Here is a 57671-nt window from a genome sequence, read left to right as displayed (position 1 = left end):
GATTTCGATGCTGATTCCGGAAGAGGGCAGCCAGATCCTCACCGCGTCGGCGCGTGGTTACGGCAAGCGTACCGCTATCAGCGAGTTCCCGGAGTACAAGCGTGGCGGCCAGGGCGTGATCGCCATGGTCAGCAACGACCGCAATGGCCGCCTGGTTGGCGCAGTGCAGGTGCTTGATGGTGAGGAGATCATGCTGATTTCCGACCAGGGCACTCTGGTGCGTACCCGTGTGGATGAAGTGTCGAGCCTGGGCCGTAACACTCAGGGCGTGACCTTGATCAAGCTGGCCAGCGACGAGACCCTGGTGGGTCTGGAGCGGGTTCAGGAACCGTCGGAAGTCGAAGGCGAGGAGCTGGAAGCCGAGGGCTTCGAGGGCGAGGTGATCGCCGCTGGCGATGACAACGTCGACGAGCCAACCCTCGATGCTGCCGCGGACGAAGAAGAACCGCAGGAATAAGCGGGCACGCAGGGGGCGGATGAAGATTCGCCCCCTTGTTGTTTGTCCCTTTTGAAATAACACCTCCTTTGGCTGGACGCGGTCAATGTGGGAGCTGGCTTGCCTGCGATGGCAGCGCCGCGGTATCACTGCACTACCGAGGTGCCCTTATCGCAGGCAAGCCAGCTCCCACAAGGGTTCACTCCAGAGAAAGGTTGTTGCCGAACATGATTGTAGCCCCACCAAATCAAAGTGAGATTGGATGTGAGCAAGAGAGCCTATAACTTCTGTGCCGGTCCCGCGGCGCTTCCTGAAGCAGTCCTGCAGCGCGCGCAGGCTGAACTCCTCGACTGGCATGGAAAAGGCCTCTCCGTGATGGAAATGAGCCATCGCAGCGATGAGTTCGTATCCATTGCCACCAAGGCCGAGCAGGATCTGCGTGACTTGCTGGACATCCCCTCCAACTACAAAGTGTTGTTCCTGCAAGGTGGTGCCAGCCAGCAGTTCGCCCAGATCCCGCTGAACCTGCTGCCCGAAGACGGCACTGCCGACTATATCGACACCGGTATCTGGGGGCAGAAGGCCATTGAAGAGGCCTCCCGTTATGGTCACGTCAACGTCGCGGGTACCGCCAAGCCTTACGATTACTTTGCCATTCCCGGTCAGAACGAGTGGAAGCTGTCGAAGGACGCTGCCTACGTGCACTACGTCGCCAACGAAACCATCGGCGGCCTGGAGTTCGACTGGGTGCCGGAAGTGGGCGACGTCCCGCTGGTGTGCGACATGTCGTCGGACATCCTCTCGCGTCCGATCGATGTGTCGAAATACGGCATGATCTACGCGGGCGCGCAAAAGAACATCGGCCCGAGCGGCATTCTGGTCAATATCATTCGCGAAGACTTGCTGGGCCGCGCCCGTTCGTTGTGCCCGACCATGCTCAACTACAAGGTCGCGGCGGATAACGGCTCGATGTACAACACGCCGCCCGCGTTCGCCTGGTACCTGTCCGGCCTGGTCTTCGAGTGGCTCAAGGAGCAGGGCGGTGTCGCCGCCATGGGCAAGCTGAACGAAGAGAAGAAGCGCGTTCTATACGACTTCATCGACGCCAGCGACCTGTACAGCAACCCGATCAACCTGACCGACCGCTCGTGGATGAACGTGCCGTTCCGCCTGGCGGATGATCGCCTGGACAAGCCCTTCCTGGCCGGTGCCGACGCGCGTGGCCTGCTGAACCTCAAGGGCCACCGTTCGGTGGGTGGCATGCGTGCCTCTATCTACAACGCCGTCGACATTCACGCGATCAACGCGCTGGTTGCCTACATGGCGGAGTTCGAAAAGGAGCACGGCTAATGTCTGAGCAAGAACTCAAAGCCCTGCGTGTGCGCATCGACAGCCTGGACGAGAAAGTCCTTGAGCTGATCAGCGAGCGTGCGCGCTGCGCCCAGGAAGTGGCACGGGTGAAGATGGCCTCTCTGGCTGAAGGCGAAGTGCCGGTGTTTTACCGTCCCGAGCGTGAAGCGCAGGTGCTCAAGCGCGTGATGGAGCGTAACAAGGGCCCATTGGGCAACGAAGAGATGGCGCGGTTGTTCCGTGAAATCATGTCCTCGTGCCTGGCCCTCGAGCAGCCGCTGAAAGTGGCCTACCTCGGCCCCGAGGGGACTTTCACCCAGGCGGCAGCCATGAAGCACTTCGGTCACGCCGTCATCAGCAAGCCGATGGCGGCCATTGATGAAGTGTTCCGTGAAGTGGCGGCCGGTGCGGTGAATTTTGGCGTGGTGCCGGTGGAGAACTCCACCGAGGGTGCTGTCAACCACACGCTGGACAGCTTCCTCGAACACGACATGGTCATTTGTGGTGAGGTCGAGCTGCGTATCCACCACCACTTGCTGGTGGGCGAGAACACCAAGACCGACAGCATCAGCCGTATCTACTCCCACGCCCAGTCCCTGGCCCAGTGCCGCAAGTGGCTGGACGCCCACTACCCGAATGTCGAGCGCGTGGCGGTGTCCAGCAATGCCGAGGCGGCCAAGCGGGTCAAAGGTGAGTGGAACTCGGCGGCCATCGCCGGTGACATGGCGGCGGGCCTGTATGGCCTTACGCGCCTGGCCGACAAGATCGAGGACCGCCCGGACAACTCCACGCGCTTCCTCATGATCGGCAACCAGGAAGTACCGCCGACCGGCGACGACAAGACCTCGATCATCGTCTCCATGAGCAACAAGCCTGGCGCCCTGCATGAGCTGCTGGTGCCGTTCCATGACAACGGGATTGACCTGACGCGAATCGAGACTCGTCCTTCGCGCAGCGGTAAATGGACTTACGTGTTCTTTATTGACTTCGTTGGCCACCACCGCGATCCGCTGGTTAAAGGTGTGCTGGAGAAAATCAGTCAGGAGGCCGTGGCACTCAAGGTGCTGGGCTCTTACCCGAAAGCGGTTTTGTGAGGCTTTAACATGAGTGGCAACTTCCTCGCCCTGGCTCAGCCGGGCGTGCAACAACTGTCGCCTTACGTTCCGGGCAAGCCTGTGGACGAGCTGGCGCGCGAGTTGAACCTGGACCCTTCGAACATCGTCAAGCTGGCCAGCAATGAAAACCCGTTGGGCCCGAGCCCCAAGGTGCTGGCGGCGATTCGTGAAGAGCTGGCCGAGCTGACCCGTTATCCGGACGGCAACGGCTTTGCCCTCAAGTCTCTGCTGGCGGAAAAGTGCCGGGTCGAGATGAGTCAGGTCACCCTGGGCAACGGTTCGAACGACATTCTGGAACTGGTGGGCCGTGCTTACCTGGCGCCGGGCCTGAACGCGGTGTTCAGTGAGCATGCGTTTGCGGTCTATCCGATTGTGACGCAGGCCGTGGGCGCTGATGCGAAAGTGGTTCCGGCAAAGGACTGGGGCCATGACCTGCCAGCGATGCTGGCCGCCATTGATGCGCAGACCCGTGTGGTGTTCATCGCCAACCCGAACAACCCGACCGGTACCTGGTTCGACGCGCAGGCGCTGGACGACTTCCTGCAGGACGTGCCTGAGCATGTGCTGGTGGTGCTGGATGAGGCCTATATCGAATACGCCGAAGGCAGCGACCTGCCGGATGGTCTCGACTTCCTCGCCGCTTTCCCGAACCTGCTGGTGTCGCGCACTTTCTCCAAGGCCTATGGCCTGGCATCGTTGCGAGTTGGCTATGGCCTGTCCACAGCGGTGGTGGCCGATGTGCTGAACCGTGTGCGCCAGCCGTTCAACGTCAATAGCCTCGCCCTGGCGGCGGCCTGTGCGGCGGTGAAGGATGCCGAGTACCTGGAAGAAGGTCGACGCATCAACGAAGCCGGCATGCTGCAATTGCAGGAAGGCTTCCGCGAGCTTGGCCTGGGCTGGATTCCTTCCAAGGGCAACTTCATTTGCGTCGACCTCGGTCAGGTGGCGGCGCCGGTATTCCAGGGGTTGTTGCGTGAAGGCGTGATCGTGCGCCCCACAGCGAATTACGGTATGCCGAATCATCTGCGTATCACCATCGGTTTGCCGGCTGAGAACAGTCGCTTCCTGGAGGCGCTGGCCAAGGTTCTGGCCCGTGGTTGATGTCACTGCATTGCAACCTGCTGTGCCTATGATCGGTCGCCTGGTGGTGGTCGGTCTGGGGTTGATCGGTGGCTCCTTCGCCAAAGGCCTGCGTGAAAGCGGCCTGTGTGGTGAAGTGGTCGGTGTGGATCTGGACCCGCAATCGCGCAAACTGGCGGTTGAACTGGGCGTGGTGGACCGTTGCGAGGCGGACTTGGCGCTCGCGTGCCAGGGCGCCGATGTGATCCAGCTGGCCGTGCCGATCCTGGCCATGGAGAAATTGCTGGGCGTGCTGGCAGGCATGGAGCTGGGGCAAGCGATCCTGACCGATGTCGGCAGCGCCAAAGGCAATGTGGTGCGCGCGGCGCAACAGGCGTTCGGCGGCATGCCGGCGCGCTTCGTGCCGGGCCACCCGATTGCCGGTTCCGAGCAGAGCGGGGTGGAGGCGTCGAACGCACAGTTGTTCCGTCGCCATAAAGTCATCCTGACGCCGCTGGCGCAAACCGATCCGTCGGCGCTGGCGGTGGTGGATCGCCTGTGGCGTGAGCTGGGGGCGGATGTTGAGCATATGCAGGTCGAGCGTCACGACGAAGTGCTGGCGGCGACCAGTCATCTGCCGCATCTGCTGGCATTTGGCCTGGTCGACTCCCTGGCCAAGCGCAACGAGAACCTCGAGATTTTCCGTTATGCCGCGGGTGGCTTCCGCGACTTCACGCGGATTGCCGGCAGCGACCCGGTGATGTGGCATGACATCTTTCTGGCCAACCGCGAGGCGGTGTTGCGCACCCTCGACGCCTTCCGCAGCGACCTTGACGTTCTGCGCGACGCGGTCGATGCCGGGGATGGCCATCAATTACTGGGCGTGTTCACCCGCGCGCGGGTGGCGCGCGAACACTTCAGCAAGATCCTGGCGCGCCGGGCTTATATGGAAACTGCAGTGAACGCCGATGATCTGACTTTTCTCGCCAGCCCGGGTGGCCGCTTGAGTGGCCGTATTCGCGTGCCGGGCGACAAGTCGATCTCCCATCGGTCGATCATGCTGGGGTCGTTGGCGGAAGGCGTGACCGAAGTCGAAGGTTTCCTGGAGGGCGAAGATGCCCTGGCGACCTTGCAGGCATTTCGTGACATGGGGGTGGTGATCGAAGGGCCGCACCATGGACGGGTGACCATTCACGGTGTGGGGTTGCATGGCTTGAAGCCGGCGCCGGGGCCGATCTATCTCGGTAACTCGGGCACCTCCATGCGTTTGCTGTCCGGTTTGCTGGCGGCGCAGCGTTTCGACAGTGTGCTGACGGGCGACGTCTCCTTGTCCAAGCGCCCGATGAACCGCGTAGCCAAGCCTCTGCGGGAAATGGGCGCGGTGATCGAGACCGGGTCTGAAGGGCGTCCGCCGCTGACCATTCGCGGTGGTCAATCACTCAAGGGCCTTACCTACGCGTTGCCGATGGCGAGTGCGCAGGTCAAGTCCTGTCTGCTGCTGGCGGGGTTGTATGCCGAGGGTGAAACTTCGGTCACTGAGCCTGCGCCAACCCGGGATCACACCGAGCGCATGTTGCGGGGCTTTGGTTATCCGGTGGCCGTCAGCGGTGCGACGGCTTCGGTCGAGCCGGGGCATTCGCTGACGGCCACCCATATTGAAGTGCCAGGAGATATTTCGTCGTCTGCGTTCTTCCTGGTGGCCGCTTCTATTGCCGAGGGTTCCGAGTTGTTGCTGGAGCATGTCGGTATCAATCCGACGCGGACCGGGGTGATCGATATCCTGCGCTTGATGGGAGCTGATATCACGTTGGAAAACCTCCGTGAAGTGGGTGGCGAGCCGGTTGCCGACCTGCGCGTGCGTGCGGCGCCGCTAAAGGGTATCGAGATTCCCGAGGCGCTGGTGCCATTGGCCATCGATGAATTCCCGGTGTTGTTCGTCGCGGCGGCCTGTGCCGAGGGGCGCACTGTTTTGCGCGGGGCTCAAGAACTGCGGGTGAAGGAGTCTGATCGCATCCAGGCCATGGCCGACGGTCTGTCCGTGTTGGGGGTGAAGTGTGAACCGACCCCTGATGGGATTATCATTGACGGTGGCCTGGTGGGCGGCGGTGACGTTCACGCCCAGGGCGATCATCGGATTGCCATGGCGTTCAGCGTCGCCTCCCTGCGTGCGGCCGAGCCGATTCGCATTCATGACTGCGCCAATGTTGCTACGTCTTTTCCGAACTTTCTTACACTGTGTGCCCAAGTCGGCATTCGTGTTGCCCAAGAGGCTCAATTGTGAATATCAAAGCACCGGTGATTACCATCGACGGACCGAGTGGTTCGGGCAAGGGCACGATTGCCGGCATCCTGGCCAAGCGTCTGGGTTGGTGCCTGCTGGATTCCGGCGCGCTGTACCGCCTGCTGGCGTTCGCTGCGCGTAATCATGGCGTCGACCTGACCAACGAAGAGTCCCTGAAGCTGCTGGCCGCGCATCTTGATGTGCAGTTTGTCGGTGCGACAGAGGGGCACCCTCAGCGCATCATTCTGGAAGGGGATGATGTCACCGACGACCTGCGCAATGAGCAAGTGGGCTCCTGGGCTTCCCAGGTGGCGGCATTGCCGGCCGTGCGGGATGCCTTGCTGCAACGTCAGCGTGCCTTTCAGGAGCCGCCGGGCCTGGTGGCCGATGGCCGCGACATGGGCACGGTGGTATTTCCGGACGCGCCGCTGAAGATTTTCCTGACCGCCAGCGCCGAGGAGCGGGCTCGCCGCCGCTACTTGCAGTTGAAGGGTAAGGTCGATGGTGTTAGTCTGTCGAGTCTGCTAGATGAGATACGTGCGCGTGACGAACGTGACACCCAGCGTGCGGTGGCCCCGCTCAAACCGGCGGCCGACGCCATACAGCTGGATTCCACGGAGTTGTCCATCGAGCAGGTGCTGGAACGCATCTTGAGTGAAATCGCCATTCGCGATATTGCCGGGTGACCAAGAAGGCTGCAGGGGACCAGTCATAGTCCTGTGGTGCTTCTTTTAATTGAAACTAACCCACATCGTCTGGGGTGTGGAGATGGGCGTATTCTTCGCCCTTATCAACAGGAATTAAAATGAGCGAAAGCTTTGCGGAACTCTTTGAAGAAAGCCTAAAGACCCTGAACCTTCAGGCAGGCTCCATCATCACCGGTGTTATCGTTGATATCGATTACCAGGCTCGCTGGGTAACCGTTCACGCTGGTCTGAAGTCTGAAGCGCTGATCCCGCTGGAGCAGTTCTACACTGATGCTGGCGAACTGAACATCAACGTCGGTGACGAAGTTCACGTTGCTCTGGACTCGGTTGAAGACGGTTTCGGTGAAACCAAGCTGTCCCGTGAAAAAGCCAAGCGCGCTGAATGCTGGATTGTTCTCGAAGCAGCCTTCGCAGCTGAAGAAGTGGTCAAGGGCGTTATCAACGGTAAGGTTAAAGGCGGCTTCACTGTCGACGTTAACGGCATCCGTGCGTTCCTGCCAGGTTCTTTGGTCGATGTTCGTCCAGTGCGCGACACCACGCACCTGGAAGGCAAAGAACTCGAATTCAAGGTCATCAAGCTCGACCAGAAGCGCAACAACGTTGTCGTTTCCCGTCGCAGCGTCCTGGAAGCAGAGAACTCCGCCGAGCGTGAAGCTCTGCTGGAATCCCTGCAGGAAGGCCAACAAGTCAAAGGTATCGTCAAAAACCTCACCGACTACGGCGCATTCGTCGACCTGGGTGGCGTGGATGGCCTGCTGCACATCACCGACATGGCTTGGAAGCGCATCAAGCATCCTTCCGAAATCGTCAATGTTGGCGACGAGATCGATGTCAAGGTTCTGAAATACGATCGCGAGCGCAACCGTGTTTCCCTGGGCCTGAAGCAACTGGGTGAAGATCCATGGGTCGCTATCAAAGCCCGTTACCCAGAAAGCACTCGCGTGACTGCGCGTGTTACCAACCTGACCGACTACGGCTGCTTCGCTGAGCTGGAAGAGGGCGTTGAAGGTCTGGTACACGTTTCCGAAATGGACTGGACCAACAAGAACATCCACCCTTCGAAAGTCGTACAAGTCGGCGACGAAGTGGAAGTCATGGTTCTGGACATCGACGAAGAGCGTCGTCGTATCTCCCTGGGCATCAAGCAGTGCAAATCCAACCCATGGGAAGATTTCTCTGGCCAGTTCAACAAGGGCGATAAAATCTCCGGCACCATCAAGTCGATCACCGATTTCGGTATCTTCATTGGTCTGGATGGCGGCATCGACGGCCTAGTTCACCTGTCCGACATCTCCTGGAACGAAGTAGGCGAAGAAGCTGTTCGTCGCTTCAAGAAGGGCGACGAGCTGGACACCGTTATCCTGTCGGTTGACCCAGAGCGCGAGCGTATCTCCCTGGGTATCAAGCAACTGGAAAGCGATCCGTTCTCTGAATACGTTCAGGACAACGACAAAGGCGCAATCGTTAAAGGCACCGTGAAAGAAGTTGACGCCAAAGGCGCCATCATCGTTCTGGCCGACGATATCGAAGCGACTCTGAAAGCCTCCGAAATCAGCCGTGACCGCGTTGAAGACGCGCGCAACGTTCTGAAAGAAGGCCAGGAAGTAGAAGCCAAGATCATCAGCGTTGACCGCAAGAGCCGCGTAATCCAGCTCTCCATCAAGTCGAAAGACGACGCTGAAGAGAAAGAAGCCATCCAAAGCTTGAAAGACAAGCCTGCGGATAGCATCGCTGCTGGTCCTACCACTCTGGGCGACCTGTTGCGTGCACAAATGGAAAAACAGAACTGAGTTCTGTCAGACCATAAAAAAGGGCGACTTCGGTCGCCCTTTTTTGTGCCTGAAATTTGTTGATTCAACGACCGAGAACCCTTCGCTATAGATCGGGGTCAGAACTGATTATAGTGTTCAAAAAGTGATCTCCGCGTTGCGGCTTCAATAAGGATTTGAATGAACAGGTTTATCGTATTATTCGTCGCCATCATGCTTGCAGGCTGTGCGGCAACCAGCGCCAAGACCCATGCCAAGCGCGGTGTGAGCGGCATAGAGATCGATTGCTCAGGCCTGGGTAACAAGTGGGAGAAGTGCGAGAAACGCGCTGCCCGGGAATGCAAGATGCAGGGCTACAAGGTCATCACTCGGTCCAGTGACGCCAAGGACGAAGAGGGTGATTACCTGTTTGGCTGGAACCCGGCTGGCGCCGTGACTCGTACCATGTTGGTAATCTGCAATTAAAGGCAGGCACAGGCTTGCGGCAGATTGCCATCTGCTCGGTGGATAAGTTGCCCGGTGGGCTGTTCAAATTCATCAAGTCATGCTAAAACCTTCGAAGCGCTTTTCCTAGCTGCTTGAAAAAGAAGGGAAAAATATGACGAAGTCGGAGTTGATCGAACGAATTGTCACCCATCAAGGGCTGCTCTCATCCAAGGATGTAGAGTTGGCTATCAAGACCATGCTTGAGCAAATGTCGCAGTGCCTGGCGACTGGCGACCGAATTGAGATCCGTGGGTTTGGGAGTTTTTCTCTCCACTACCGCGCACCGCGTGTGGGCCGCAACCCGAAGACTGGGCAGTCGGTGAGTCTGGATGGGAAATTTGTGCCTCATTTCAAGCCGGGGAAGGAGTTGCGGGATAGGGTGAATGAGGATGAGGAGGCGGTTTGAAGCCTCTTAAGGAGGGGGTCATGACTAGTCTAAAGCGCGTGCTGACACTTCTGGTGCTTGTAGTGTCGGTGCTGTTTGTTTTGCTTTTTGTACTTGAAAATCAGCAGCCTATTTCTTTATTGTTCTTGGGCTTGGCGAGCCCACAAATACCTGTCTCTTTTTTTGTCATATTGGCGCTGCTGGTGGGGCTGGCAGCTGGGCCGTTATTTGGATGGGTGTTTTATCGTCTTTTCAAGAAACGAGATAAACGTTCGGTTTGACTCTGAAATTCGCTGAAAGATCAGTGATTTGCGTCTGTTGAGCGTAATTCCGTCAGGGATAGGGTGCTGCTATTTGCTCCTTTAACCAACGAACCGCCGTAGCTCCTTCGATATCCGATAGTCTGTTGATCGGGGGCGCTCGATAAGCGCAGATACGCGTTGTTCGGTCTTTTGCCGTTCGAGCCTTATATTTGCGTTGAAGTCCGCTCTCCCATGTTTATCTATCCTCTCCTGTTTTTTGTGTCGAGCTGAAATTGCTGTGATGTAGTTTGTCATATTCCTTGACTGCTGCTTGGCCCTTTTCCGTTTTTCTAGCTTTGATTGTCTAGCAATTTACCCAGGAAAATGAATACCCGCGCGAGGGTATCGTTGGGCTGAGTAAACGTAGCTGTGTAGCAGTGCGTGTAGCCTACGGTGGCCTGTATCTCGGATTTGCATGGAAAAGGATCGTTGCCAAGGTCGTACGAACGTTGCCTGTAGTGATTCTGTATACTTTCTGATGCTATCCGGCGTGATTATTGGCTAGTGGAGTGATGAGTCAGGAATACGCCATAGCATAGTTTCAGATACGCTAATAGCGCATGCTCTGAGTGTGCCTTCTAGACGTTGTCTTCCTTGCCCCACCATACAGAATTTTTCTCCGTCCCGGGCGCAGAAGTGACAAGTATCTTGTTAAACTGTGGCGTAATGATGGCCATTAGCTTCGGCTTTCCAGGGGGCGCCCGGGTTCGGCAGCAGCACACTGTTAGAGGTCAGGCAGAAATTTTTAATCAGTCTCATGAGGCCCAAAGTTCAATTTTTATACCGCGGTGAAGTAAGCTGCGCGGAAAATAAATATGAATGCTCATGTATAAGTAGGTGAGAATAAAACGCATGGAATTACGCGTCGAAATACTAGACAAACCGGCTATTTCAATTGTAGTTCCGGTATATAGAAGTGAAAGGACACTTCGTGAGTTGTATTTACGCATAGTGAAAGTTATGGAGATCTTGGGGGCATCCTTTGAGTTGATATTCGTTGAGGACTCTGGCGGAGATGGTTCTTGGGATATTATACGGGAAATGGCCGCTGGGGATCGTCGAGTTCGTGGAATCAATTTTAGCCGGAATTTTGGTCAGCACGCCGCGACGATATGCGGATTTTCTGCATCGAGAGGTGATTGGGTAATTACACTTGACGATGACTTGGAACAAGCCCCAGAGGATATTCCTGCCTTATACGAAAGGGCGCTACAAGGGGCGGATTTGGTTTACGGTGTTTATTCTGAGCGTACTCATAGCGTCTGGAGAAATGTATCATCTGCTATTGCCAGGTGGATGTTTAATAAAGCAATTCCATCTTTAAACTATTCATATACTAGTTATAGGGTTGTTCGAGGGGACATCGCAAGGGCACTGTCTAAGTTTGACTCGCCTTATCCTTTTGTTGATGGCTATTTGTCCTGGCTGACTAATAATTATGCAACAGTTGCTGTTGCCCACGATGTCAGAGCTCATGGGTTAAGCAATTATACGTTTAAAAAGCTTATGACGCATACCGTAAATATATTTGTGACATTCTCTGATTTGCCTCTAAGGGCCGCTAGTTGGCTAGGATTTTTTTCGTTCTTAGTAGGAGTTGGATGGCTGCTGGTGATTTTTTTGAGTTTTCTCTCTGGCGGCGTTACTGTTTCGGGATACGCATCAATAATGGCAGGGATACTTGCATTTGGAGGCGTGCAACTGTTAGTGCTTGGAGTTTTTGGGGAATATTTGGGACGAATAAACTTTAAATCTTCAAGGAAGCCATTGTACCTTGTTAAAGAAGCAGCAGGTGTGGAGGGGAGTGAAAAGTCAAGCCGATCGGGTTGATCGGTGTGATGTGTCAGTAGGTGTTATTTTGGTTTGTAATATGAAATCTGGATCAGTTTCGTAGGTGAATGAGATGAAGATCGTATACTTGTGGGGGAGCGACTTTAGCGTTGTTCTGGGTGAGGATTTGATAAGAGAGAATGATAGTTATATTGTTGTCCCTGCCAATGACTCTGCTTTTCCTAATGATCTTCAGGATGGTGCATGTAAAGCGTTTGGCGACCGTGTGATTAAGGTTTCTTATGATCAAGAAGAACTCGTGCGTGTTATTGAGGTGCTTGATCCTGATGTGATTATTTCGATGGGGTGGAGGAGGATTCTTGGGGGGGGGGTGTTGCAGAAGTTAAGCGGTAAAATAATTCTGAATATTCATCCCGCCCTGTTGCCAGAATATAAAGGTTATCATACTGAGCCTTATGTCATCATGAACGATGAGAAAGAACACGGTATTACTGCGCACTACTTAGAGGCCGGTCTTGATAGTGGAGATATTGTTCATCAAGCTAGATTTTCAATTTCAAAATTTAGTACGACGAACTCCATCAAGGCCCAAGTTAATGAAATAATGCCTCATTTTCTTCGTGAACTCTTTTTGATTATTCGTTCAGGGAAGATTAGGCGGGTGGTGCAGGATGAAAAATTGAACAAGATCGTTGCGCCAAAAAGGCGTCCTCAAGACTCCGAAATTGATTCTGGAAAAACGCTGGATGAATTGTACGATACTCTTCGTGCATGTAACGACGAGCGTTACCCTGCGTTTTTTTATGTAAATGGAGAGCGAGTTTTTATTTCAATATGGCGGGACAAGGAGGCTTGCCGTGAACACGACCTCGAAATCTGATGTGTCTTCTGAGGGAGAAGACGCTACAGTTTTTTTTTATGAGCAGCGCGCATCAACTGTGATATTCAATATGGTCAACAGTTGTTCGTCCACAGGGCCATTTTTATTGCCTGCTAATATCTGCCCTGTTGTTCCGTTGGCTTTGCTTAAAGCCAATAGGCAGTTTGAACTTATTGATATTTCTCCAGAAACGTATTGTATCGACCATGAGAGAGTGATGGCGCGTTGGAAGTCGTCGGGCGAGGTTCCGGCGGGTTTAATCTATGTAAGGTCTTATGGTGCGGTTTTCGATACTTCCGAGTTTTTTTCGGAGATTAAAACGATATCACCTGATGCTTTGATTATTGATGATCGCTGCCTATGTATGCCGAACTTTGATGGTATCGTCGCTTCCTCCGCAGATGCTGTTGTTTTCAGCACGGGATATGCTAAAAGCGTGGATATTGGCTTTGGTGGCTATGGTGTTGCCAGGAGTGGGTTTTCTTATACTCGTAAAGATCTTCGATTTAATGAGGCGGATCTCAGCAAGATTACTCACAACTATAAGCGGTCCCTGACGGGGCGGGAGCGTTACATTTATGAGGATTGCGATTGGCTGGATGCGCGCAGGCCGCCGCTCGACTGGGACGCTTATAGGGCCTTGGTGGAGCAGGAGTGTCGCCGATCGCAATGTCAAAAAATACGTATTAATACCGTTTATAGGACTCGGATGCATTGGGTTAACCAGCTTTCCGAGGCTTTTCAGACTTGGAGGTTTAATATTATTGTCAGGGATCCGCTCACTATTTTGAGCCATTTGCAGAGGGAAGGGTTGTTTGCAAGCAGTCATTATGACTCTCTGGCAGGTGTGTTTGATACAAGCAATGCGCCTGTAGCCGAAAGGATGAAGTCAGTGGTGATAAATCTTTTTAATGATCGATACTTTGATGAGGCTAAAGCTGCCTTATTGGTCGAGTGCCTCAAGAATTTTAAAGTTATGCGTCCAGAGTGTTTCTATTAAATGAAAACTGTAGTGGTGTTGCAGTCAAATTACATTCCGTGGAAAGGCTATTTTGACTTGGTTCATGAGGCGGATGTTTTTGTGTTCTATGATGATGTTCAGTATACAAAAAACGATTGGCGAAATCGCAATAAATTGAAGTCGGCAAATGGCGTTGATTGGATTACCATTCCAGTAGGTGGTGGTGTTAATCGTCTTATATGTGAGGTTGAAATCTCCAATACTTCCTGGCAGGTAAAGCACTGGAAGACGATAGAGCAGAATTACAGGAAGTCGCCCTATTTTTCCATGTACAGGGATATTCTGGAAGCTGTTTATATGGGAAGGCAATGGCATAATCTATCCGAACTCAATCAATTTTTAATTCGAACCATTGCTGTTGATATATTGGGCATTGAGACGACTTTTGAGAGTTCTAGAAATTTCCCCCTTGCTGGAAAAAAAATGGACAGGCTGCTTGATCTGGTGGTGCAGGTCGGGGGGAGTAGGTATTTGTCGGGGCCTGCAGCATTGCAGTATATTGAGCCCCGTTGTTTTTCCGATGTGGGCATACAGCTGGATTGGAAAGACTACGCAGGTTATCCTGAATACTCTCAACAGTTTCCACCATTTGAACATGGTGTTTCAATACTCGATCTATTATTCAATGTTGGCCCCGATGCAAGTTGGTATATATGGGGATGGCGTGAGGAGAGAGCTTCAGGTTTTTAAGGTCGATATCGCGGAACGATAGATATCTGCGGTGCAAAAAGTGTATTCATGCAGAATGGTCGCCCTTATTGAATCGAAAGGTGGGGTTTGATGAAGTCAGAAAGACGCTGGGTAGTGAATTTGGTCTCTTTGCGCATTGTAAGATATTGCGGTGTGGGAGTATTTGTTAACGGCGCAGGATACGCACTTTTTTTGTTAATGATCCTTGTTGGGCTGAGCCATAAGTTGTCTGCATCACTTACCTATTTTTTAGGTGTTTTGGCAAGTTTTGTACTTAACCGGGCTCTGGTGTTCAGGAGTGTTGTCACATGGAGGTCGGGTTTTTTTCGCCTTTGCATAATGTTGTCTTTAGGGTACGCAATCAATATTTCGATGTTATATGTCGGGGTGGACGTTTTTAAATTGCCTGCGAGCATTGTTCAGTTGGTGTCGATTGTGTGTGTCTCGGTGTTTTTTTATTGTGTAAATAAATGGTTTGTACATAAAGAGAGCGAGGTTTAAGGATGCTGGTCAAAAATCGTAGACTAATTGTTTTTTTATATTCAGTGTATAGCTATTCTTCGGTGCTGGCGTGGGGGGGGCTAAATGTATTACCTCAGTTTGTCAGGCAATTTATTTTTCGTCTGGTATTCAAACATCTTGGCCGTGCGGGATTTATCGATTATGGTTGCTTCGTCAGGTACCCATGGCGTGTCTCAATAGGCAATCATGTCGATATAAATCGCGGTTGCGAATTGTACTCGTCGATGCAAACATCTGATGGCTTGATTGTGCTCGAAGATAACGTCGTTTTGGGGCCGGGTGTTACTATATTCGCTTCGACTCATGACTATGCGTCTCTCCAATTGCCTGATTTATCGGCACCGGTGAAAATATGTCGTTATGCTTGGGTGGGGGGGAAGAGTATTATATTACCGGGTGTTGTAATTGGAGAGGGTGCCGTTATAGGTGCTGGCTCGGTAGTTACCAAGGATATTCCTGCTTACTGTGTGGCTGTGGGCAATCCAGCGAAGGTTATAAAGAACAGAGTGCTTGATGAGGTTGGCGATTGATTTTCCGATTGTTAGGAAGTCAATAAAGTCTGAGTACGTTGTTATTCTGACCTGTAAATATTGGTTTTTACAGGGGCCATAAAGCTGCTGTTGTATAATGGGTTTGGGTAGGAGTTTATATGAATAATGAAAGGATATTTTTCAATCGGCCTTATATGACTGGCAAAGAGCTGTATTATATAGCTGAGGCTAAGTTTGGAAATATGCTGGCTGGTGATGGTTCTTTCACAAAGCGTTGCCATGCTTGGCTGGAAAACAAAGTGAGCTGTGATGTTGCACTGCTTACGCACTCCTGCACGGCGGCACTCGAGATGGCTGCGCTGCTGTTGAATATCGAGCCCGGTGATGAAGTTATTTTGCCTTCTTATACATTCGTCTCGACGGCAAATGCATTTGTTTTACGTGGTGCTGTTCCGGTGTTTGTTGATGTCCGTAGGGATACATTAAATTTGGATGAGCAGCTAATAGAGGCTGCTATTACTCCACGCACCAAAGCTTTTATTCCGGTCCATTACGCTGGTGTTTCTTGCGAAATGGATACAATTATGGATATTGCGCAACGGCATAACATTAGTGTGGTAGAGGATGCCGCGCAGGGTATTATGTCAACTTATAAGGGACGCGCAGTGGGAGGCATTGGCGATCTCGGTGCTTTTAGCTTTCACGAGACCAAGAATGTTATTTCGGGCGAGGGCGGTGCCTTATTGGTTAATGACCCGGAATTATCACTGCGCGCTGAAATTATTCGTGAAAAAGGGACTGATCGTAGTCGTTTTTTTCGTGGAGAGGTTGATAAGTACACATGGCAAGAAGTTGGGTCATCTTTTTTGCCAGGTGAATTAAGTGCGGCATTTTTATGGGCGCAATTTGAGGAGGCCTACAGTATTACTGCAAGGCGTCTCGATGTCTGGAATTATTATCATGCTGCGTTTGCCTCCCTGGAGGCTCAGGGAGTATTGCGCCGGCCGATAATACCTGCTGAGTGCGAGCATAATGCACATATGTATTATGTTTTGCTTTCTCCGGGGATTGACCGCCAGCGAGTGCTGGAAAACTTGAAGTCTCACAATATTTCGGCGGTGTTTCATTATGTACCGCTGCATTCATCTCCCGGTGGAGTTCGTTATGGGCGTACGCACGGGAGTATGGATGTTACTAATGAGCTTTCGGAGTGCTTACTACGCTTGCCACTTTGGGTTGGCATTACTCAGGATCAACAAGATCGGGTAATCGATACGTTGACGCGCGCTATCACCTGAAACTCGGCGTGGAGTATTTTTTTGGGGGGGGTAGGCTCCCCCCCCTTTTTTTTATGGGCTTCGTAATATTATTAAAAAGCCCTTATTTTTCCTGCGAAATAATGTTTGCTACGTCTTCGTGAGTAATGAGTTGAGAGTTGTATTTGATTTCTGGCATCAATCGAGAATATAGACTTCCCTGGTTCTCGCTCTTGAGCGTCAGTTTGACCAGTGCAACTGGCTCGTCAGAGCTTCTTCGGTGCGCCCCAGCCTTGTACTTACTATCAAAATACATGTCTAAGTCACCACTTACGTATTGCTTGAGGGCTTTCGGTTCTACAGCAAATCGCTGCTCGTCGCCCAGTGCATGCACCAGCATTCCATTCCACTCGTAGAAGCGATAGGTGCGGTTAATGGCGTTAGCAGACTTGGTGTGATCCTCTATGATTAAAAAGTTTGCAGATTTGATAATAGGGTCATTTTTTATTTTTTCGATAATGAACAACTGTTTTTGCCAGTCAGCATAAAAGCTTGCATAGCTGTTTATGCCGAAGCTTAATCCGACAGACAGTATTAAGCTGAGAGCGGCGATCTTGGCCTTTTGGGGGGTGTACATTATCGCTGCGCAGATTAATGTTGCGCTACCCAGCGGCATGAGGAGTTGATGTCGTGATGTCCAGTCTGTGAATGTAGGTGTGTAACCTAATATCCAGTAAGGAAACCCACCGGCAATGATTGCTGTCATGCCCAGGGCCAGCAGTATTGGGTTGCTGATAATTTGAGGAGGCTGATTTTTATTTAGAGAGAAAATTTTTCTCAATAGAATGTAAATAAAAGGCAATAGGACTAGCGTTGTAAGGATATCTATTCTGAGGTTAAATAGATCTTTAATTTGACCCCGGATTGCGCTAGAAACAAATGCCAGGTTGTACTCCTGATTGTACCCGCTATAAAATCCAACAGGCTTATAAAACGTGGTTTTTATGAAAAAATAAATAAACGGAAGGGCGATTAGTTCCCAGCGACTTAGCATAGCCTGAAGCAGTACGGGGATGCTGAATCGGCTTGATGAGCGGTACAGAAGGTCAAGGATCGGTAAGGAGTAGAATACGAGTAAAGAGTTGGTGTTGAAGCTTAGAAAAAAAAGTATTGCTGCCAGTATGCGATGCCTGTCAATTGCGAGCCAACCAGCAAAAAACATTGCGTAGCAAATGGTATAGGGGAAGTCAATTATTGCAACTCTTGCGATGTTGAACGGGAGTAGCATAAATAGAAGTACAATGCACCAGCGCGTATGTTGCCCGAATGCGCCATTTCTTCTGAGTATGGAGTTTAGGAAGTATCCCGATGCCCCCATCATAAAGAAGGTGGCTATTTTATAGCTCCACACCCCCACGGAAATTAAACCGACATGCAGGTAGCCATTAAGGTTGAACATGGAGCCTAACTGGCTGAACGTCTCAAGTGTTGCTTCTTTTGTGGTGTCAACAAGTACCCAGTCATCCCAAAATACCGCAAAAGGGATAAATAAAATCCCTGCGTGCATTAAAAAATATAGCGCGCTGGCAATAGCTATAAATTTCCGTTCTTGTGTACGATCCAAATGTTCTGAAAGTGTCAAGGTTGCTCCTTGGTCAGCTATGTGATTACTTCTAGGGTGTTGCAATCAAAAGCGTCTATTGTTTTTTGGTGGGGGACATTTAGCGATTCCTTTATAAGGGGCGCATAAGGAGCAGTATTTTCCCTTTTAGGCTAGTTCTCGTCAATTTTTTTGGTTACGTATCTGGTGCGCTATCTTATCTCTCATCAAGCGCTACTAGTGCCGTTCACCCGTTCGCCAACTTAATCACTGAAGGCCTGATGAGCTGCCTCCTTCATTGTCTGATCGGTATCACGTATGGCGCAGCTTTATTTTGGGCGAAAGCCTTGATGTGATGACGAGCGCGGCCAGCGGTTAGGGCTGCTTAGGGGGCTCAAGCCTGAGTCTTTTTCTGGTTCCTGATTCATTGCATTTACCGGGGTCAACTTCAGTCTGCTTCTGCGATGCTCGTCGGGGCTGGGGACACTGGGGCATTAGATTTTCCTTGGAATCTCGTAGTTCGCGTCTGGCGCCCGTGTTGGGTTATCGACGTTCTGGGCACTTGCTCAGGGGGGGGCTCACCTTAGCGTGTGGCGCGCAGACATTGTTCTCTTCAATTTGCCTTGGAGCAGGCGGGGCATTCTCAGTTTTTAACGAAATAGTGAGCTTTTCGAAGTTTCTAACCAGGTTGAGAGCACAAGACGTGGCATCCGCCTCAGGAAATGGCACAATCTCAAGATTGTTATCCATGGGCCGGACGCTATGCTCCGTGCCATGTATTTGTTTGGCTCCGCTGTGACGTAATTCGTTTGAGTGGATACATAAAGGAATAGAAAATGACTACGGTTCTAGTAACGGGTGCTGATGGTTTTATTGGCTCGCATTTGACTGAATTGCTGGTACGTGAGGGATACAAGGTTAAGGCGCTCTCTCAGTACAATTCCTTCAACTATTGGGGATGGTTGGAGGATGTGGATTGCCTGTCGCAGATAGAGGTGCTCAACGGTGATGTGCGGGACCCCCATTACTGCAAGCACATTACCAAGGGCGTTGATATCGTTTTCCATCTGGCTGCCCTGATTGCCATTCCATACTCGTATGTGGCGCCGGACAGCTATGTAGACACCAACGTGAAAGGCACGCTGAACATTTGCCAGGCTGCACTGGAGAATGGTGTCAAGCGGGTCATTCATACCTCTACGAGCGAGGTGTACGGAACTGCTCAGTATGTGCCAATTGATGAAAAGCATCCGTTGCAGGCGCAATCGCCTTACAGTGCGTCCAAAATTGGTGCGGACGCGATGGCCATGAGTTTCTTCAATGCTTTTGATCTGCCTTTGACAATCGCCCGTCCATTCAATACTTATGGGCCGCGACAGTCGGCGCGGGCGGTTATTCCGACCATCATCAGCCAGATTGCCAGTGGGCAGAAACAAATAAAACTCGGCGACGTCACGCCAACCCGCGATTTCAATTATGTCGCCGATACCTGCCGTGGGTTTCTTGAGTTGGCGCGGTGTGAGCAGGCCATTGGCGAGACCGTCAACATTGGTTCCAACTTTGAAATTTCCGTGGGCGACACGCTCGATCTGATTCGCAAACTGATGGGCAGTGACGTCGAATTTCTCACGGATGATCAGCGGATGCGCCCTGGCAAGTCCGAGGTGTTCCGGCTCTGGTGCGACAACGCCAAGATCCATGCCTTGACGGGTTTCAAACCGGCCTATGACATCGAGCGCGGCCTGCAGGAAACCATTGACTGGTTTACCCGCCCAGAGAATCTTGCCAAATACAAAGCTGACATCTACAACGTTTGAGGTATGTCGATGTACCAGTCCCTTGTCTCGTTCATTCGCGAGCAGTATTGCACCAACGAATTCATCCCGCTCCATGCCCCGGTCTTTTCAGGCAACGAGCAGGCCTATGTTGTCGAGACTATCGAGTCGACATTTGTGTCGAGCGTCGGCGCATTTGTGGATCGCTTCGAGCATGATATGCAGCGCTATACCGGTAGCCCGCGCGCTGTCGCGACCGTGAATGGAACGGCTGCCTTGCACATCGCGTTGCTCCTGGCGGGTGTCACTCGAGGCGACCTAGTCATCACCCAGTCGCTGACGTTCGTCGCAACATGCAATGCAATTGCCTATTGCGGTGCTGAGCCGGTATTCGTGGATGTGGACCGTCATACGCTGGGCCTTTCGCCGCATGCGTTGGAGGTCTGGCTTGAGTCCGAAACAGTCCTCGACGCAGATGGGTTCTGCCGGTTGCGCAGTGATGGGCGAGTGGTTCGCGCTTGTTTGCCTATGCATACATTCGGCCACCCGGCGGATCTGGATGGGTTGATTGCCGTTTGTGCCAAGTGGGGCCTGGCCTTGGTAGAAGATGCAGCCGAATCACTGGGCAGCTTTTATAAGGGGCGGCATACCGGCACGTTCGGATTGGTAGGAACCCTTAGTTTTAACGGAAACAAGATCATCACGACGGGGGGGGGCGGAATGATTTTGGCTGACGAGGTCTCGGGTGGACGAGCCAAGCACCTGACAACTACAGCCAAACAACCTCATCCCTATGAGTATGTCCACAACGAGGTTGGCTATAACTACCGTCTCCCCAATCTTAATGCCGCGCTTGGGTGTGCCCAGTTGGAGCAGCTTGAGTCGTTTGTAGAGGCAAAGCGGGCGTTGGCGCATGCTTATGCAGGCGAGCTTGCAGGCACTGACTTGCATTTTGTCACTGAACCTCAGGATTGCCGCTCAAATTACTGGCTCAATGCTGTTATCTGCGAGGCCCCCGAGCAGCGTGATGAGCTCTTGAAGTTCACCAATGAACAAGGGGTCATGACCCGGCCTATCTGGACGTTGATGAATCGCTTGCCGGCTTACTCCCATTGTCTGCAGGACGATCTGAGCAATGCGCAGTGGCTCGAGTCGCGCGTAGTCAATCTGCCCAGCAGTGTGTGCATTCGGGGCGCTAAATGACGCGCAAGGTCGCAATATTCACGGGCACTCGGGCAGAGTATGGTTTGCTGTATTGGCTCATGACTGAGGTTCGGCAGGACCCGGCGCTGGAGTTGCAGATTATTGTAGGCGGCATGCACCTCTCCCCTGAATTTGGCGAGACTTGGCGGCTATTGGAGTCTGATGGTTTCGGTATCGATGCCAAAGTTGAAATGTTGCTGTCATCGGACACGCCGGTAGGGGTGGCGAAATCCATGGGAATTGGCGCGATTGGCTTTGCCGATGCCCTGGATCGACTGCGGCCTGATGTCCTCGTGGTGTTGGGAGACCGATTTGAAGCATTGAGCATCGCTCAGGTTGCCTTGGTCATGCGCATCCCTATCGCTCACTTGCATGGCGGCGAGCTCTCCGAAGGTGCTTACGATGATGGTATTCGGCATGCGCTGACTAAAATGGCGTACTTGCATTTTGTGGCTGCCCAGCAGTATCAGGCGCGAGTGCTCCAAATGGGGGAGGCGCCCGAACGGGTCTTCAATGTGGGGGCGGTAGGCCTGGATCACCTGAAACGAACTCCGCTGATGTCACTTGATGAGCTTCGTGAAAGTCTGGGTTTTTATCTTCGCCAGCCTTTTCTACTGGTGACCTATCACCCGGTAACCTTGGCGGGTGAAGAGCCAGAGCAAAGCTTCGTCGCCATTCTCGAGGCGTTGGATCGTTTTCCTGACCATCAGGTCATCATCACTTATCCCAATGCGGATAATGGTGGGCGCGTGATCATCCCGTTGCTGGAAGCTTTTGCTGCCAAGCACCCCAGCCGTATTCTTGCTATCCCGTCTCTCGGATTTCGCCGTTATTTGAGTGCTGTTCAGTTGGCTGCCGCTGTGGTCGGCAACTCGTCGAGCGGTATTATCGAGGTTCCGTCCTTTGGTGTACCCACGGTAAATATTGGCGTTCGCCAAGCGGGGCGCTTGTGTGCGGACTCCATTCTTCATTGTGCCCCCACCACGGAAGCGGTGACCGAGGCGCTGACGATTGCGTTGACTGACGAATTTTCTACGGCCTGTCAGTCAGCTGTTAACCCCTATGGAGAAGGTGATGCTGCACGTAGCATCGTTGATGTGCTGAAGTCTGTCGACCTCGATGCGCAAAAGACCTTTCATGACTTGAGCTGACGAATGAATACACACAACAAGGACTCCGTTTATGTCATCGCCGAGGCGGGGGTCAACCATAACGGCGACAAGGATCGTGCATTTGCACTCGTTGATATCGCTGCTGAAGCAGGCGCTGATGCGGTTAAGTTCCAGACGTTCGATGCGCGCAAACTGGCTTCGGCCAGTGCCCCCAAGGCTGGCTACCAAAAGCGGACGACGGATAAAGCGGAAAGCCAGCTGGATATGCTCAAGAAGCTGGAGTTACCCAGAGAGTGGCATAGTGATCTCATGGCGCACGCTGCCAAGCGAGGGGTCGACTTTCTAAGTACGGCCTTCGACAGCGAAAGCCTTGATTTTCTTGCAGGGCTGCCAATCCCGTTGTTCAAGATTCCATCGGGTGAGCTGACCAACGGGCCGTTGCTTTGGAAGTTCGCCCGCACCGGCAGGCCTTTGGTGCTGTCGACAGGCATGGCGACGCTCAGCGAGGTTGAGCAAGGTCTGGCAATTATCGCTCATGCCAAAGAGCATGAACGAGAACCTGCCAGTATGGATGAAGTATGGAGATACTGGAGTTGTGCCGGCACCCGACAGCACCTCGTGGGTCTCGTGACATTGCTGCATTGCACATCACAGTACCCAACCCCTTTGGAAGAAGTGAACTTGCGTGCCATGGATACGCTCAAGCACGCATTCGGGCTTGCGGTAGGGTACTCGGATCATACCGAGGGTTTGCTGGTGCCCGTCGCGGCTGTTGCTCGAGGAGCGACAGTGATCGAAAAACACTTCACTACCGATCGGTCTCTTCCCGGGCCGGACCACAAGGCATCGCTTGAGCCTCAAGAGCTCAAGGAAATGGTTGCGCGTATCCGCGGTATTGAGCTGCTTCTGGGAGATGGCAAAAAATCACCGCTGCCCAGTGAGTGGGATACTCGCCAGGCTGCCCGCCAACAGGTCGTTGCTGCTCGTGCCATTTCGTCCGGCCAACGTTTTGCGCGTGACGATCTCACCACGGCGCGTAGTGGTTCAGGCCTGCCGGCGACATCGTTGTGGGAAAAGGTTGGGAAGTACGCAGGAAGGGCCTATGAGCCGGGTGAGATCATTGAATGACCCCGATCACTGAGCAAGTTGCCGCTCGATCGGCGGTAATCATCGGAGCCGGTGGGCACGCCAAAGTGCTGCTGTCATTGCTCCGTGCCCTGAAAATGCCGGTAAGGGGGGTCTGTGATCCTGCGTTGAGCGCCATGACCGGGGAGATGTGGAGAGGTGTTCCCATTCTTGGTGGTGATGAAGCGCTGCAAGGGATACGGCCCGTTGATGTGTTGCTCGTCAATGGCGTCGGTCAACTGGCCGGCGGGACTCGTCGGCAGGCGTTGTACGAGAGCCTGGTAGCACAGGGGTATGTTTTCCCATCGCTCGTCCATCCTGCTGCCTGGGTGGATGAATCGGCGACTCTGGGGGACGGGGTGCAGGTCATGGCTGGCGCGATCGTTCAGGCGGATGTTCGAGTTGGGAGCAACTCGATCATAAATACCGGGGCTGCCATCGACCATGACTGTATAATCGGTCGCCACACGCATGTGGCTCCCTCCGCCGTGTTGTGCGGCAGTGTGGTTACAGGTGATGCAAGCTTCATTGCAGCGGGTGCTACCGTTATCCAGGGCATCACGATTGGCGAATCGGCCATCGTGGGCGCTGGCGTCACTGTTGTCAGGGATGTCCCTGCCGGTCAGATCGTTCTGGGGGCAGCCGTTCGTATCAAGGAATCGAAACATAATGCTCAGCCGAATAAATCATGAAACCAGTTGATCATCAGTTGTGGCGCAAGGCGTTGCTCCCTGCCGGAGCTACTATTCAACAGGCCATCAGCAATCTCGACGAGTCCGGACTGCAGATCGTTCTGGTGGTGTGCGCCGATGGCCGACTGCAGGGCAGCGTGACTGATGGTGACGTCCGTAGGGCCTTGCTCAAGGGGCTGAAGCTCGAGAGTGCCGTACAGGACATCATGTTCACGGCACCGCTGGTTGTGCCACCGGAAATCGGCCGTGAAATGGTTTTGCATTTAATGCATGCCAACAAGATTCATCAGTTGCCTATCGTTGATGTGGAGCGGCGCGTCGTAGGGCTGCATCTGTGGGATGAAGTCGTGGAACCTGCGAATCGTCCGAACACAATGGTGATCATGGCCGGCGGGCTGGGCAAGCGTCTGATGCCCTTCACTGAGGATTGTCCGAAACCGATGTTACCGGTGGGAGGCAAGCCGATGCTGGAGCGCATCATCGAGCGCGCTAAAAGCGAAGGTTTCTACCGTTTCATCGTCTCGGTGCATTACCTCGGTCACATGATCGAAGAGTACTTTGCAGACGGTGAAAAATGGGGCGTCGAGATTCGCTATCTTCGAGAGGATTCGCCATTGGGCACTGCGGGCGCTATCAGCCTCTTGAGCCCGCGTCCGGATGAGCCGTTTCTGGTCACCAATGGTGATGTGTTAAGCGATATCCGCTACGGGGAGATGCTTGACTTCCATACGCGGCACGGCGCCCAGGCGACGATGGCTGTGCGTTTGCATGAATGGCAGAACCCGTTTGGCGTGGTGCGCACCGAGGGGATCAACATTACCGGCTTTGATGAAAAGCCTGTGTACCGCACTCATGTCAATGCTGGAATCTATGTTCTGGCTCCGAGTGTGCTCGATGAGCTGGTCCCAGGGCAGCAGTGTGATATGCCTACGCTGTTCGAGCGTATTCAACGCCTGGGGCAGAACACCATCGCCTATCCGATGCACGAGCCCTGGTTGGACGTCGGCAGACCTGATGATCTTCAGAAAGCTCGCAGCCAGTATCTCGTTTGAACACGTTTTTGTAATTGGAGAATGATTTGAAAATTTCCCCTAGTTTGTCCACTGATTTGTCCCGCTTCTCCAAGCCTGTGGGCGAATTGGAAGTCTTTTACGGGCTCCCGCGTGACGTCAAGTTTTGCAAGATTTGCAACATGTCGAACCAGCAGCCGATGTCGAGCAATGAGTATGCGCACAGCCATAGTTCGACCAAGACCACGCTGAGCTTTGACGAGGAAGGCGTGTGCCATGCCTGCCGTTTCAACAAGCTGAAAGAAACCGGTGAAATTGATTGGGATGAACGTGAGCGTGAGTTGCAGGAACTGTGCAACCAGTACCGTAAATCCGATGGTTCCTATGACTGCATCGTCGGCGGCAGTGGTGGCAAGGACAGTGCCATGCAATCTCACCTGCTGAAGTACAAGTACGGGATGAACCCGTTGACCGTTACCTGGTCACCCCATTTGTATACCGATATTGGCTGGAAGAATTTTCAGAACTGGTTGCACGTCGGCGGCTTTGACAACTTTTTGTACACACCTAACGGCAAGATTCACCGTTTGCTGACGCGTAACGCAACCATCAATCTGCTGCACCCGTTTCAACCTTTTATCCTGGGGCAGAAGACATTTGTTGCGAAAATGGCGGCGCAACTGAACATTCCGCTCATCTTCTACGGAGAAATGCCGGGTGAGTATGGGGAGAAGATTTCTCACAAAACCTCCAGCTATGCAGCTGCCAGCGAAGCGGCGGAAGCTGAAGGTTTCTCGCTGGATTACATTGGCGAAACGGATGTAAGAGACATCTATCTGGGCGGCCAGCAAATCGGGCAGTATCTCGATGAAGGCGTCCCGTTGGTAGACTTGAAGAGCTATCTGCCGATGCCTCCGGATATCTTGCAGCGCAAGGGTATTGATTTTAAATATCTGGGTTACTACAAGAAGTGGGTTCCTCAGGAAGCTTACTACTACGCCGTCGAAAATACTGGCTTCGAAGCCAACCCGGTTCGCACGGAAGGTACCTATTCGAAATACAATAGCCTTGACGATAAAGTTGACGGTTTCTTCTATTTCACTCGCTGGATCAAGTTTGGTGTTGGGCGAGCGATGATGGATTCTGCTCAAGAGATCCGAAACCACCATATTGATAAGGAAGAGGCGTGCGCGCTCATGCGTCGCTATGAGGGCGAGTACCCGGCCCGCTATGAAAAGGAATTTCTGGAATACATCAGCATGGACCGGGATGAGTTCCTGGCTCATTGCGATCGTTTCCGCTCTCCGCACCTCTGGCATGTTGTGGATGGCGAATGGAAGTTGCGCCACACACCTTGGGACCAACAGGGATTGGGTGCATGAGCAATACCCGCCTCATTGCGCGCCTTGATGTAAAAGGCGCCAACCTCATCAAGGGTATTCATTTGGAGGGGCTCCGGATTATCGGGCCCCCCAATGACTTTGCCGCGAAGTACTACGAGCAGGGCATTGACGAACTTATCTACATGGATTGCGTGGCCAGTCTTTATGGGCGAAACAGTCTTGGACACCTGATTCAACAAACGGCCGAAAATGTTTTTATTCCCATGACGGTCGGCGGTGGGGTTCGATCGGTCGATGACGTCACTCATCTCCTGCGATGTGGTGCCGACAAGGTTGCGGTCAACACGGCTGCTGTCAATCAGCCTTCACTGATTACCGATATCGCGAAGCGCTTCGGCAGCCAGTGCATGGTGCTGTCCATCGAGGCCAAGCGTGTTGGCCCGGACCGTTGGGAGGTTTTTACTGACAATGGTCGGGAGAGCACGGGGCTTGACGTCACTGAATGGGCGGCAAAGGGGGCATCGCTTGGCGCAGGGGAGATCTTGTTGACCTCCGTCGACCAGGAAGGCACTCGTAAAGGCTACGACCTGTCGCTGGTACAGGCCGTCAGCAGCGTGGTGGACATTCCTGTGATCGCCAGTGGCGGAATGGGAAAAGCCGCCGATATCGTGGCGGCGGTTGCCGCGGGTGCCGATGCTGCCGCCATGGCCGATATCCTGCATTACAACCGTGCAGCATTGACCGATATTCGTCGCGATGTGATAGCGGGTGGAATTAGAGTGCGTGACTATGAGTGATGTAATCAGCCTGGTTGATTATGGTGTTGGTAATTTGCTCAGTGTGCGCCGTGCCTTGGAGCATTGTGGTGCCAAGGTTGAGCTGGTCACCACACCTGAGCAATTGGTAGGGGCTGATAAGGTATTGCTGCCCGGTGTGGGCGCATACGCAAATGCCATGTCGATATTGTCTGAGAACGGTATGGCCGAAGCCCTGAAAACCTTTGTTCTTACCGGAAAACCTCTGCTGGGCATTTGCCTTGGAATGCAACTGTTGCTTGATAGCAGTACCGAATTCGGGTTTGTCGAGGGGTTGGGGTTGATCCCAGGCGTGGTCATGCCCATTCCGCGGGTTGGGCCGAGTGGGGAGTTGGTCAAGGTTCCGAACATTGGCTGGCGAGCCTTGCAGGCTGCAACCGGACGTGACAGCTGGGAGGGGACGTTACTGGACGGAACTGCGCCGCAGAACAATTCGGTCTACTTTGTTCACTCATTCATGGCTGTGCCGGCTTCTGCAGAGCATCGTGTAGCTGATTGCGAGTACGGTGGAACAGCAGTCGCTGCCGTCATCGAGAATCAGAATGTCTGGGGTGCCCAATTCCATCCCGAAAAAAGTGGAAAAGTCGGGTTGGCCATGCTTAGCACTTTTGTAAATCTCAAATGAACATTCTTGCAATCGTGCCCGCGCGGGGGGGCTCCAAGCGGCTACCGGGAAAAAACGTGAAGCCTTTGGGCGGGCGTCCCCTGATTGCGTGGACGCTCGAAGCTGCAAAGCTCAGTGGTGAATTTCATGACATTGTCGTAACCACTGATGATGCCGATATTGCAAACGCCGCGCAGCGGTGTGGCGGGGTGGTACTTTATCGGCGTAGTGCTGAACTTTCGACCGATACTGCAACCAGTTACGACGTTGTCATGGATGCGTTAAACCAGTACGAAGCCTGTCACGGCGAAGTTCAAGGTGTGATGTTGCTCCAGCCAACGTCGCCGTTTCGTACTGCCGAGTCGATCAGCAGGGCGGTGCGCCTGTTTGCTGCCTCCGGTACTCCGGTGGTCAGTGTCTGCCCTGCCGAGGTTCATCCTGCTTGGACGTTCAGGATCACCGACACATCTCTGGATCCTTTTTTGGGGTGGGAGGGCCTTGCACTTCGCTCTCAGGATCTTACGCCCGCGTACACGCTGACGGGGGCGATCTACTTGATAACTCCACAGGATCTACGCAGGCATCGGCGTTTCCTGATTCCAGGAACACAGCCGCTCGTAACCAGCAATGGAGCGGAAGCGCTTGATATTGACACGGCAGATGATTGGCAAGCAGCGCTTGATCATTTGGCTCGACAGCGCGTGTAAATTATCTCAATTAATAGTTTCACTCTATACCGGTACGCGCAGGTGATATTGGGACGGTATTGAATCTACGTGTACTGAGTTTTGATCATGAGTCTAAAAAAAATAAGTAACGCGGCGATTATTTATACCGCTTCTAATGGGGTCGTCGCAGGCGCTCAATTGCTGTTGATCTTTTACTGTGCCTACGTCCTCCCGGGAGAGGCATTGGGGACGCAAACGTTATTCATGGCTATCGTTGCGTTGGCAACCCAGGTGTTGGGCATGGGGCTGGTGGCGGCCTTTCAGCGAGATTTTTTTACTTCCGAGCCTCCCCAGCGGGCTTTATACCTATCGACAATCATTTGGACACTGCTTGTTTGTGGTGCCGTGTGTTGCTTGATCGCTTTCGCGGCAGGCCGCGTGATTGGCGTTGGGTTAGGGCTTCCTGCGTATATATTTCCTGTCGCGCTACTGGGTGCGCTGGGGCAGGCAATTCAGCAGTTTTTGCTGATTGTATGGCAGTCGGAGAACTCACCCAGGAAGTATTTAAGCTACATGCTGTTTTACTGCGGTCTGCTACTTGTATTTCCCATTGCTTTGTTGGCGTTCTGGGGCGCGCATTGGGAAAGTGCTGTTTATGGCCTGACGCTGGTATTTATCATCGGAGGGGCGAGCTCCCTTTTGATTCTATGGGTCAAAGGATACTTGCGTTTATCGCTAAGTCGTGTGTACCTCAGGTCGGCAGTTGGCTATGGGCTCCCGTTGATCCCTTATCAGATTGCCGGGTGGGGAATGGCAATGCTCGACCGGTTTATCATTACGGGGGCGTTTGGGGTGGCTGTCGCAGGCTATTATTCGTTGGCCTTCCAGGTTTCCCAGCTTGTTAATATCGCCTCCGGTGGCTTTGCCCAGGCCTTTACGCCGTGGCTTTACAAGGCGCTGGGTGACCGAACGGCCCGCACCCAGGAAATCATTCGCTTGGTTGCCATATACGCTGGCGCGTTAGCCCTGCTTTGTCTGCTAGGCTACTTCTCTTTTGAGTGTGTCGTCGTGATCCTTGATCAGGAATCTTATCGACAGGCCTTGAATTTCGCACCTTGGCTGTTTTTGGCGATGTTTTTCAATGGCATGTACAGAATATCAAGTAGCTACTGTCTCTTTTACGGTCATACCAGTGTGCTTGCCTGGATGATAGGCGCGGTAGCGCTGGTCAGTGTTGCGCTTAATGCGTACCTGGTGCCACTACACGGTGCAATGGTGGCTGCCTGGGTCTCGTGCTTTTCATTCGCGTTGTTGTTTGGTGCGACTTACGCGTTCGCCCGCAGCAGGTACAGCGTTTGAGGTTGCTCAGGGGCGGGCCGACAGCACGCGCGCAATGTCACTCCTGGCTCGCGGGCTTTTGCCTGGCTTTTCCGTTCGCCTATCCCAGTGTGCCTTATTACTGGATCGGCTTCGGAGTGTTCGGTTCGATGCTTTTTTATTTTCGGCAACAGATGCCAGTAAAGCTGCTGGTGCTCATCATTGTTGCGATGTTGAGTGCGATACTTTCCAACGTACTTGGGCTTTCTGGCTATTATATTGGCGAGCGGCAACTGTTCGGCTCTGTTTTATTTTATTGTTTTTTTGTTTTTGGCGCGCTGGTGCCTGATCTTCAGCGATTTTACAAAGGTTTATTCGCGGGAATTTGTACTGTTTCCGTGCTGGTTTTTATAGCCTTTTTTGTTGAGCGCCCCTATGAGGCCGGTACAGCGATTTTTACAGTCGCTGAACATCGGCTATGGGGTGTTCACTATTTTCCTGATTGGCCCAACTTCCTGGCGTTCATGCTGGCGTTGGGTTTTTTGATTGGCATGTTTATTGAGCGTCGTCCTTGGTGGGCAATTTTCTGTCTGATGGCGGCTCTGATGACAACCTCTAGGCCCCCCCTCTTTGCTATAGCGCTATTTCTGATATTTGCTGTACTGAAAATGAACTTGCGTGCACGTGCAATGTTATTGATTTTAGGCGGGGGAGCATTGTTGGGGGGGACATTGTTTTTTCTCCCCACGATCGACTTCAGTGGTGAGTTTTTTGTACGACTGTTCTTGTTTTCCGATCGTGCTGAAGTTTATTCGGCGGCGTTACGCCTTTTCGAAAACTCACCGTTTTTTGGAAGCGGAGCCGTATTGCTCGACGAAAGTGTTGGCAATTTTGGGGCCGCGTCGTTTCACAATGCCTATCTCGATATTCTAGTTCGCCAAGGGTTGCTGGGGCTGTTGATTTTTCTCGCTTTGATCATTCCCGACGTGCACCGTATTCGCAAGGAAACTTTATGGTTAATGGGGCCAATTATTTTGTTTTTCCTGATTCCGTCGTTTTTTCAAAACTTTCTGAAACACCCTCATTTGTTGATGATTTATTCGGCGCTATTGGCAGGGGGGAGGCAAAAGGAGGATGTCTAGAGTGAGTTTGGAGCGCTGCGTACTGTCTGATGGAACCAGTGTAAATGTCGCTGATATTAGATCCAGCTGCGCTCTGAGTATATTTCAGACGGACTTGTTTTATCAGGTGTGTGAGTTTCTGGCCCGCTTGAAGGGGTTGCACCCCCTGGAGCACAAGGTGTTGGTGAATCTTTACGCCCTGAAGTCCTCACGGGTGAAAGACATTGCGGCCCTGGTGTATTACGTCAGTGAGCGGCAAGGCGAGGTTGTCGAAATTCACGCCAATAATGACGCCATTGCAGCGCTGCAGGCACTTGTTGGTGGAGAAGGCATTGCCTTTCGAAGTTTGGGGGCAGCGCCTGGAAGTTACATCGAGCGGTCGACACGATTGTCGATTGCGATGAAGGTCATTCTCAACCGATTGTTTCGACTTGTCCCTTCTCGTGTCCGGATTTCGCCATCCATCGTCAGGGGGTGGGTGGATGTAACAGAGGCGATGTACCCAGAGGACGTTTTCAAATCGTCCCTCCTGCTTTATCCGTTCCCCTTTGGTATGGCGCGCCAGTTTCGGTTTTTCCGGTCCGTAAGGCAGCGTGGTGGGGACGTTCGCTTTGCCGGTCTTCCTTACAGCCTGTTGGGTCTCTGGCGACTGCTGATAGGAAATGGCGCGGTTGACGCGAATGTGGTGCGTATTGAAACATCGGCTTATCAGCGCTATGCGCAGGAACTGATCAGCAAGGGCGTCAGGGCTGTGTCTACCAGTGACGAGTTCGAGGTGGCTGCAGTCGCTCTGTACGAACCGCTCATTGAGGCGGGCGTGACAGTCCTCAATACGGCGCACGGTGTCGGACTTTACTCGCCGTATGTCGCTTACAGCGAATTCAAGGGGGTGAACGCAACCCAGTCTGCTTTCTACCTACAGCGGTGTATTGAATTGAGGCCTGGGTTGCGCAAAGGCAAAAACACGACGTTGCCACTTGCGCCGGCCGATGCGTGCCGTTCGCTGCCTCCGGCAATTGTGCTGCTTGACCAGAATTTTATGGCTTTCGGTTGTGACGCTGAAGCGCAGGCCCTGCGTGAGACCCAACGGGTACTGGAGGTATTTTGTGCAGCGGCAAAGGTGCCTTTGTTTATCAAGATCCACCCCAATAGTTCTGCGACGGAGCAAGCGAGCGGGCCAGAGCAGATCAGGAACTGGGTTGCCATCAATGGGTTTCGTCCCATTTTCATCACCGTCAATTCCACAGCGTTCTACGATGTTCAGGGCTACGGCCCGATCCTGGTCTGTGACGAGCCGTCATTCTTCCCGCAGATCTACTTTGGCAGTGACCTCTTGGTCTATCGCTATGCGACCCTGCCTGCAATTCTCAACGACTTGATTAGCGAAAGCGCTTGGTGGTCAGCGGCCTCCAGGCATATGCCGGACACAGGTGATTAATTGATAAAGCAGATCTTGCTGTTTCTTTATACGCGTTTTCAACTCAAGGTCCTGTATCGCTTCAGGAGTACTGGCAAGGGCGTGCGTTTGGGAAGGCGTTTGTTCGTGTTTCCTGATCGCGTCAGCCTGGGTGAGTACTGTTATGTGGGGGCCGGCTGTTATCTGGATGGTGACATCACCGTTGGTGCGTATTCGATGCTCGCCAACAACGTCGCTGTGGTAGGGGGGGATCATGCCTTTGCAACACCCGGCGTGATCATGCGCGACGGCGGACGCGACCCCTGGCAACCGACGGTGTTGGGGCGCGATGTCTGGGTAGGGCACGGCGCAACTATTTTAAATGGGCTTAGCATCGGCGATGGGGCAATCATTGCGGCGGGATCTGTGGTCACCAAGAATGTTGACGCTTTTTCCATCGTTGCTGGCAACCCCGCTCGCCACCTAAAATGGCGGTTTGATGAGGCTGGGCAAAAAGTGCATATAGAACAGTTGGATAGGAGCGGTACGCATGTTTGATTCAAAAAAACTGTTGATAACAGGCGGTACTGGCTCTTTTGGCAACGCGGTACTCAAGCGCTTTCTCGATACCGATATTGCTGAAATTCGAATTTTCAGCCGTGACGAGAAAAAACAGGATGACATGCGCAAGCGATATGCCAATTCCAAACTCAAGTTCTACATTGGTGATGTTCGCGATTACCAGAGTGTGCTGAATGCGACGCGAGGCGTGGATTACATATTTCACGCCGCGGCCCTTAAGCAAGTACCGTCTTGCGAGTTTCACCCCATGGAAGCGGTGAAAACCAACGTCAACGGTACCGACAATGTACTTGAGGCGGCTATCCAGAACGGCGTCAGTCGAGTGGTCTGCCTGAGTACAGACAAAGCGGTATACCCCATCAATGCCATGGGTATTTCCAAGGCGATGATGGAGAAGGTGATGGTTGCCAAATCCCGTAACGTCGATGAAACCCGCACCGTTATCTGCGGTACGCGTTACGGAAACGTCATGGCTTCGCGTGGCTCGGTGATCCCGCTGTTCATCGATCAGATTCGCAAGGGCAGCGCGCTGTCGATCACTGATCCCAATATGACACGTTTCATGATGACGCTGTCAGACGCCGTGGACCTGGTGCTTTACGCGTTCGAAAACGGACGTAACGGTGATCTTTTTGTGCAGAAGGCACCCGCGGCGACAGTGCAGACACTGGCCCAGGCGCTCACTGCAATGCTCGGTAAACCCGAGCATCCGATTCAGGTGATAGGGACTCGTCATGGCGAGAAACTGTACGAAGCCTTGTTGAGTCGTGAGGAAATGGCCTGTGCGCAGGACATGGGGGACTATTATCGAATTCCGCCAGACCTGCGTGACCTGAACTACAGCAAGTACGTGGAGCAGGGTGAAGAGCGCATTTCCACCATGCAGGATTACAACTCGCACAACACTGAGCGTCTCGATGTCGAGGGCATGCAGCAATTGTTGCTCAAACTGGAATTCATGCACGCTATTGCGCGCGGCGAAGACGTGACTCCAGAGGAGTAGACATGAAAGTCCTGATTACCGGTGCCAACGGCTTTGTTGGCAAGAACCTCATGGTTCACCTGCGCGAGCGTGCCGATGTGGATGTCCTGACATTCTGCCGAGGCGATGACCTTGAAGCACTGAGTACCAAAGTCAATGAAGTGGACTTTGTGTTCCACCTGGCGGGAATAAACCGTCCTCAGGACCCGCAGGAGTTCCAGCAGGGTAATACCGACCTGACACAAAACCTCTGTGAGGCCATCAAAGCCAGTGGTCGTGCGATTCCTGTGGTGTATACGTCATCCAGCCAGGCGACCCTGGACAATGCCTACGGTCGCAGCAAACTCGCTGCTGAACAGGCGTTGCAGGCATTGGCTAAAGAGCATGGCAGCCCAGTACACCTGTTTCGGCTGCCTAACGTCTTCGGCAAATGGGCACGACCCAATTACAACTCTGCGGTGGCAACGTTTTGCCACAATATCGCCAGGGGCTTGCCGATTCAGATCAATGCTCCAGACGCGCGTATCAGCCTGGTCTACATTGACGATGTAATCAGTGCCTTTCTGGCAGTGCTGGACGGCCAAGCCAGCGGGTTGCCGTTCATCGACGTCACAGTTCAGTACAGCATCACGGTAGGCGAGCTGGCCGCGCAGCTGGAGGCCTTCCGTGACAGCCGTGCGAGCCTTGTAAGCGAGGCCGTGGGCACCGGGCTTATTCGCGCCCTGTACTCCACCTATCTCAGCTATCTGCCGCCAGAACGTTTTACCTATGAGGTCGTGCAGCATGGCGATGCCAGGGGGGTATTCGTGGAAATGCTGAAAACCCGAGACTCAGGGCAGTTTTCTTTTTTCACGGCACATCCCGGTATCACCCGTGGCGGCCATTACCACCATACCAAAACCGAAAAATTTCTAGTGATTCGAGGCCATGCGTGCTTTCGTTTCCGCCACATTGAGTCCGGCGAGTTTTACGAACTGTTCACCCGTGGCGAAAAGTCAGTCATCGTTGAAACCGTACCGGGCTGGACTCACGACATCACCAACGTAGGGACTGATGAAATGATCGTGATGCTTTGGGCGAACGAAATTTTCGACCGTGCCGATCCCGATACCTATGCGATGCCAGTTGGTACTCAACCATGAGCGTCCCTGATGTGAGAAGCGCAATGAAGAAGTTGAAGGTTGTTACCGTGGTCGGCACTCGCCCCGAGATCATTCGCCTGTCACGCGTAATGGCGGCCCTGGATGCCCATTGTGATCATGTACTGGTTCATACCGGGCAAAATTACGATTACGAACTGAACGAGATATTTTTCCAGGACCTGGGCATTCGCAAACCGGATCACTTTCTGAATGCAGCCGGCGCCACCGGCGCCGAAACGATCGGTAATGTGATCATTACCGTAGACAAGGTTCTGGCCCAGGTGCAGCCCGAGGCCTTGTTGGTGTTGGGTGATACCAACAGTTGCATGGCGGTGATACCCGCCAAGCGTCGCAAGATCCCGACGTTCCACATGGAAGCAGGGAATCGTTGCTTTGACATGCGCGTCCCGGAGGAAATAAACCGCCGTATCGTCGACCACACGGCCGATATAAACTTGACTTACAGCACCATCGCGCGCGACTACCTCCTGCGTGAAGGACTGCCACCCGATAGAGTGATCAAGACCGGCAGCCCCATGTTCGAAGTTCTTAACCACTACCTGCCGGGGATCGAGCAGTCCGATGTACTTGCGCGGCTGGGGCTCGAGCCCGGCCAATTCTTTGTAGTCAGCGCGCATCGCGAAGAGAACATCGATTCGGACCACAACTTTCATAAGTTGGTAGCTCTGCTCAACGGTGTTGCAAAAAGTTATAACCTGCCTGTCATTGTGTCGACTCATCCGCGTACTCAGAAGCGGGTCGACGCGCTCGGTATTGTGTTCCATCCCGGTATTCGATTGCTCAAGCCGCTGGGATTCAAGGATTACAACAAGCTGCAAATGACGTCCAAGGCAGTGTTGTCCGACAGTGGAACCATCAGCGAAGAGTCGTCGATCCTGAATTTTCCTGCACTTAATATTCGTGAAGCCCATGAGCGTCCCGAAGGCATGGAAGAAGCTGCAGTAATGATGGTCGGGCTTGAGTTGGAGCGTGCGCTTCAAGGGTTGGAATTGCTGGAAAGCCAGGCCCGGGGCGAAACACGGACGCTGCGCTTGGTGGCTGATTACAGCATGCCTAATGTTTCGGACAAGGTAGCCCGAATTCTGCACAGCTATACGGATTACGTGAATCGGGTCGTCTGGAAGCGCTACGGTGTTTGAGTATTGATATGCCCGATAAAAAGTTGAATGTTCTGGTCGTCAGTCAATACTTCTGGCCGGAAAACATGCGCATCAATGATCTAGTGCGTGACCTGAGCGAAAAGGGTCACAGCGTAACGGTATTGACCGGTCTGCCGAATTATCCGGAAGGCAAGGTGTATTCTGAGTACCAGCGGGATCCACAGACCTTTTCTCGCTACGCGGGTGCTGAAGTTGTGCGTGTTCCTCTGATTCCTCGAGGCAAGCGCAGTCTTAACCTGATATTGAACTACCTTTCCTTCTTCACAATGGCTTCGACGCTTGGCGTATGGAAGCTACGCAACAAAGAGTTTGATGCCGTTTTTGTTTACGCGGTTTCTCCTATCATGGCTGCGATTCCGGCGGTCGTCATCGGGCGATTGAAAAAAGCACCGGTTTTCATTTGGGTGCTGGACTTGTGGCCCGAGACACTTCGTGCGGTGGGTGTGCTCAGCCAGCCACTGCTGCTCGGATGTGTGGGGCGGATGGTGTCCTGGATATACAATCGCGCGGACTATCTGCTGTTGCAATCCCATGGATTTTTCGAAAACGTGCAACATTACTGCACGCGAAAAATTGACCCGCAGCGGCTGGTCTACTTTCCCAGCTGGGCCGAGGACGACTTTTCCAATTCGGTTCCCCACGCCTCGCGGTTGCTGACGCCGGCCCCTTCGGTGTTCACGGTATTGTTCGCAGGCAACCTGGGAGAGGCCCAGGATCTGCCAGCGGTGATTGAGGCGGCCGAATCGCTGATCGATACTGTCGCGGTGCGCTGGGTCATTGTGGGGGATGGCCGTATGAGCGAATGGCTGGCGGGCCAAGTGAAATCGCGCGGTCTGGATAATGTTCTGTTGCTGGGGCGCCACCCCCTGGAAGAAATGCCTGGCTTGTTTGCCTGCGCCGATGCTCTGCTGGTCTCGCTCAAAACCAACGACGTCTTTGAAAAAACCATACCTGGCAAGGTCCAGGCGTACTTGGCATCGGGTAAGCCCATTCTCGGGATGATCAATGGCGAAGCGGCCCATGTGATCCAAGAGTCCGGCGCTGGGTTGGCTTGTGCATCAGGAGACGCGGCTGCGCTTGCGCGTATTACGTGCAAACTGGCCAACACCGATGTGAACGAGCGTATTCGCATGGGCGCCGCGGGCCGTGATTACTATATGGCCAATTACTCGAAGCCCACACTTCTGGCTCGTCTGGAACAGCTGTTTCGCGATGCAACTTTGCGTAAAGGAGCTCAGTGATGTCGCAATCTGTTTTCCTGACCGGTGCTACCGGCTTTGTTGGGGGCGCGGTGATGTGTCGGTTGTTGAGCGAAGGGGCTCAGGTTACTGCGGCTGTTCGCAACGAGGCCGATGTCCTTGATAGGAAGGTGCGCATCGTCCGGTTTGACTCCCTGGCTAGTGCAGATTGGGGCGACAGCCTCGTCGGCGTCGATACAGTGGTTCACTGCGCGGCGCGTGTGCATGTCATGAATGACAATGAGGTCGATCCCTTGGCAGCTTTTCGCAGCGTTAATGTGGAAGGGACTTTGAATCTGGCCGAACAAGCGGCACAGGCGGGCGTTCGGCGCTTTGTCTTCATCAGTTCGATCAAGGTCAACGGCGAAAGCACTTTGCCAGGCAGGCCTTACACCGCTGACGATGTTCCCGGACCGACCGATCCTTATGGGGTATCCAAATGGGAGGCGGAGCAGGGGCTGCTGTCATTGGCGCGCCGTACGGCTCTGGAGGTGGTGATTATCCGTCCGGTATTGGTGTACGGGCCGGGCGTCAAGGCGAACTTCCTCAGTATGGTGCGCTGGCTGGACAAGGGCATCCCGCTGCCATTTGGAGCGATTTACAACCACAGGAGCCTGGTAGCACTGGAGAACTTGGTAGATCTTACGATAGTAGCTACTAGCCATCCAGCTGCGGCCAACCAAACATTCCTGGTCAGTGACGGTGAGGATCTCTCCACCACCCAATTGTTGCGCAGAACGGCAGCAGCACTTGGAAAATCGGCCCGCCTCTTGCCTGTTCCTGCGTGGATGCTTAGCGCTGCGGCCCGGTTGCTAGGGCGAGAGTCTCTATCCCAGAGGCTTTGCGGCTCTTTGCAAGTTGATATTCAGAAAGCCCGAACTTTGTTGCAATGGGCACCTCCCGTGTCTGTGGATGATGCGTTGAAAGCGGTCGCAGCGCTGTATATGAGTGATAAGAAGTAATGACTTATTGGTGGATGATTGTATTTGTTGCTTTTTTGTCCTTTGTATTAACAGCGGCCCTGCGGCGCTATGCCTTGGCAAACAGCATTATTGATGTACCCATTGCCCGCAGCTCTCACTCTGTCCCGACTCCCAGGGGGGGCGGGGTAGCCATAGTGGTTTCGTTTCTCCTGGTCCTGCCTTTCCTGGGTTGGGCGCAAGTGGAGTCTCTCCACACATTGATGGCGGTAGGCTTCGCTGGTTTGCTCGTGGCGATCATTGGTTTCATGGATGATCACGGTCATATTGCTGCCCGGTGGCGCTTATTGGGGCACTTTGCTGCGTCGGCTTGGGCGCTATACTGGCTGGGCGGCCTGCCAGAAATCACAGTGTTTGGCTGGGCGGTAGATACTGGTTGGATGGGTGGCGTTTTGGCGGCTTTTTATCTGGTCTGGATGCTTAACCTTTACAATTTCATGGACGGAATTGACGGTATTGCCAGCGTTGAAGCCATTTGTGCCTGTTTAGGCATGTGTCTGCTTTATAAGTTAAGTGGCCATATCCACCTAATGGTCTTGCCACTTATTCTGGCGGCGGCGGTGGCTGGTTTTCTATGCTGGAATTTTCCGCCAGCGCGAATATTCATGGGAGATGCTGGCAGTGGTTTCCTAGGCGTTATCCTAGGTATCTTTACCATCCAGGCAGCGTGGGTATCGTCTCAATTGTTATGGGCGTGGCTGATCTTGCTGGGTGTCTTTATCGTAGATGCAACCTTCACGCTGATTCGTCGCCTAGTGCGGGGTGATAAGGTATACGAGGCGCATCGCAGCCACGCTTATCAATTTGCGTCAAGACGTTGTGGCAGACATTTGCCGGTCACCCTGGCGGTTGCCAGTTTGAACGTCTTCTGGCTGCTGCCGGTAGCGATAGGTGTAGTCGAGTTCGGGCTGGACGGTGCGCTGGGGTTAATTGTCGCCTATGTGCCTCTGGTAGGACTGGCACTCAAGTTTCATGCAGGCGAACTGGAAAGACAGATATGACGCAAGATAGAGTCTGGCAAAAACTTTGGTATGTTGAATGCAAACAGTGATCCAGTAATCACAAATTACAGGAACGTTTTTAGGTGGGCGAAGGGATTATGGAAAGGTTACGGGCATTCCTTGTGGGGTTGCCGCGTCGTAAAAAACGGCTGATTCAAGTCGCGACAGATGTAGTGGTCGTCTGGGCGGCTCTGTGGCTGGCTTTTATCATCAGGCTCGGGATTGATGAGATGGCCTATCCTTTTCAGGCGCATCTCTGGCTATTTGCCGCAGCACCTGTGGTGGCTATCCCTTTGTTTATCCGCTTCGGAATGTACCGAGCGGTCATGCGCTATTTTGGTAACGATGCACTCATCGCCATCTTCAAGGCTGTCACATTATCAGCTCTGGTACTGGGGCTCGTAGTGTATTGGAATGGCAATCGCGAACATGTTGTCCCACGTTCCATCGTTTTCATTTACTGGTGGCTTAGCTTGATTATGGTCGGCGGGCTACGTCTGGCCATGCGCCAATATTTTCTTGGAGATTGGTTTTATGCGTCGCAACACGTGCCTTTTACCAGTAGAGAGGACGGCCTTCCACGTGTAGCCATTTATGGGGCGGGGTCGGCAGGTAATCAATTGGTTGCGGCATTGAGGATGGGCCGTGCAATGCGACCGGTTGCCTTTATCGACGACGATGCCAGTATTGCGGATCGAGTCATTTCGGGTCTTCAGGTCTATAAGCCTAAACACATCCAACGCATGATCGATACGACCGGCGCTCAGGAAATACTGCTGGCGATTCCCTCCTCCAACCGGGGGAGACGTCGTGAAATCTTGGGGTTTCTTGAAGATTTTCCGTTGCATGTGCGCAGTGTTCCCGGTTTTATGGACTTGGCCAGTGGTCGAGTGAAGGTCGATGATATTCAAGAGGTCGATATCGCTGACCTCCTAGGACGTGACTCCGTACCAGCTCAAGCCGAGCTCCTGGAGCGCTGTATCAGGAAGCAATGCGTGCTGGTAACAGGTTCGGGTGGTTCCATCGGCTCGGAGCTTTGTCGTCAGATCACCTCGTTGCGACCTAGCACATTACTGCTGTTTGAACACAGTGAATTTAATCTCTACAACATTCTCTCGGAACTTGAGCAACGCTTGATCCAAGAGTCACTGCCGGTAAGGTTGATACCGATCCTGGGTTCCGTAAGGGATGCTTCAAAGTTATTGGACGTCATGAGGACTTGGCGTGTCGACACGGTTTACCACGCAGCAGCTTACAAACATGTTCCGATGGTAGAGCACAATATCGCCGAAGGAGTGCTGAATAATGTCATCGGCACATTGAACACTGCCCAAGCGGCACTTCAGGCGGGGGTTGCCAATTTCGTCCTTATTTCAACCGACAAGGCTGTACGCCCAACCAATGTGATGGGCAGTACAAAGCGCCTTGCAGAATTGACGCTCCAGGCACTGAGCCATGAATTGGCCCCTGTCATGTTCGGCGACAAGTTTAATATTTCGCGCGTCAACAAGACTCGCTTCACTATGGTGCGTTTTGGCAATGTACTGGGCTCTTCCGGGTCTGTGATTCCTTTATTTCACAAACAAATCAAGTCCGGTGGCCCGATTACCGTCACCCATCCAAAAATCACCCGCTACTTCATGACTATCCCCGAAGCTGCGCAGTTGGTCATCCAGGCCGGCTCCATGGGGCAGGGCGGTGACGTATTTGTGCTCGACATGGGCGAGCCTGTGAAAATCGCCGAGCTCGCCGAAAAAATGATTCATCTTTCCGGGCTAAGCGTTCGTTCCGATAAGAATCCCCATGGGGACATCGCCATAGAATTCACCGGTCTACGTCCCGGTGAAAAGCTTTACGAAGAGTTACTCATTGGTGAGAACGTCGTCGCCACCCAACACCCCATGATCATGAGTGCCAACGAAGACCATCTTTCCTGGGAGGTGCTTAAGGAGAAGCTCACCGAGCTATTGGCCGCCGTAGACCAAGACGACTACGCCCGAGTCCGCCAACTCCTGCGCGACACCGTCAGCGGCTACTCTCCGGACGGCGAAATCGTCGACTGGATCTACCAGCAACGCCGTCTGGAGCCTTGATTTAACACATTGTTACTCAAGCATTTTTGACGAATTCCCAGCATCACCTAAGTTAGAAAAGCAGCTTCGGAAAAGCTGCTTTTCTCTTACCAATGTCATGGAGCGTCACAATGCAAAACACCTACCTCTCTTCCCTGGTCTTCGCCTTTCTCACCACTCTTTCCATCACCACCGCTGCAGCCCCTTCCGCCAAACCCGAAGCACCAGCCCCCATCACCGCCCACGTGAGCAAGTCCGAACACTCCGCCAAGGTCAACCTCAACGCAGCTGACGCTGAAACCCTGCGTCGTGACCTCTTTGGCATCGGCGCCGCCAAAGCCAAGGCGATTATCGCCTATCGGGAGAGCAATGGTCCGTTCACGGCGATCGATGAGTTGCTGGAAGTGAAGGGGATCGGCAAAGCGTTGTTGGACAAGAACCGTGACCGGTTGGTTATCAACTAAGTCAGCGGAGGCCGGTCATTGACCGGCCTTTTCATTACCAGGTATTTGAGCTTTCAAGCTTTCTCGAACCACATCCATGATCTGTGTTGCCATTGCCGGATTTTCGACACTTCTGGCCAATACAAGCGCTCCGACCAGTGTCGACATCACCACCAGGCTCTGGGCATTACCACGTCCATCCCCCAATGCAGTTTCAATTTGCTTGAGTCGGGCGTCCAGCACTGCATCTGTCGTCGCACTGTGTAGGCCTCTCAAGCCCAGTTCCGAAGACATGGTCGGTAGCGGGCAGCCCTGATCCGGCGAGGTCAGATGCCATTCCGATAGATAGCTGTCGATGAACGCTTCCAGTGGTTTTTCCTGGCTGAACAGCATTTCGCAGTGTTGATCCAGTTCAGCCGCCGCGGCCTGGAGTGCTTTTTCTACGAGTTCGTTCTTGGACTGGAAGTGCGCATAAAACCCGCCATGGGTCAGGTTCAGCGCTTTCATGAGCGGTTGCAGGCCCGTCGCACCAATGCCGTCGCGGCGGAAGCGCACGGAGGCTTCCTTGATGATGCGTTGGTGAGTCTGGGCTTTGTGGTCAGGTGAATAACGCATAGGACGGCCTCGGGAACATGCTGGCATTTTAGCCAAGCTCGACCTTTTTGCGCACCTTATGCCTCGCAACCCAACTAGACGATTCGACAAGCGCTCTGTCTACCGAGACAACCGGATCATCGATCCTGCGCATCCTTGGCATCCGCCTGAGCATTGCGCTCGGCCACACGTTTGCGCTGCTCGTCAGTGAGTTCCACTTTATTGGCGCTATCACGCAGCATCATCAACCCACCGACAATCGATCCGATTGCGACCACCATAATCAACCACGCATACCACGGCATAAGGCTCTCCTTGAGGCGGATCACCGTGGGAGCGTTTTCCCACGGTAATAACTGCTTTGAGCAACAGGCTTTCTGAGTAGTTCATTGTAGGCCTGTTCCGCCTCGTTAACTTAGAGCCCGGTCAACATCGCATCCGCCGGCGCATCGGCGCGATCCTGTGCAGTCATCTGGAAGTAGACGAACCCCACCACCATAAAGCCCAGGAATATCAGCCCGATCAGCGCGTTGAACCACGCCATGGCCACCAGGCACACCACGGCCAATACCAGTGCAATCCCCGGCACGATCGGGTAGCCCGGCGCGCGGAAGGTGCGTTCCAGCAAGGGTTCGGTTTTGCGCAGTTTGAACAGGCTGAGCATGCTCATGATGTACATCACGATGGCGCCGAACACCGCCATGGTGATCATCGCAGCGGTCAGTGTCATGCCGCCGAGGTTGATCAGGCCATCACTGTAGATGGCGGCAATGCCGACCACGCCACCGGCGATGATTGCCCGGTGCGGTGTCTGAAAGCGCGACAGTTTGGCGAGGGAAGAGGGCAGATAACCGGCACGTGCCAGCGCGAAGAACTGTCGGGAATAGCCCAGGATGATGCCGTGAAAACTTGCAACCAGGCCGAACAGGCCGATCCACACCAGCATGTGCAGCCAGCCGGAGCTGTCACCCACTACGGTTTTCATGGCTTGTGGCAGCGGGTCGTTGATGTTCGACAAGGTGCGCCAATCACCGACGCCACCGGCGAAGAACATTACGCCCATGGCCAGGAGCACCAAGGTCAGGATGCCGCTGATGTAGGCTTTTGGAATGGTGCGTTTCGGATCTTTCGCCTCTTCGGCGGCCATGGCCGCGCCTTCGATGGCGAGGAAGAACCAGATCGCGAAAGGAATCGCTGCAAACATGCCGGCGATCGCCGGTGCGCCGAATGTGTCGGAGCCGGCCCAGCCGTTCAAAGCGAAGTGACTAAAGCTGAAGGCGGGTGCCACGACGCCCATGAACACCAACAACTCGGCGACGGCCAGTACGCATACCACCAGCTCGAAGGTGGCGGCGAGTTTCACGCCGAGGATGTTCAGGCCCATGAACACAATATAGGCGCCCACGGCCGCATGCTTCGGGTCCAATGCCGGGAACTGCACGTTGAGATAGGCGCCGATGGCCAGGGCGATAGCTGGCGGGGCAAAGACAAATTCAATCAGGGTCGCGAGGCCGGCGATCAAACCGCCTTTCTCTCCGAAGGCGCGACGGCTGTAGGCAAATGGTCCGCCGGCATGGGGAATCGCGGTTGTCAGCTCGGTGAAACTGAAGATAAAACAGGTATACATCGCGGCGACCATCAATGAGGTCACCAGGAAGCCCAAGGTTCCGGCCACGCCCCAGCCATAGCTCCAGCCGAAGTATTCGCCGGAAATCACCAGTCCCACAGCGATGCCCCACAAATGCAGGGTGCCCAAGGTGGGTTTGAGTTGTGTGTTCATCGTGTTGCTCTCCCTGAACCGGTTGGAATGATTCAAGGTGTTGCAGTGGGCATGCCACACCCCCAGAGCGTGTCGTAAAGCGGCGCAACTGTCGCCACGGGAACGGTTTGGTGTTTGAAATTTCCCGTCAACGCACCACGTGAGTGCAGTATTGGCTCAACTGACGCCTTCGCGGGCAAGCCCGCTCCCACACTGGGCCGCGCATATCCTGCTGAAACGCGGTCGAATGTGGGAGCCGGGCTTGCCTGCGATAAGGGCCTCAAGCCCACCACAGATCCCCCTGTAAACCCCGCATAAACCCATTCTTTACGCCGTCTTTACGCCCCGCCCACACCCTCGGTCTCGTTCCTTTACACGACTCCTGCCGACAATTGCCCCACACGCGGCACTCGCCGCTAAACGGAGAGACTTCCATGAGTGTTCTGGACGGGGTGTCACTGCTGCTGGCCGTGGCGCTGTTCATTTATCTGCTGGTTGCGCTGTTACGCGCGGATCGGAACTAGGAGCGGGCCATGCACAGTTATGACTATTGGCTGATCATTGCCTTCTTTGCCGTGGTGCTGGTACCGGCACCGTTCCTGGGGCGGTTCTACTACAAGGTGATGGAGGGCCAGCGCACTTGGCTGAGCCCCGTCCTTGGGCCGGTTGAGCGCGCCTGTTATCGCCTGTCGGGGGTGGACGAGCATCAGGAACAGAGCTGGCAGAAATACGCGCTGGCGTTGCTGGCGTTCAACCTTGCCGGTTTCGTGTTGCTGTTCGCGATCCTGTTGTTCCAGGACTATCTCCCGCTCAATCCGCAGAAATTGCCGGGCCAGGAGTGGACGCTTGCCTTCAATACCGCGATCAGTTTCATGACCAACACCAACTGGCAGTCCTACAGCGGTGAGGCGTCCCTGAGCTACCTCAGCCAGATGGCTGGCCTGACTGTGCAGAACTTCGTCAGTGCGGCGACCGGTCTGGCAGTGCTGGTCGCTTTATGTCGTGGGATCGGTCGCAAATCCACTCGGACATTGGGCAATTTCTGGGTCGACATGACCCGTGCCACCCTCTACGGCCTGTTACCGCTGTGCCTGGTGCTGGCGTTGTTCCTGGTGTGGCAGGGCGTGCCGCAAACCTTCGCCCATTACGTTGATGCCGTGACGATGCAAGGCGCGGATCAAGTGATCCCCCTGGGCCCGGCAGCCAGCCAGATTGCCATCAAGCAGTTGGGCACCAACGGTGGCGGCTTCTTTGGTGTCAACTCGGCGCATCCGTTTGAGGACCCGACGGCCTGGGCCAACCTCTTCGAGCTGGCCGCGATCATCCTGATCCCGGTGGCGCTGGTGTTCACCTTCGGCCATTACGTGAAAGACCTGCGTCAGAGCCGCGCGATCCTCGGCTGCATGCTGGCCCTGTTCCTGATCGGTGGCGCGGTCTCGCTGTGGGCCGAATACCAGCCCAACCCGACCCTCAATAGTCCAGTCGTGGAGCAAACCGCACCGCTGGAAGGCAAGGAAGCGCGCTTCGGCACCACCGGCACCGTGCTCTGGTCGGTGACCACCACCGCTGCGTCCAACGGTTCGGTGAACGGCATGCAGGACAGCCTCAACCCGCTGAGTGGCATGGTGGCGCTGGTCAACATGATGGTCGGCGAAGTGATCTTCGGCGGCGTCGGCGCGGGCATGTACGGCATGCTGCTGAACGTGTTGATCGCGGTGTTCCTCGCCGGGTTGATGATCGGGCGCACGCCGGAATACCTCGGCAAGAAACTGCAGGCCAAGGAAGTGCAACTGCTGGTGGTGACCCTGCTGGTGATGCCGGTGGGCGTGCTGGTACTGGGCGCCATCGCGGCGAGCCTGCCCGGCCCGGCGGGGGCCATCAGCAACCCCGGTCCCCATGGTTTCAGCCAGTTGCTCTATGCCTACACCTCGGCCAGTGCCAACAACGGTTCGGCGTTCGGCGGCTTCAGTGCCAACACCGCGTTCCACAACCTGATGCTGGGCCTGGGCATGTTGATCGGCCGCTTCGGCTACATCCTGCCGGTACTGGCCTTGGCCGGTAGCCTGGCGATGAAGAAAACCGCACCGATCGGCCAGAACAGCTTCCCCACCCATGGCCCGCTGTTCGTGACCCTGTTGACCGTGACCATTTTGCTGGTGGGCGGCCTGACTTTCCTGCCAACGCTGGCGTTGGGCCCCATCGCTGAACACCTGAGCATGGGCTTCTAAAAAGGGGATATGACAATGAATATGCCTGCAAAAAATGCCGCTCCGGTGACTACCCAGGAGCCTGCCAAAACCGCCATCTCCGCCCTGTGGCGTCCGGCGTTGGCCCAGGCGTTCGTCAAGCTGGACCCGCGCCAGCTGCAACGTTCGCCGGTGATGCTGGTGGTCGAGCTGACCGCGATCCTCACCACGGTGCTGTGCTTTGTGCCGGACACCGTTGTGCCGACCTTCGTCGCGGTGCAGATCGCGGTGTGGCTGTGGTTCACCGTACTGTTCGCCAACTTTGCCGAGGCCTTGGCCGAAGGGCGCGGCAAGGCCCGCGCCGACAGTCTCAAGGCCGGTAGCGAAGGCCTGAGCGCGCGCCGCAAGGAGGCCGATGGCAGCTTCAAGGTCGTGCCCGCCACCAGCCTGCGCAAGGGTGACGTGGTGCGTGTGGCCGCCGGGGAAATGATCCCCGGTGACGGCGAAGTCATCGAAGGCATCGCGGCGGTCAACGAAGCGGCGATCACCGGTGAGTCTGCGCCCGTGATCCGCGAGTCCGGCGGCGATCGCTCGGCGGTGACTGGCAACACCCGTCTGGTGTCCGACTGGTTGCTGGTGCGCATCACCGCCAACCCCGGCGAGTCGACGCTCGACCGCATGATCGCGTTGGTGGAAGGCGCCAAGCGCCAGAAAACCCCCAACGAGGTGGCGCTGGATATCCTGCTGATCGGCCTGACCCTGATCTTCCTGCTGGTGGTGGTGACCTTGCAACCCTTCGCCCACTTCGCTAATGGCAGCTTGCCATTGGTGTTCCTGGTCGCACTGCTGGTGACGTTGATTCCTACCACCATCGGTGGCTTGCTCTCGGCCATCGGTATTGCCGGCATGGACCGCCTGGTGCGCCTCAACGTGATCGCCAAGTCCGGTCGCGCCGTGGAGGCGGCAGGGGATGTGCATGTGTTGCTGCTGGACAAGACCGGCACCATCACCTTCGGCAACCGTCGTTGTGCGGCAGTGGCTGCGGCGCCCGGCGTCAGCGGTACCGAAGTGGCCGAAGGTGCCCTGTTTGCCTCGCTGGCGGACGACACGGCTGAAGGTAAATCCATCGTCGAATACCTGCGTGCCTTGCACCCACAGGCCGAACCGTCTCTGGACGAACTGACCGCGGTACCGTTCAGCGCCGAAACCCGCTTGTCCGGTGTCGACTATCAAGGCCGTGTCTTCCGCAAGGGCGCGGTGGATTCGCTGCTGGCATTTATCGGGCAACAACGTCGTGACCTGGCCCCCGCGCTGTCGCGGGAGATCGACAAGATCGCCCAGAGCGGCGGCACTCCGCTACTGGTGTGCGCCGATGGCAAGCTGCTCGGCGCCATCCATCTCAAGGATGTGGTCAAGCCTGGCATTCGTGAGCGTTTCGCCGAACTGCGCAAGCTGGGCATCCGTACCGTGATGGTCACCGGCGACAACCCGTTGACCGCCGCCGCGATTGCTGCCGAAGCGGGCGTGGACGACGTGCTGGCCGAAGCCACTCCGGAGAAAAAACTCGCGCGCATTCGTCACGAACAGAACGACGGTCGGCTGGTGGCCATGTGTGGCGACGGTGCCAACGACGCGCCGGCGCTGGCCCAGGCCGACGTCGGCATGGCGATGAACGACGGCACCCAGGCGGCCCGCGAAGCCGCCAACATGGTCGACCTCGACAGCGACCCCACCAAACTGCTGGACGTGGTGCAGATCGGCAAGGAACTGCTGGTGACGCGCGGGGCGCTGACCACCTTTTCCATCGCCAACGACGTGGCCAAGTACTTCGCGATCCTGCCGGCGCTGTTCGCCGCGATCTATCCGCAGTTGGGCGTGCTCAACGTGATGCACTTGCAGAGCCCGCAGAGCGCGATCCTCTCGGCCATCGTGTTCAACGCCCTGATCATCGTGGTGCTGATTCCGCTGGCACTGCGCGGCGTGCGTGTGCAGGCGGCGAGCGCCGCAGCGTTGTTGCGCCGCAACCTGCTGATCTACGGCCTGGGCGGGATCCTGGTGCCTTTCCTGGGGATCAAGCTGATCGACATGCTGCTAACTGCGCTGCACCTGGTGTAACCCGAGCCGCTGTCTGTAGCGAGCGGGCCTGCCCGCGCCGGGCTGCACAGCAGCCCCCTGCAATCACAGCGGTACGCTCTATGAATCGAGGAGTTCAAAATGTCCAACATGATCCGCCCGGCCCTGAGCCTGCTGGTGCTCATGACGTTGATCACCGGTGTCGCCTATCCATTGGTGGTAACCGGCGTGTCACAAGTTGCGTTCCCGGACCAGGCCAACGGCAGCCTGGTGCGCGACGCCAGTGGCAAGGTGCGTGGTTCCAGCCTGATCGCCCAGGATTTCAGCGGCGACAACTGGTTTCACCCGCGCCCATCGGCCGGCGCCTTTGCGACGGTTTCCAGCAGCGCCAGTAACCTGGGCCCCAGTAACCCGGCGCTGGCGACGCGCATCTTCGATGATGCGAGCAAACAGGCGGTGGCTGGCCAGGGGCCGGTGCCTTTGGCGTCGTTGACTACCTCTGGCAGCGGTCTTGATCCACACTTGCCACCAGCGGCCGTTGCCTATCAACTGGCGCGGGTGGCGGCGGCGCGGAATGTGCCGGTGTCGACCTTGCAACGGTTGCTGGATGAGCACATCGAAAGCCCGTTGGTGGGCCCGCCGGTGGTGAATGTGCTGGCGCTGAACATGGCGCTGGAAAAGTTGTAGGCAATGCTGGCGCCATCGCAGGCAAGCCAGCTCCCACAGGGGAATGCGTTCCCTTGTGGGAGCGGCGGTGCGACTTGCCCGCGATGGGGACCTGAAGTACACCCGATAAATACCTGAAGGAACCCCGCGCATGAGCGACTCCGGCCGCGCCGATGCCCTGTTAGCTGATCTGCCCCGGGACGGCCGTGGCCGGCTCAAAGTCTTCCTCGGCGCCGCGCCGGGCGTGGGCAAGACCTACGCCATGCTTCAGGCCGCGCACACCCAACTGCGCCAGGGCGTGAAGCTGATCGCAGGCGTGGTCGAAACCCATGGCCGCGCCGAAACCGAAGCCCTGCTTGGCGGCCTGCCGCAACAACCGCTGCTGCGCCGCGAATACCGGGGCGTGATGCTCGAAGAGATGGACCTCGACGGCTTGCTCGCCGCCAGGCCCAAACTGGTGCTGGTGGACGAGCTGGCCCACAGCAACGCCCCCGGCAGCCGTCATGAAAAACGCTGGCAGGACATTCAGGAACTGCTCGCCGCCGGCATCAACGTGTTCACCACGGTCAATGTCCAGCACCTGGAAAGCCTCAATGACCAGGTGCGCGGCATCACCGGTGTGCAAGTGCGCGAAACTCTGCCGGACTGGGTGCTGCAAGAGGCCGATGAACTGTTGCTGATCGACTTGCCATCCCGCGAGCTGCTGGAGCGCCTGCGCGAGGGCAAGGTGTACGTGCCGGAACAGGCGCGGGCGGCCATCGAGGCGTTTTTCACCCAGACCAACCTGATGGCGCTGCGTGAACTGGCCATGCAGACCGCCGCCGCCCATGTCGACGACGACCTGGCCCAGGGGTATCGACAACTCGGCCAGGCGGCGCCGGCGGTACGCGGTCGCTTGCTGGTGGGGGTGGACGGTGATGCGCAGGCCGAGCGCCTGGTGCGTCATGCCAGCCGTGTGGCTCAGCGTCGGCACCTGCCCTGGAGCCTGGTGCATATCGACAACGGTCGCGCGCGGGATGAGCAATCGCGTCTGCGCCTGCAAAACGCTCAGCAACTGGCCGAGCGTTTGGGAGGGGAAGTGGTGCTGCTGCGTGCGGGGGAGGTGGCCAAGACTCTCATCCAGCATGCCGCTGAACGTCGTGCCAGCCTGGTGCTGGTGGGGCAGTCGCGGATGCGCTGGCGCCGTCGGTTGTTCGGCGGCGGTCTGGCCGCGCGCTTGTTGCGCAACGCGCGTGGCCTGGAAATCAACGTGCTCGACAGTGATGATGTGCCAGCACCGCCGCGCTTGCCGGATGTGCGTGGGCTGGTGTGGTTCGATTACGCCTTGGCGGTAGTCGCTACCCTGGTGGCCGCCGCCGTGGCGTGGGGCGTGTCCAGTGCATTGCCACTGCCGAATATCTCCCTGGTGTTTCTGGCGGCGGTCTTGCTGGTGGCGGTGCGCAGCAGCCTGGGGCCGTCGCTGGTGTGCGCGGCGCTGTCCTTCTTGACCTACGACTTCCTGTTTATCCCGCCGAACTTTTCCTTTGCCATCCAGCGTGAAGAAGACGTGCTGACCTTGCTGTTCTTCCTGCTGATGGCTGCACTCACCGGCAACCTCGCCGCGCGTCAACGTCGCCAGTTGCAAGCGCTGCGCGATACCCAGGAAGAAACCAGCGAACTGCTCGACCTGTCGCGCAAACTCACCGCGGCGACCGACCGGCAAGCGGTGATCAGCGCGGCGGCGCATCATCTGGAGGGCTGGAGCGACCTGGAGCTTTGCCTGGTCGACCGTGACGGCCAGGGCGGCTGGAAAGTCGAGACGGGTGGCCCGTTGAGCCTGACCGAAGCCGAACGCGCCGCTGCCGATTGGGCCTGGCAGCATGACCAACCGGCTGGTATGGGCACCGGCACTCTGCCGTTCGGGCGCTGGTGGTGGTGGCCGTTGTCGGGGGAAGAGGGACCGTTGGGGCTTCTGGGCGTGAGCGCCAAGCCCGGCATGGAATTGAGCGGTCAGCGCCGGCGCTTGCTCACAGCCTTGAGTCAGCCGCTGGCGCAGGCGTTGGCGCGTGCGCAGTTGGCGCAAGAGTTGGAGTCCGCGCGTTTGCATGGTGAAACCGAGCAACTGCGCAGCGCCTTGCTGGCTTCGGTTTCCCATGATTTGCGCACGCCGCTGACGGCCATGCGCGGCAGCATCGACAGTCTGCTGGCGCTGGGTGAGGCGATCCCGCTGGAGGACCGCCGCGAACTGCTGGAAGGTACCCGCGATGAGGCCGAGCGCCTGGATCGCTACATCCAGAACCTGCTGGATATGACACGCCTGGGCCATGGAGCGCTGAAGCTTGCGCGGGACTGGGTGTCGCCGGGCGACATCGTCGGCAGCGCGTTGGGCCGTTTGCGCGCGGTGCTGGCGCCGTTGCAGGTCAGCACGCAGTTGCCGCCTGAATTGCCATTGTTGTACGTGCATGCCGCCTTGATCGAGCAGGCGCTGGTCAATGTGCTGGAAAACGCTGCACGCTTTTCGCCACCCCAGGGACGATTGCTGTTGAGTGCCGGAGTGTCGGACAACCAGCTGTTCTTCGCCGTGGCCGATGAAGGCCCGGGCATTCCGGAAGACGAGCGCGCGAAGATTTTCGACATGTTCTACACCGCCGCGCGAGGTGATCGCGGCGGGCAGGGCACGGGCCTCGGCCTGGCGATCTGCCAGGGCATGGTCGGCGCCCATGGCGGACACATCAGCGTGACCGATGGCCTTGACGGACGTGGCACCTGTATCACCTTGTTCCTGCCGTTGCCGACACAGCCTGGCCTGGAGCGCGAGGCATGAGCTACCCTGTTTTCTTCACGGATTTTGATTAAACACCATGAGCCAGACCGCAACGATTTTGGTCATCGATGATGAACCGCAGATCCGCAAATTCCTGCGCATCAGCCTGGCTTCCCAGGGCTACAAAGTGATCGAGGCGGGCACCGGTAACGAGGGCCTGGCCCAGGCGGCGTTGAACAAGCCGGATCTGCTGGTGCTTGACCTCGGGCTGCCGGATATGGACGGTCAGCAGGTGCTGCGCGAGTTTCGCGAATGGTCGACGGTGCCGGTGCTGGTGCTGTCGGTTCGAGCCAGCGAAGGGCAGAAAGTCGAGGCCCTCGACGGTGGGGCCAATGACTACGTGACCAAGCCTTTTGGTATCCAGGAATTCCTGGCCCGGGTGCGCGCATTGCTGCGCCAGGCGCCGGCGGGGGAGGCCCAGGAAGCGGCGTTGCGTTTCGGCTCGTTGACGGTGGACCTGGCGTATCGCCGTGTGCTGCTGGACGGTGCCGAAGTGGCCCTGACCCGCAAGGAATATGCGGTGCTGGCGCAATTGGCGCGGCATCCGGGGCGGGTGATCACCCAGCAGCAACTGCTCAAGGATATCTGGGGGCCGACCCATACCGAGGACAGTCACTACCTGCGCATTGTCGTGGGCCACCTGCGGCAGAAACTGGCAGATGATCCGACCCAGCCGCGGTTCATCGTGACCGAGGCGGGAGTGGGGTATCGGTTGTTGAATGCTTAGAGTGTAGGCGTCTGGCCGGGCCTCTTCGCGGGCAAGCCCGCTCCCACATTCGACCGAGTTTCTTCAGACTGTACGCGATCAACTGTGGGAGCGGGCTTGCCCGCGAAGAGGCTATCAGCAACACCCTCTATCTCAGCGCTGCTCACTCTCATACCGATCCAGCGTATCGCTGGCAATCTCCCGGCCCAGCGCGATCAACTCCGGCGCCTTGTAGAACTCGAAAAACCGGCACACCCGCTTCGGCACGTTGATCAGTACGTCCGGCGGGTAACCCGCGATCTTGTACTGCGCGAGCGAAGTCTGCATCACTTCGAAGCTCTGGTTGATCAGGTCAAGCAATGACGCCGGGCCGACGTTATCGATAATGAAAGAGCCGGTGGCCGACTTTGGCGCGCCTTCCGTTTCCGGTGCTGCGGCAGGTTGCTGGGATTCAGGTTCGGCCGACTCCAGCCACGGGTTGATCTCCGCCGCTTCGGCCTGCAAGGCTTCCTGTTCGAGCTTCAATAGCTGCTCGGCCTGCTTGCGGCGGAAGGGCAAGTGTGAACCCAGGGATTTCGCCAGGCTGTTGAAGCGACTCTTGAACGCTGGCGGGCGCTGGATCACCGGCAACCGGTAGTGTTTCTGGTTGGTGGCATTGAGGTTGACCGCGATGATCAGGTCACAATGGCTCGACACCACCGGCACGATCGGCAACGGGTTGAGCAAGCCGCCGTCCACCAGCATGCGGTTGCCTTGCATCACCGGAGTGAACAAGCTGGGAATCGCCGCCGAGGCGCGCATGGCCTGGTGCAGGCAGCCTTCCTGAAACCAGATTTCCTGCTGGTTGGTGAGGTCGGTGGCCACTGCCGTATAAGGAATGCGCAGTTCCTCGATATTGATCTCGCCGACGATCTTGCGGATTTGCCCGAAGACTTTTTCACCTCTGATCGCCCCGAGGCGAAAACTCACGTCCACCAGGCGCAGAACGTCGAGGTAGTCGAGGCTTTCGATCCAGTTGCGGTAGTCATCGAGCTTGCCGGCGGCATAGATCCCGCCCACAACCGCGCCCATGGAACAGCCTGCGATACAGGCGATGTCGTAGCCCCGCCGCTCGATTTCCTCGATCACCCCGATGTGGGCGTAACCGCGCGCGCCACCGGAGCCCAGCACCAAGGCAACACGTTTTTTCATGGTCGATGTCCTCCCCCCAGGCCAGTGCCCACAATGCACCCATTGGGTGGGCGGATTCAATCTTCGTGGGCCTGCCATTTTTTTCCAGAATAGCCGCCGCGCTCAGGTATGCTTTGGCGATAGGCGAGTTTGATTTCAGGCTGACTGACAAGGCACTTTTCCTTGTAGGCAACGTCTACACCGTACGACTGTTTTTCTTTACCTTGAGGTGTCATCGATGAAAGCCTGGATGTGTGTGCCTGTGATCATGTTGGCCTTGGCCGGTTGCGCCGGGAAAACCGCCTACCGCGACAGCTGTGGTACACAACTGGACGCGGCGTGGCATGAACTGGACCTGGCCAAGGCCGAAGGGTTTGCCGGAACTGTCAGCTACTCCAAGGCCCTGTCGCTGTTGACCGGCGCCAAGACCCAGCAGCAGTTCGAGGCGTTTGAAGGCTGTTCCAACAAGGCCGAGAAAGCGCGGTTCTATATCCGTGAGTCGCGCGCTGGGCGTTGATCCGTAGCGCCGTCAGGATTATTCATTGGAAAGTGAGGGCAGGATGTCAGCATTGGTCGATCAGTTAGTCGCTCAGGTCATTGGCCTGGAAGTAGGGTTACTGAGTTGCCAGGCGCGCCTCGCTGCCGTCACCGACGATGAAGCTCTGCATGACCTGCGCACCACCGTGCGCCGACTGCGCAGCTTGTTGCGTCCTTTGCGCGGGTTGCCGGGGGTGGAACAGCTGGAAGTGGCGGCCAGTGCGGTCGGCCAACTGACCACGCCGCTGCGCGATCGTGAGGTTCTGGCAGCGTATTTGCACCGCCAGGGTTACCACGAGGCTGCAGATCGGCGCCTGCGCCTGCAACCCGAGGCCTATCGGCACGTGGCGCAGAGCCAGGCGCTTTCGCACCTGTTGTTGATCATCGATGCGTTCCCGCGCTTCATTCGGGCTTCCGAGCACCAGAAGTTGCTCAAGGGCCTGCGCCCGCGCATCGAGAAGCGCCTGACCAAACAATGGAATACCCTCGGTGAGGCCCTGCAAGACCCCGATCATGATCGCCACCGCCTGCGTTTGTTGATCAAGCGCGTACGCTACGCCGCCGAAGCCTACCCTGAACTGGACAAGCTGCCGGCCAAGGCCGTTTCCCGTCTCAAAGGCGCCCAGGCTGCTCTGGGGGATTGGCATGATTGCTGGCAGTGGTTGGCCCAGGCCGGGCACCAAGCGGATTTGCAGCCCTGCGTTGCGGTGTGGCACCGCACTATGGCCAAGGCGCAGGTCGAGGCGGATCGGGTACTCGACAAACTCAGCGCCGATTGTTTCTAGGCGGGTCCGGCTTTTGGCCGGAATGGGCGCTGCACCTTCCTGGCATGATGGCTAAGATCCTCTCATCGGATGCCTGATGTGAGATCGCCATGCGCTTTAGTGAACTGCTCGACGCTGCCCGCCGCAACCCGTTGGACGTCACCATCCCCGCAGAATGGGGCCAGGGCCGCGCGACCTTTGGCGGCCTGGTCGCCGCCTTGCAATACGAAGCCCTGCGCGCCCAGGTACCGGCTGACCGGCCATTGCGCTCGCTGGCCGTCACCTTCGTGGGACCGGTGACGCCCGATGTGCCTGCCAGTTATCAAGTGGAAATGTTGCGCGAAGGCAAGGCCGTGAGCCAGCTACTGGGCCGGGTCGTGCAAAACGGGGAAGTGGCGACCTTGGTGCAAGCCAGTTTCGGCTCGGCCCGAGAGTCGCAGATCGACGTGGCGAGCGAGCCAGCGCCGGTGTTCAAGCATTGGGATGAGTGCCAGGAACTGCCCTATATCAAGGGCGTTACCCCTGAGTTCATGAAGCATGTGGCGATGCGCTGGAGTGTCGGCGGCATGCCGTTCAGCGGTAACACATCCCGCGATATGGGCGGCTGGGTTCGTTTGCGTGGGGATGTGCAGCAAGCGACGCTGACCGAGTCCTATCTCCTCGCACTGGTTGATGCCTGGCCACCGGCGTTGCTCCCGCATCTGAAGAAGCCCGCACCCGGCAGCACCCTGACCTGGACCATCGAATTCCTCCAGCCGTTGCAGGCCCTGACCACTCTCGACTGGTGTCAGTACTACGCCCATATCGAACACGCCCGCGACGGCTACGGCCATGTCGCCGCTGCCTTGTGGAGTCCGACGGGCGACTTGATTGCCATCAGCCGCCAGACGGTCGTGGTGTTTGCCTGACCCTCAGCGTCGACGGTGACGCTGCCGCCAGGCCCGCCGCCAGCCACCGGTCAGCACAAAGCGCGGAAACGTCACGAACTGTTCCACCACCAGACGTTGGATGGCGTCCGCGCGATCACTGAACGGTTCACTGGCCTCGGCCTCAAGGCCATGACCATGACGCTGCAAGGCCAGGCCGGCCAGGATGCCGACCACGCCAACAGCGAAACTGGCCAGGCTCAGGCTGAACACGCCCGACACAATCAGCAGAAACCCAATGATGAACAGCGGCACGGCGATCAGGTGCAACGCCAGGTTGGTCGGGTGTTGGTGGTTCTGCGGGTAGTTACGCCATTGCCAGGCGGGGAGATTGGGATGACGTTTGCCCATGGTGGTGGATCCTCTGTCCGTTGAAAACGATATGGAGAGAGTTTAGGCGGGGTTGGGTGGAGGGGCGAATTGGGGCTGGCTATGGGGGGCATAGACAGCAAGCTTCATTGAGTGCCAAAGCGTGCATTTTTTATAGTTATTTTCTGCACAGCTTGATGGTTTGTCAGAGGGGGCACCAGTTATCATTCTCCAAAATTTTTCCGCTTTTGGTATGCAAAAATGATCTTGCTGGGACCGTTTAGCAGCCTTGGCAAGTCTAGCCGCAAGCTGAATCTGGATCGTTGATGTATACGGCTGGGCCGCAGAGAGAAATATATGCTGCTCTCAACTCGATTGCCGAAGATTTGGACTTGGCTTGCAATTCATAATAGTTTTCGTGCTTGGTTATCACGACTTTTAACGTTTCTCTAGTCGGAATGTTTTTGATTTTGACGTTGCTCAGGCCTCCGCAGTCTAAGCCTATTCTGCATGTATTAAACCCCTCTTTTACCCACTTTTCCGGGGGGGCGTCAGGAATTTCAGAAATGTCGAAACCTAAACCGATATTGGGCCGGTCATTATCAATGGTCACAGAAAAAAGTGTTATTTCGCCTATCTCTACCGGGTAAGTGAATACCTTATTGAAGAAAATCGTGTTTTCTAGATCGTTCCAGTATTTCATTTTTTGTCCTTGAAATAATAATGGTCTCTCGCGCCATCTAATTTTCCGTTTCTCGGCCTGTTTTTCGGTCTAAGATTGAAATGCGCGGTTTGATCGCCCTTTCCATCAGGTGCTGAAAACTTGTGACCAGCGCCATGATCTTGAATTAGAACCTTTGAGCCGTCCGCCCGCGTGAATTCGTACTCTCGAGTCATCACAGGCCTTCCTTGTATATCCAGAATTTCGTTTTTCTGCTGATCTCTCATTGATACATATGAATATTGCCTCATTGTCCCTAATCTAGGATCGAGTACGGCATCTGGGTGTTGTACACGCGGTATTCCTGCATCGGCCTTCGCTTGTTTGAACGCTCCATTCCTTGATACTTCTGGCGCAGACGGCTCGTTAGGTGTGCCGCATTCTCGGCTTTTCGTACCTTTAGGTGGGCAGTTGGCGTTCAACCCCAGCGGATCCACCCACCCCGTAGGATTAGGCACATACCGGTAGGCATTGATCCCACCCGCCAACTTCACCGGATCCGGCGTCAGGTAGC

56 protein-coding genes and 1 pseudogene (1 of these 57 running past the window's edge) are annotated in these 57671 nt (G+C 55.4%); 48 read left to right on the top strand and 9 right to left on the bottom strand.

Annotated elements, in window-relative coordinates; translation table 11 throughout:
• From gyrA to rffA, 17 genes and pseudogenes are all read left to right on the top strand, one after another.
• Positions 1–457, top strand: the 3' end of a protein-coding gene (gene gyrA, locus ACW9IN_RS03380) for a DNA gyrase subunit A (protein ID WP_457364537.1). 2198 nt of this gene lie to the left of the window's left edge; only the last 457 of its 2655 coding nucleotides appear in the window; its start codon lies off the left edge, out of view; its stop codon occupies positions 455–457.
• Between the two features lie 243 nt (positions 458–700).
• Complete coding sequence (gene serC, locus ACW9IN_RS03375) at positions 701–1786, top strand: 3-phosphoserine/phosphohydroxythreonine transaminase (protein WP_457364536.1); 1086 nt, start codon at positions 701–703, stop codon at positions 1784–1786.
• A complete protein-coding gene (gene pheA, locus ACW9IN_RS03370) occupies positions 1786–2880 on the top strand; it encodes a prephenate dehydratase (RefSeq protein ID WP_457364535.1) in 1095 nt (364 codons plus the stop codon). The genes serC and pheA overlap by 1 nt, the downstream gene beginning before the upstream one ends.
• Positions 2881–2889: 9 nt before the next feature.
• Positions 2890–4002 (top strand): histidinol-phosphate transaminase, encoded by a 1113-nt coding sequence (gene hisC, locus ACW9IN_RS03365; protein WP_457364534.1) that lies wholly within the window; start codon positions 2890–2892, stop codon positions 4000–4002.
• Between the two features lie 28 nt (positions 4003–4030).
• Complete coding sequence (locus ACW9IN_RS03360) at positions 4031–6241, top strand: bifunctional prephenate dehydrogenase/3-phosphoshikimate 1-carboxyvinyltransferase (protein WP_457364745.1); 2211 nt, start codon at positions 4031–4033, stop codon at positions 6239–6241.
• Positions 6238–6927 carry a (d)CMP kinase gene (gene cmk, locus ACW9IN_RS03355; protein WP_016971485.1) on the top strand — a complete coding sequence of 230 codons (690 nt, stop codon included), beginning with the start codon at positions 6238–6240 and terminating at the stop codon, positions 6925–6927. The genes ACW9IN_RS03360 and cmk overlap by 4 nt, the downstream gene beginning before the upstream one ends.
• Positions 6928–7046: 119 nt before the next feature.
• The gene (gene rpsA / locus ACW9IN_RS03350; protein ID WP_457364533.1) at positions 7047–8738 is read left to right on the top strand and encodes a 30S ribosomal protein S1; all 1692 of its coding nucleotides are present in this window, start codon (positions 7047–7049) and stop codon (positions 8736–8738) included.
• 159 nt (positions 8739–8897) lie between these two features.
• Positions 8898–9182: a hypothetical protein gene (locus ACW9IN_RS03345; RefSeq protein ID WP_457364532.1), complete on the top strand. Its 285-nt coding sequence runs from the start codon at positions 8898–8900 to the stop codon at positions 9180–9182.
• 133 nt (positions 9183–9315) lie between these two features.
• Positions 9316–9609 (top strand): integration host factor subunit beta, encoded by a 294-nt coding sequence (gene ihfB / locus ACW9IN_RS03340; RefSeq protein WP_457364531.1) that lies wholly within the window; start codon positions 9316–9318, stop codon positions 9607–9609.
• A gap of 20 nt (positions 9610–9629) precedes the next feature.
• The gene (locus ACW9IN_RS03335; protein ID WP_457364530.1) at positions 9630–9869 is read left to right on the top strand and encodes a LapA family protein; all 240 of its coding nucleotides are present in this window, start codon (positions 9630–9632) and stop codon (positions 9867–9869) included.
• Between the two features lie 873 nt (positions 9870–10742).
• Positions 10743–11720: a glycosyltransferase family 2 protein gene (locus tag ACW9IN_RS03330; RefSeq protein ID WP_457364529.1), complete on the top strand. Its 978-nt coding sequence runs from the start codon at positions 10743–10745 to the stop codon at positions 11718–11720.
• 73 nt (positions 11721–11793) lie between these two features.
• Positions 11794–12561, top strand: a complete 768-nt coding sequence (locus ACW9IN_RS03325) for a formyltransferase family protein (RefSeq protein WP_457364528.1) — start codon at positions 11794–11796, stop codon at positions 12559–12561.
• Positions 12539–13561 (top strand): hypothetical protein, encoded by a 1023-nt coding sequence (locus tag ACW9IN_RS03320; protein WP_457364527.1) that lies wholly within the window; start codon positions 12539–12541, stop codon positions 13559–13561. The genes ACW9IN_RS03325 and ACW9IN_RS03320 overlap by 23 nt, the downstream gene beginning before the upstream one ends.
• On the top strand, positions 13562–14272 hold the full coding sequence (locus ACW9IN_RS03315; RefSeq protein ID WP_457364526.1) for a WbqC family protein: 711 nt from the start codon (positions 13562–13564) through the stop codon (positions 14270–14272). It abuts the gene before it with no gap.
• Positions 14273–14362: 90 nt separating this feature from the next.
• Entirely contained in the window at positions 14363–14773 is a 411-nt protein-coding gene (locus ACW9IN_RS03310) for a GtrA family protein (protein ID WP_457364525.1), read from the top strand.
• A 377-nt stretch (positions 14774–15150) separates the two neighbouring features.
• A pseudogene (locus tag ACW9IN_RS03305) lies at positions 15151–15324 on the top strand (DapH/DapD/GlmU-related protein); the annotation flags it as partial.
• A gap of 119 nt (positions 15325–15443) precedes the next feature.
• A complete protein-coding gene (rffA, locus tag ACW9IN_RS03300; RefSeq protein WP_457364524.1) occupies positions 15444–16583 on the top strand; it encodes a dTDP-4-amino-4,6-dideoxygalactose transaminase in 1140 nt (379 codons plus the stop codon).
• Positions 16584–16665: 82 nt separating this feature from the next.
• Here rffA and ACW9IN_RS03295 read toward each other — a convergent pair whose 3' ends face one another.
• Complete coding sequence (locus ACW9IN_RS03295; protein ID WP_457364523.1) at positions 16666–18183, bottom strand: hypothetical protein; 1518 nt, start codon at positions 18181–18183, stop codon at positions 16666–16668.
• Between the two features lie 794 nt (positions 18184–18977).
• Between ACW9IN_RS03295 and ACW9IN_RS03290 the strand changes: the two genes are divergently transcribed.
• The 22 genes from ACW9IN_RS03290 to ACW9IN_RS03185 all read left to right on the top strand — a co-directional run bounded on the left by ACW9IN_RS03290 (position 18978) and on the right by ACW9IN_RS03185 (position 41964).
• The gene (locus ACW9IN_RS03290) at positions 18978–19958 is read left to right on the top strand and encodes an NAD-dependent 4,6-dehydratase LegB (protein WP_457364522.1); all 981 of its coding nucleotides are present in this window, start codon (positions 18978–18980) and stop codon (positions 19956–19958) included.
• Between the two features lie 9 nt (positions 19959–19967).
• Positions 19968–21119, top strand: coding sequence for a LegC family aminotransferase (locus ACW9IN_RS03285; RefSeq protein WP_457364521.1), 1152 nt, complete (start codon positions 19968–19970; stop codon positions 21117–21119).
• A complete protein-coding gene (gene neuC / locus ACW9IN_RS03280; RefSeq protein ID WP_457364520.1) occupies positions 21116–22270 on the top strand; it encodes a UDP-N-acetylglucosamine 2-epimerase in 1155 nt (384 codons plus the stop codon). The genes ACW9IN_RS03285 and neuC overlap by 4 nt, the downstream gene beginning before the upstream one ends.
• A gap of 3 nt (positions 22271–22273) precedes the next feature.
• Positions 22274–23359 (top strand): N-acetylneuraminate synthase, encoded by a 1086-nt coding sequence (neuB, locus tag ACW9IN_RS03275; RefSeq protein ID WP_457364519.1) that lies wholly within the window; start codon positions 22274–22276, stop codon positions 23357–23359.
• Positions 23356–24048 carry an acetyltransferase gene (locus tag ACW9IN_RS03270; RefSeq protein WP_457364518.1) on the top strand — a complete coding sequence of 231 codons (693 nt, stop codon included), beginning with the start codon at positions 23356–23358 and terminating at the stop codon, positions 24046–24048. Before neuB ends, ACW9IN_RS03270 begins: the two co-directional genes overlap by 4 nt.
• Entirely contained in the window at positions 24045–25100 is a 1056-nt protein-coding gene (locus ACW9IN_RS03265) for a nucleotidyltransferase family protein (RefSeq protein ID WP_457364517.1), read from the top strand. The genes ACW9IN_RS03270 and ACW9IN_RS03265 overlap by 4 nt, the downstream gene beginning before the upstream one ends.
• Before the next feature lie 26 nt (positions 25101–25126).
• A complete protein-coding gene (locus tag ACW9IN_RS03260; protein ID WP_457364516.1) occupies positions 25127–26440 on the top strand; it encodes an N-acetyl sugar amidotransferase in 1314 nt (437 codons plus the stop codon).
• Positions 26437–27198: an imidazole glycerol phosphate synthase subunit HisF gene (gene hisF, locus ACW9IN_RS03255; protein ID WP_457364515.1), complete on the top strand. Its 762-nt coding sequence runs from the start codon at positions 26437–26439 to the stop codon at positions 27196–27198. The genes ACW9IN_RS03260 and hisF overlap by 4 nt, the downstream gene beginning before the upstream one ends.
• Positions 27191–27841 carry an imidazole glycerol phosphate synthase subunit HisH gene (gene hisH, locus ACW9IN_RS03250; protein WP_457364514.1) on the top strand — a complete coding sequence of 217 codons (651 nt, stop codon included), beginning with the start codon at positions 27191–27193 and terminating at the stop codon, positions 27839–27841. The genes hisF and hisH overlap by 8 nt, the downstream gene beginning before the upstream one ends.
• Positions 27838–28527: an acylneuraminate cytidylyltransferase family protein gene (locus tag ACW9IN_RS03245; RefSeq protein ID WP_457364513.1), complete on the top strand. Its 690-nt coding sequence runs from the start codon at positions 27838–27840 to the stop codon at positions 28525–28527. The genes hisH and ACW9IN_RS03245 overlap by 4 nt, the downstream gene beginning before the upstream one ends.
• A gap of 87 nt (positions 28528–28614) precedes the next feature.
• Positions 28615–29847 (top strand): lipopolysaccharide biosynthesis protein, encoded by a 1233-nt coding sequence (locus tag ACW9IN_RS03240; RefSeq protein ID WP_457364512.1) that lies wholly within the window; start codon positions 28615–28617, stop codon positions 29845–29847.
• The gene (locus tag ACW9IN_RS03235; RefSeq protein WP_457364511.1) at positions 29844–30947 is read left to right on the top strand and encodes an O-antigen ligase family protein; all 1104 of its coding nucleotides are present in this window, start codon (positions 29844–29846) and stop codon (positions 30945–30947) included. The genes ACW9IN_RS03240 and ACW9IN_RS03235 overlap by 4 nt, the downstream gene beginning before the upstream one ends.
• 157 nt (positions 30948–31104) lie before the next feature.
• On the top strand, positions 31105–32364 hold the full coding sequence (locus tag ACW9IN_RS03230) for a hypothetical protein (RefSeq protein ID WP_457364510.1): 1260 nt from the start codon (positions 31105–31107) through the stop codon (positions 32362–32364).
• Positions 32365–32880 (top strand): acyltransferase, encoded by a 516-nt coding sequence (locus ACW9IN_RS03225; protein WP_457364509.1) that lies wholly within the window; start codon positions 32365–32367, stop codon positions 32878–32880. It abuts the gene before it with no gap.
• Entirely contained in the window at positions 32873–33907 is a 1035-nt protein-coding gene (locus tag ACW9IN_RS03220; protein WP_457364508.1) for a polysaccharide biosynthesis protein, read from the top strand. The genes ACW9IN_RS03225 and ACW9IN_RS03220 overlap by 8 nt, the downstream gene beginning before the upstream one ends.
• Positions 33908–33909: 2 nt before the next feature.
• Complete coding sequence (wbjC, locus tag ACW9IN_RS03215; RefSeq protein ID WP_457364507.1) at positions 33910–35028, top strand: UDP-2-acetamido-2,6-beta-L-arabino-hexul-4-ose reductase; 1119 nt, start codon at positions 33910–33912, stop codon at positions 35026–35028.
• Positions 35029–35051: 23 nt separating this feature from the next.
• Positions 35052–36188, top strand: a complete 1137-nt coding sequence (locus ACW9IN_RS03210) for a UDP-N-acetyl glucosamine 2-epimerase (RefSeq protein ID WP_457364506.1) — start codon at positions 35052–35054, stop codon at positions 36186–36188.
• Between the two features lie 8 nt (positions 36189–36196).
• Positions 36197–37450, top strand: a complete 1254-nt coding sequence (locus ACW9IN_RS03205; RefSeq protein ID WP_457364505.1) for a glycosyltransferase family 4 protein — start codon at positions 36197–36199, stop codon at positions 37448–37450.
• A complete protein-coding gene (locus ACW9IN_RS03200; RefSeq protein WP_457364504.1) occupies positions 37450–38409 on the top strand; it encodes a UDP-glucose 4-epimerase family protein in 960 nt (319 codons plus the stop codon). The genes ACW9IN_RS03205 and ACW9IN_RS03200 overlap by 1 nt, the downstream gene beginning before the upstream one ends.
• Entirely contained in the window at positions 38409–39428 is a 1020-nt protein-coding gene (locus tag ACW9IN_RS03195) for an MraY family glycosyltransferase (RefSeq protein ID WP_457364503.1), read from the top strand. Before ACW9IN_RS03200 ends, ACW9IN_RS03195 begins: the two co-directional genes overlap by 1 nt.
• 98 nt (positions 39429–39526) lie before the next feature.
• Positions 39527–41521 carry a polysaccharide biosynthesis protein gene (locus ACW9IN_RS03190; protein WP_457364744.1) on the top strand — a complete coding sequence of 665 codons (1995 nt, stop codon included), beginning with the start codon at positions 39527–39529 and terminating at the stop codon, positions 41519–41521.
• Positions 41522–41631: 110 nt separating this feature from the next.
• On the top strand, positions 41632–41964 hold the full coding sequence (locus ACW9IN_RS03185; protein WP_457364502.1) for a ComEA family DNA-binding protein: 333 nt from the start codon (positions 41632–41634) through the stop codon (positions 41962–41964).
• 15 nt (positions 41965–41979) lie between these two features.
• Here the strand turns inward: ACW9IN_RS03185 and ACW9IN_RS03180 are convergent, their stop codons facing one another.
• The 3 genes from ACW9IN_RS03180 to eat all read right to left on the bottom strand — a co-directional run bounded on the left by ACW9IN_RS03180 (position 41980) and on the right by eat (position 44317).
• Positions 41980–42558 carry a TetR/AcrR family transcriptional regulator gene (locus ACW9IN_RS03180; RefSeq protein ID WP_457364501.1) on the bottom strand — a complete coding sequence of 193 codons (579 nt, stop codon included), beginning with the start codon at positions 42556–42558 and terminating at the stop codon, positions 41980–41982.
• A 116-nt stretch (positions 42559–42674) separates the two neighbouring features.
• Positions 42675–42842: a DUF2897 family protein gene (locus ACW9IN_RS03175; protein WP_003172675.1), complete on the bottom strand. Its 168-nt coding sequence runs from the start codon at positions 42840–42842 to the stop codon at positions 42675–42677.
• 110 nt (positions 42843–42952) lie between these two features.
• Positions 42953–44317, bottom strand: a complete 1365-nt coding sequence (gene eat, locus ACW9IN_RS03170) for an ethanolamine permease (RefSeq protein WP_457364500.1) — start codon at positions 44315–44317, stop codon at positions 42953–42955.
• 413 nt (positions 44318–44730) lie between these two features.
• On the opposite strand from eat, the gene kdpF reads away from it, so the two are divergent.
• The 6 genes from kdpF (at position 44731) to ACW9IN_RS03140 (ending at position 52751) form a co-directional block, all read left to right on the top strand.
• Positions 44731–44820, top strand: a complete 90-nt coding sequence (kdpF, locus tag ACW9IN_RS03165; RefSeq protein ID WP_003218754.1) for a K(+)-transporting ATPase subunit F — start codon at positions 44731–44733, stop codon at positions 44818–44820.
• 9 nt (positions 44821–44829) lie between these two features.
• Positions 44830–46524, top strand: coding sequence for a potassium-transporting ATPase subunit KdpA (gene kdpA, locus ACW9IN_RS03160; RefSeq protein WP_457364499.1), 1695 nt, complete (start codon positions 44830–44832; stop codon positions 46522–46524).
• A gap of 15 nt (positions 46525–46539) precedes the next feature.
• On the top strand, positions 46540–48597 hold the full coding sequence (kdpB, locus tag ACW9IN_RS03155) for a potassium-transporting ATPase subunit KdpB (RefSeq protein ID WP_457364498.1): 2058 nt from the start codon (positions 46540–46542) through the stop codon (positions 48595–48597).
• Positions 48598–48696: 99 nt separating this feature from the next.
• Positions 48697–49242, top strand: a complete 546-nt coding sequence (gene kdpC / locus ACW9IN_RS03150; RefSeq protein ID WP_457364497.1) for a potassium-transporting ATPase subunit KdpC — start codon at positions 48697–48699, stop codon at positions 49240–49242.
• 130 nt (positions 49243–49372) lie between these two features.
• Positions 49373–52024, top strand: a complete 2652-nt coding sequence (locus ACW9IN_RS03145; protein ID WP_457364496.1) for a DUF4118 domain-containing protein — start codon at positions 49373–49375, stop codon at positions 52022–52024.
• A gap of 37 nt (positions 52025–52061) precedes the next feature.
• Positions 52062–52751, top strand: a complete 690-nt coding sequence (locus tag ACW9IN_RS03140; protein WP_457364495.1) for a response regulator — start codon at positions 52062–52064, stop codon at positions 52749–52751.
• Between the two features lie 132 nt (positions 52752–52883).
• Here ACW9IN_RS03140 and ACW9IN_RS03135 read toward each other — a convergent pair whose 3' ends face one another.
• Both ACW9IN_RS03135 and ACW9IN_RS03130 read right to left on the bottom strand, forming a co-directional pair.
• Positions 52884–53921 carry a patatin-like phospholipase family protein gene (locus tag ACW9IN_RS03135; protein ID WP_457364494.1) on the bottom strand — a complete coding sequence of 346 codons (1038 nt, stop codon included), beginning with the start codon at positions 53919–53921 and terminating at the stop codon, positions 52884–52886.
• A 56-nt stretch (positions 53922–53977) separates the two neighbouring features.
• Positions 53978–54136: a hypothetical protein gene (locus ACW9IN_RS03130; RefSeq protein WP_457364493.1), complete on the bottom strand. Its 159-nt coding sequence runs from the start codon at positions 54134–54136 to the stop codon at positions 53978–53980.
• Positions 54137–54138: 2 nt separating this feature from the next.
• Between ACW9IN_RS03130 and ACW9IN_RS03125 the strand changes: the two genes are divergently transcribed.
• From ACW9IN_RS03125 to ACW9IN_RS03115, 3 genes are all read left to right on the top strand, one after another.
• Positions 54139–54417: a hypothetical protein gene (locus ACW9IN_RS03125; protein ID WP_058412909.1), complete on the top strand. Its 279-nt coding sequence runs from the start codon at positions 54139–54141 to the stop codon at positions 54415–54417.
• Between the two features lie 43 nt (positions 54418–54460).
• Positions 54461–55222, top strand: a complete 762-nt coding sequence (locus tag ACW9IN_RS03120; RefSeq protein WP_457364492.1) for a CHAD domain-containing protein — start codon at positions 54461–54463, stop codon at positions 55220–55222.
• An 89-nt stretch (positions 55223–55311) separates the two neighbouring features.
• Positions 55312–56109, top strand: a complete 798-nt coding sequence (locus ACW9IN_RS03115) for an acyl-CoA thioesterase (protein WP_457364491.1) — start codon at positions 55312–55314, stop codon at positions 56107–56109.
• 3 nt (positions 56110–56112) lie between these two features.
• Here ACW9IN_RS03115 and ACW9IN_RS03110 read toward each other — a convergent pair whose 3' ends face one another.
• From ACW9IN_RS03110 to ACW9IN_RS03100, 3 genes are all read right to left on the bottom strand, one after another.
• A complete protein-coding gene (locus ACW9IN_RS03110) occupies positions 56113–56478 on the bottom strand; it encodes an Mpo1-like protein (protein ID WP_457364490.1) in 366 nt (121 codons plus the stop codon).
• Positions 56479–56734: 256 nt separating this feature from the next.
• Entirely contained in the window at positions 56735–57139 is a 405-nt protein-coding gene (locus ACW9IN_RS03105) for an Imm50 family immunity protein (RefSeq protein ID WP_457364489.1), read from the bottom strand.
• Positions 57136–57671, bottom strand: a 536-nt coding sequence (locus ACW9IN_RS03100; protein WP_457364488.1) for an HNH/endonuclease VII fold putative polymorphic toxin, incomplete at its 5' end; no start/stop codon positions are given. The genes ACW9IN_RS03105 and ACW9IN_RS03100, both read right to left, overlap by 4 nt.

Source organism: Pseudomonas sp. SDO5271_S396, assembly GCF_054071795.1.
This window is presented reverse-complemented; position numbering and strand designations above follow the sequence as displayed.

Bases quoted from the DNA above. Each gene is read 5' to 3' on its own strand.
- pheA (WP_457364535.1), top strand. From the start codon at position 1,786: ATGTCTGAGCAAGAACTCAAAGCCCTGCGTGTGCGCATCGACAGCCTG.
- hisC (WP_457364534.1), top strand. From the start codon at position 2,890: ATGAGTGGCAACTTCCTCGCCCTGGCTCAGCCGGGCGTGCAACAACTG.
- ACW9IN_RS03360 (WP_457364745.1), top strand. From the start codon at position 4,031: ATGATCGGTCGCCTGGTGGTGGTCGGTCTGGGGTTGATCGGTGGCTCC.
- rpsA (WP_457364533.1), top strand. From the start codon at position 7,047: ATGAGCGAAAGCTTTGCGGAACTCTTTGAAGAAAGCCTAAAGACCCTG.
- ACW9IN_RS03345 (WP_457364532.1), top strand. From the start codon at position 8,898: ATGAACAGGTTTATCGTATTATTCGTCGCCATCATGCTTGCAGGCTGT.
- ihfB (WP_457364531.1), top strand. From the start codon at position 9,316: ATGACGAAGTCGGAGTTGATCGAACGAATTGTCACCCATCAAGGGCTG.
- ACW9IN_RS03335 (WP_457364530.1), top strand. From the start codon at position 9,630: ATGACTAGTCTAAAGCGCGTGCTGACACTTCTGGTGCTTGTAGTGTCG.
- ACW9IN_RS03330 (WP_457364529.1), top strand. From the start codon at position 10,743: ATGGAATTACGCGTCGAAATACTAGACAAACCGGCTATTTCAATTGTA.
- ACW9IN_RS03325 (WP_457364528.1), top strand. From the start codon at position 11,794: ATGAAGATCGTATACTTGTGGGGGAGCGACTTTAGCGTTGTTCTGGGT.
- ACW9IN_RS03315 (WP_457364526.1), top strand. From the start codon at position 13,562: ATGAAAACTGTAGTGGTGTTGCAGTCAAATTACATTCCGTGGAAAGGC.
- ACW9IN_RS03310 (WP_457364525.1), top strand. From the start codon at position 14,363: ATGAAGTCAGAAAGACGCTGGGTAGTGAATTTGGTCTCTTTGCGCATT.
- rffA (WP_457364524.1), top strand. From the start codon at position 15,444: ATGAATAATGAAAGGATATTTTTCAATCGGCCTTATATGACTGGCAAA.
- ACW9IN_RS03290 (WP_457364522.1), top strand. From the start codon at position 18,978: ATGACTACGGTTCTAGTAACGGGTGCTGATGGTTTTATTGGCTCGCAT.
- ACW9IN_RS03285 (WP_457364521.1), top strand. From the start codon at position 19,968: ATGTACCAGTCCCTTGTCTCGTTCATTCGCGAGCAGTATTGCACCAAC.
- neuC (WP_457364520.1), top strand. From the start codon at position 21,116: ATGACGCGCAAGGTCGCAATATTCACGGGCACTCGGGCAGAGTATGGT.
- neuB (WP_457364519.1), top strand. From the start codon at position 22,274: ATGAATACACACAACAAGGACTCCGTTTATGTCATCGCCGAGGCGGGG.
- ACW9IN_RS03270 (WP_457364518.1), top strand. From the start codon at position 23,356: ATGACCCCGATCACTGAGCAAGTTGCCGCTCGATCGGCGGTAATCATC.
- ACW9IN_RS03265 (WP_457364517.1), top strand. From the start codon at position 24,045: ATGAAACCAGTTGATCATCAGTTGTGGCGCAAGGCGTTGCTCCCTGCC.
- hisF (WP_457364515.1), top strand. From the start codon at position 26,437: ATGAGCAATACCCGCCTCATTGCGCGCCTTGATGTAAAAGGCGCCAAC.
- hisH (WP_457364514.1), top strand. From the start codon at position 27,191: ATGAGTGATGTAATCAGCCTGGTTGATTATGGTGTTGGTAATTTGCTC.
- ACW9IN_RS03245 (WP_457364513.1), top strand. From the start codon at position 27,838: ATGAACATTCTTGCAATCGTGCCCGCGCGGGGGGGCTCCAAGCGGCTA.
- ACW9IN_RS03240 (WP_457364512.1), top strand. From the start codon at position 28,615: ATGAGTCTAAAAAAAATAAGTAACGCGGCGATTATTTATACCGCTTCT.
- ACW9IN_RS03220 (WP_457364508.1), top strand. From the start codon at position 32,873: ATGTTTGATTCAAAAAAACTGTTGATAACAGGCGGTACTGGCTCTTTT.
- wbjC (WP_457364507.1), top strand. From the start codon at position 33,910: ATGAAAGTCCTGATTACCGGTGCCAACGGCTTTGTTGGCAAGAACCTC.
- ACW9IN_RS03210 (WP_457364506.1), top strand. From the start codon at position 35,052: ATGAAGAAGTTGAAGGTTGTTACCGTGGTCGGCACTCGCCCCGAGATC.
- ACW9IN_RS03205 (WP_457364505.1), top strand. From the start codon at position 36,197: ATGCCCGATAAAAAGTTGAATGTTCTGGTCGTCAGTCAATACTTCTGG.
- ACW9IN_RS03200 (WP_457364504.1), top strand. From the start codon at position 37,450: ATGTCGCAATCTGTTTTCCTGACCGGTGCTACCGGCTTTGTTGGGGGC.
- ACW9IN_RS03195 (WP_457364503.1), top strand. From the start codon at position 38,409: ATGACTTATTGGTGGATGATTGTATTTGTTGCTTTTTTGTCCTTTGTA.
- ACW9IN_RS03190 (WP_457364744.1), top strand. From the start codon at position 39,527: ATGGAAAGGTTACGGGCATTCCTTGTGGGGTTGCCGCGTCGTAAAAAA.
- ACW9IN_RS03185 (WP_457364502.1), top strand. From the start codon at position 41,632: ATGCAAAACACCTACCTCTCTTCCCTGGTCTTCGCCTTTCTCACCACT.
- ACW9IN_RS03180 (WP_457364501.1), bottom strand. From the start codon at position 42,558: ATGCGTTATTCACCTGACCACAAAGCCCAGACTCACCAACGCATCATC.
- ACW9IN_RS03175 (WP_003172675.1), bottom strand. From the start codon at position 42,842: ATGCCGTGGTATGCGTGGTTGATTATGGTGGTCGCAATCGGATCGATT.
- eat (WP_457364500.1), bottom strand. From the start codon at position 44,317: ATGAACACACAACTCAAACCCACCTTGGGCACCCTGCATTTGTGGGGC.
- kdpF (WP_003218754.1), top strand. From the start codon at position 44,731: ATGAGTGTTCTGGACGGGGTGTCACTGCTGCTGGCCGTGGCGCTGTTC.
- kdpA (WP_457364499.1), top strand. From the start codon at position 44,830: ATGCACAGTTATGACTATTGGCTGATCATTGCCTTCTTTGCCGTGGTG.
- kdpB (WP_457364498.1), top strand. From the start codon at position 46,540: ATGAATATGCCTGCAAAAAATGCCGCTCCGGTGACTACCCAGGAGCCT.
- kdpC (WP_457364497.1), top strand. From the start codon at position 48,697: ATGTCCAACATGATCCGCCCGGCCCTGAGCCTGCTGGTGCTCATGACG.
- ACW9IN_RS03145 (WP_457364496.1), top strand. From the start codon at position 49,373: ATGAGCGACTCCGGCCGCGCCGATGCCCTGTTAGCTGATCTGCCCCGG.
- ACW9IN_RS03140 (WP_457364495.1), top strand. From the start codon at position 52,062: ATGAGCCAGACCGCAACGATTTTGGTCATCGATGATGAACCGCAGATC.
- ACW9IN_RS03135 (WP_457364494.1), bottom strand. From the start codon at position 53,921: ATGAAAAAACGTGTTGCCTTGGTGCTGGGCTCCGGTGGCGCGCGCGGT.
- ACW9IN_RS03130 (WP_457364493.1), bottom strand. From the start codon at position 54,136: ATGACACCTCAAGGTAAAGAAAAACAGTCGTACGGTGTAGACGTTGCC.
- ACW9IN_RS03125 (WP_058412909.1), top strand. From the start codon at position 54,139: ATGAAAGCCTGGATGTGTGTGCCTGTGATCATGTTGGCCTTGGCCGGT.
- ACW9IN_RS03120 (WP_457364492.1), top strand. From the start codon at position 54,461: ATGTCAGCATTGGTCGATCAGTTAGTCGCTCAGGTCATTGGCCTGGAA.
- ACW9IN_RS03115 (WP_457364491.1), top strand. From the start codon at position 55,312: ATGCGCTTTAGTGAACTGCTCGACGCTGCCCGCCGCAACCCGTTGGAC.
- ACW9IN_RS03110 (WP_457364490.1), bottom strand. From the start codon at position 56,478: ATGGGCAAACGTCATCCCAATCTCCCCGCCTGGCAATGGCGTAACTAC.
- ACW9IN_RS03105 (WP_457364489.1), bottom strand. From the start codon at position 57,139: ATGAAATACTGGAACGATCTAGAAAACACGATTTTCTTCAATAAGGTA.